Origin of the sequence: Bradyrhizobium yuanmingense, from assembly GCF_025200905.1 — a bacterium.
Lineage (GTDB): Bacteria > Pseudomonadota > Alphaproteobacteria > Rhizobiales > Xanthobacteraceae > Bradyrhizobium > Bradyrhizobium yuanmingense.
Genome location: NZ_CP104173.1, coordinates 1,818,990 through 1,872,540, shown reverse-complemented (window position 1 = coordinate 1,872,540; position 53,551 = coordinate 1,818,990). Strand labels below are relative to the sequence as shown.

Annotated in this window: 61 protein-coding genes and 1 tRNA gene (2 of these 62 only partly in view); 26 read left to right on the top strand and 36 right to left on the bottom strand. The window is 64.9% G+C overall.

Going from position 1 to position 53,551, the window contains the following annotated elements; all coding sequences use genetic code 11:
• From N2605_RS08805 to N2605_RS08795, 3 genes are all read right to left on the bottom strand, one after another.
• Nucleotides 1-70, bottom strand: the 5' end (the start) of a protein-coding gene (locus N2605_RS08805) for an acyl-CoA dehydrogenase (protein ID WP_260346303.1). Its footprint begins 1,145 nt before the window's first position; the window shows 70 of its 1,215 coding nt (coding positions 1-70); it begins with the start codon at nt 68-70; its stop codon lies beyond the left edge, outside the window.
• Nucleotides 71-206: 136 nt separating this feature from the next.
• The gene (gene ribB / locus N2605_RS08800; protein WP_036004011.1) at nt 207-1,283 is read right to left on the bottom strand and encodes a 3,4-dihydroxy-2-butanone-4-phosphate synthase; all 1,077 of its coding nucleotides are present in this window, start codon (nt 1,281-1,283) and stop codon (nt 207-209) included.
• Between the two features lie 189 nt (nt 1,284-1,472).
• Nucleotides 1,473-3,203 (bottom strand): cation:proton antiporter, encoded by a 1,731-nt coding sequence (locus tag N2605_RS08795; protein ID WP_036004008.1) that lies wholly within the window; start codon nt 3,201-3,203, stop codon nt 1,473-1,475.
• Between the two features lie 67 nt (nt 3,204-3,270).
• Between N2605_RS08795 and N2605_RS08790 the strand changes: the two genes are divergently transcribed.
• Entirely contained in the window at nt 3,271-3,798 is a 528-nt protein-coding gene (locus N2605_RS08790) for a DUF3124 domain-containing protein (protein WP_036004005.1), read from the top strand.
• 52 nt (nt 3,799-3,850) lie between these two features.
• Nucleotides 3,851-5,083, top strand: a complete 1,233-nt coding sequence (locus tag N2605_RS08785) for an aminotransferase-like domain-containing protein (RefSeq protein WP_036031027.1) — start codon at nt 3,851-3,853, stop codon at nt 5,081-5,083.
• A gap of 20 nt (nt 5,084-5,103) precedes the next feature.
• Here N2605_RS08785 and N2605_RS08780 read toward each other — a convergent pair whose 3' ends face one another.
• A complete protein-coding gene (locus N2605_RS08780; RefSeq protein WP_036031024.1) occupies nt 5,104-5,376 on the bottom strand; it encodes a helix-turn-helix domain-containing protein in 273 nt (90 codons plus the stop codon).
• A 159-nt stretch (nt 5,377-5,535) separates the two neighbouring features.
• Between N2605_RS08780 and N2605_RS08775 the strand changes: the two genes are divergently transcribed.
• Both N2605_RS08775 and N2605_RS08770 read left to right on the top strand, forming a co-directional pair.
• The gene (locus N2605_RS08775) at nt 5,536-5,988 is read left to right on the top strand and encodes a hypothetical protein (protein ID WP_074447526.1); all 453 of its coding nucleotides are present in this window, start codon (nt 5,536-5,538) and stop codon (nt 5,986-5,988) included.
• 102 nt (nt 5,989-6,090) lie between these two features.
• Nucleotides 6,091-6,330, top strand: coding sequence for a hypothetical protein (locus N2605_RS08770; protein ID WP_036004024.1), 240 nt, complete (start codon nt 6,091-6,093; stop codon nt 6,328-6,330).
• A 266-nt stretch (nt 6,331-6,596) separates the two neighbouring features.
• On the opposite strand, the gene N2605_RS08765 is transcribed toward N2605_RS08770, so the two are convergent.
• From N2605_RS08765 to N2605_RS08745, 5 genes are all read right to left on the bottom strand, one after another.
• A complete protein-coding gene (locus N2605_RS08765; protein ID WP_260346302.1) occupies nt 6,597-7,415 on the bottom strand; it encodes an aldo/keto reductase in 819 nt (272 codons plus the stop codon).
• A gap of 145 nt (nt 7,416-7,560) precedes the next feature.
• Nucleotides 7,561-9,126: an alkaline phosphatase D family protein gene (locus tag N2605_RS08760; protein WP_260346301.1), complete on the bottom strand. Its 1,566-nt coding sequence runs from the start codon at nt 9,124-9,126 to the stop codon at nt 7,561-7,563.
• A 112-nt stretch (nt 9,127-9,238) separates the two neighbouring features.
• Entirely contained in the window at nt 9,239-9,655 is a 417-nt protein-coding gene (locus N2605_RS08755) for a hypothetical protein (RefSeq protein ID WP_225127571.1), read from the bottom strand.
• A 109-nt stretch (nt 9,656-9,764) separates the two neighbouring features.
• Nucleotides 9,765-10,766: an NAD(P)H-dependent flavin oxidoreductase gene (locus tag N2605_RS08750; RefSeq protein ID WP_260346299.1), complete on the bottom strand. Its 1,002-nt coding sequence runs from the start codon at nt 10,764-10,766 to the stop codon at nt 9,765-9,767.
• A gap of 61 nt (nt 10,767-10,827) precedes the next feature.
• A complete protein-coding gene (locus N2605_RS08745) occupies nt 10,828-11,565 on the bottom strand; it encodes an SDR family oxidoreductase (protein WP_036031046.1) in 738 nt (245 codons plus the stop codon).
• A 173-nt stretch (nt 11,566-11,738) separates the two neighbouring features.
• Between N2605_RS08745 and N2605_RS08740 the strand changes: the two genes are divergently transcribed.
• Entirely contained in the window at nt 11,739-12,203 is a 465-nt protein-coding gene (locus N2605_RS08740; RefSeq protein ID WP_036031008.1) for a winged helix-turn-helix transcriptional regulator, read from the top strand.
• Between the two features lie 24 nt (nt 12,204-12,227).
• Here N2605_RS08740 and N2605_RS08735 read toward each other — a convergent pair whose 3' ends face one another.
• The gene (locus N2605_RS08735; RefSeq protein WP_036003959.1) at nt 12,228-12,602 is read right to left on the bottom strand and encodes a PRC-barrel domain-containing protein; all 375 of its coding nucleotides are present in this window, start codon (nt 12,600-12,602) and stop codon (nt 12,228-12,230) included.
• Nucleotides 12,603-12,747: 145 nt separating this feature from the next.
• Here N2605_RS08735 and N2605_RS08730 point away from each other — a divergent pair, with 145 nt between their 5' ends.
• The 6 genes from N2605_RS08730 (at nt 12,748) to N2605_RS08705 (ending at nt 16,991) form a co-directional block, all read left to right on the top strand.
• On the top strand, nt 12,748-14,535 hold the full coding sequence (locus N2605_RS08730; RefSeq protein ID WP_260346298.1) for a thiamine pyrophosphate-requiring protein: 1,788 nt from the start codon (nt 12,748-12,750) through the stop codon (nt 14,533-14,535).
• Nucleotides 14,536-14,543: 8 nt separating this feature from the next.
• Nucleotides 14,544-14,771 carry a hypothetical protein gene (locus N2605_RS08725; protein WP_036003954.1) on the top strand — a complete coding sequence of 76 codons (228 nt, stop codon included), beginning with the start codon at nt 14,544-14,546 and terminating at the stop codon, nt 14,769-14,771.
• A gap of 86 nt (nt 14,772-14,857) precedes the next feature.
• Nucleotides 14,858-15,412 (top strand): DUF4142 domain-containing protein, encoded by a 555-nt coding sequence (locus N2605_RS08720; RefSeq protein WP_036003951.1) that lies wholly within the window; start codon nt 14,858-14,860, stop codon nt 15,410-15,412.
• Between the two features lie 159 nt (nt 15,413-15,571).
• The gene (locus tag N2605_RS08715) at nt 15,572-16,159 is read left to right on the top strand and encodes a phosphatase PAP2 family protein (RefSeq protein ID WP_109144637.1); all 588 of its coding nucleotides are present in this window, start codon (nt 15,572-15,574) and stop codon (nt 16,157-16,159) included.
• On the top strand, nt 16,156-16,503 hold the full coding sequence (locus N2605_RS08710; protein ID WP_036030998.1) for a DUF3147 family protein: 348 nt from the start codon (nt 16,156-16,158) through the stop codon (nt 16,501-16,503). The genes N2605_RS08715 and N2605_RS08710 overlap by 4 nt, the downstream gene beginning before the upstream one ends.
• Nucleotides 16,503-16,991 (top strand): DUF3147 family protein, encoded by a 489-nt coding sequence (locus N2605_RS08705; RefSeq protein WP_109144638.1) that lies wholly within the window; start codon nt 16,503-16,505, stop codon nt 16,989-16,991. Before N2605_RS08710 ends, N2605_RS08705 begins: the two co-directional genes overlap by 1 nt.
• Before the next feature lie 97 nt (nt 16,992-17,088).
• Here the strand turns inward: N2605_RS08705 and N2605_RS08700 are convergent, their stop codons facing one another.
• Complete coding sequence (locus tag N2605_RS08700; RefSeq protein WP_260346297.1) at nt 17,089-17,256, bottom strand: hypothetical protein; 168 nt, start codon at nt 17,254-17,256, stop codon at nt 17,089-17,091.
• 168 nt (nt 17,257-17,424) lie between these two features.
• Between N2605_RS08700 and N2605_RS08695 the strand changes: the two genes are divergently transcribed.
• Entirely contained in the window at nt 17,425-17,670 is a 246-nt protein-coding gene (locus N2605_RS08695; RefSeq protein ID WP_036003940.1) for a hypothetical protein, read from the top strand.
• Between the two features lie 145 nt (nt 17,671-17,815).
• Here N2605_RS08695 and N2605_RS08690 read toward each other — a convergent pair whose 3' ends face one another.
• The 3 genes from N2605_RS08690 to N2605_RS08680 form a co-directional block, all read right to left on the bottom strand.
• Entirely contained in the window at nt 17,816-18,019 is a 204-nt protein-coding gene (locus N2605_RS08690; protein WP_036003938.1) for a hypothetical protein, read from the bottom strand.
• Between the two features lie 71 nt (nt 18,020-18,090).
• On the bottom strand, nt 18,091-18,219 hold the full coding sequence (locus tag N2605_RS08685) for a hypothetical protein (RefSeq protein WP_260346296.1): 129 nt from the start codon (nt 18,217-18,219) through the stop codon (nt 18,091-18,093).
• A 112-nt stretch (nt 18,220-18,331) separates the two neighbouring features.
• Entirely contained in the window at nt 18,332-18,526 is a 195-nt protein-coding gene (locus N2605_RS08680; RefSeq protein ID WP_074447527.1) for a hypothetical protein, read from the bottom strand.
• 95 nt (nt 18,527-18,621) lie between these two features.
• On the opposite strand from N2605_RS08680, the gene N2605_RS08675 reads away from it, so the two are divergent.
• Nucleotides 18,622-19,134 (top strand): DUF4142 domain-containing protein, encoded by a 513-nt coding sequence (locus N2605_RS08675; protein ID WP_109144640.1) that lies wholly within the window; start codon nt 18,622-18,624, stop codon nt 19,132-19,134.
• Nucleotides 19,135-19,136: 2 nt separating this feature from the next.
• On the opposite strand, the gene N2605_RS08670 is transcribed toward N2605_RS08675, so the two are convergent.
• Entirely contained in the window at nt 19,137-19,430 is a 294-nt protein-coding gene (locus N2605_RS08670; RefSeq protein WP_036030987.1) for a hypothetical protein, read from the bottom strand.
• A gap of 283 nt (nt 19,431-19,713) precedes the next feature.
• On the opposite strand from N2605_RS08670, the gene N2605_RS08665 reads away from it, so the two are divergent.
• Together N2605_RS08665 and N2605_RS08660 are read left to right on the top strand one after the other, a co-directional pair.
• A complete protein-coding gene (locus N2605_RS08665) occupies nt 19,714-26,007 on the top strand; it encodes a HAMP domain-containing protein (RefSeq protein ID WP_225139698.1) in 6,294 nt (2,097 codons plus the stop codon).
• A 13-nt stretch (nt 26,008-26,020) separates the two neighbouring features.
• Complete coding sequence (locus N2605_RS08660) at nt 26,021-27,508, top strand: HWE histidine kinase domain-containing protein (RefSeq protein ID WP_036003924.1); 1,488 nt, start codon at nt 26,021-26,023, stop codon at nt 27,506-27,508.
• Here the strand turns inward: N2605_RS08660 and N2605_RS08655 are convergent.
• Nucleotides 27,505-27,726, bottom strand: a complete 222-nt coding sequence (locus N2605_RS08655) for a hypothetical protein (protein WP_036029983.1) — start codon at nt 27,724-27,726, stop codon at nt 27,505-27,507. The genes N2605_RS08660 and N2605_RS08655 overlap by 4 nt on opposite strands.
• A 152-nt stretch (nt 27,727-27,878) precedes the next feature.
• Between N2605_RS08655 and N2605_RS08650 the strand changes: the two genes are divergently transcribed.
• Nucleotides 27,879-28,136 carry a hypothetical protein gene (locus tag N2605_RS08650; protein ID WP_036029986.1) on the top strand — a complete coding sequence of 86 codons (258 nt, stop codon included), beginning with the start codon at nt 27,879-27,881 and terminating at the stop codon, nt 28,134-28,136.
• Between the two features lie 95 nt (nt 28,137-28,231).
• On the top strand, nt 28,232-28,474 hold the full coding sequence (locus N2605_RS08645) for a hypothetical protein (protein WP_036003915.1): 243 nt from the start codon (nt 28,232-28,234) through the stop codon (nt 28,472-28,474).
• A 96-nt stretch (nt 28,475-28,570) separates the two neighbouring features.
• Here N2605_RS08645 and N2605_RS08640 read toward each other — a convergent pair whose 3' ends face one another.
• Nucleotides 28,571-28,792: a hypothetical protein gene (locus N2605_RS08640; RefSeq protein ID WP_036003912.1), complete on the bottom strand. Its 222-nt coding sequence runs from the start codon at nt 28,790-28,792 to the stop codon at nt 28,571-28,573.
• Between the two features lie 115 nt (nt 28,793-28,907).
• On the opposite strand from N2605_RS08640, the gene N2605_RS08635 reads away from it, so the two are divergent.
• Both N2605_RS08635 and N2605_RS08630 read left to right on the top strand, forming a co-directional pair.
• A complete protein-coding gene (locus tag N2605_RS08635) occupies nt 28,908-29,102 on the top strand; it encodes a DUF3072 domain-containing protein (RefSeq protein ID WP_057026883.1) in 195 nt (64 codons plus the stop codon).
• A 90-nt stretch (nt 29,103-29,192) separates the two neighbouring features.
• Complete coding sequence (locus N2605_RS08630; protein WP_036003905.1) at nt 29,193-29,510, top strand: DUF6496 domain-containing protein; 318 nt, start codon at nt 29,193-29,195, stop codon at nt 29,508-29,510.
• Between the two features lie 6 nt (nt 29,511-29,516).
• Here N2605_RS08630 and N2605_RS08625 read toward each other — a convergent pair whose 3' ends face one another.
• Nucleotides 29,517-29,879, bottom strand: a complete 363-nt coding sequence (locus N2605_RS08625; RefSeq protein ID WP_036003965.1) for a hypothetical protein — start codon at nt 29,877-29,879, stop codon at nt 29,517-29,519.
• Nucleotides 29,880-30,149: 270 nt separating this feature from the next.
• On the bottom strand, nt 30,150-31,703 hold the full coding sequence (locus N2605_RS08620; protein ID WP_260346295.1) for a Do family serine endopeptidase: 1,554 nt from the start codon (nt 31,701-31,703) through the stop codon (nt 30,150-30,152).
• A gap of 205 nt (nt 31,704-31,908) precedes the next feature.
• Here N2605_RS08620 and N2605_RS08615 point away from each other — a divergent pair, with 205 nt between their 5' ends.
• Nucleotides 31,909-32,733: a universal stress protein gene (locus N2605_RS08615; protein ID WP_260346294.1), complete on the top strand. Its 825-nt coding sequence runs from the start codon at nt 31,909-31,911 to the stop codon at nt 32,731-32,733.
• Between the two features lie 18 nt (nt 32,734-32,751).
• Here the strand turns inward: N2605_RS08615 and N2605_RS08610 are convergent, their stop codons facing one another.
• The 10 genes from N2605_RS08610 to N2605_RS08565 all read right to left on the bottom strand — a co-directional run bounded on the left by N2605_RS08610 (nt 32,752) and on the right by N2605_RS08565 (nt 43,957).
• The gene (locus tag N2605_RS08610) at nt 32,752-32,964 is read right to left on the bottom strand and encodes a hypothetical protein (RefSeq protein ID WP_036003891.1); all 213 of its coding nucleotides are present in this window, start codon (nt 32,962-32,964) and stop codon (nt 32,752-32,754) included.
• 168 nt (nt 32,965-33,132) lie between these two features.
• Nucleotides 33,133-34,962, bottom strand: coding sequence for a putative bifunctional diguanylate cyclase/phosphodiesterase (locus N2605_RS08605; protein WP_260346293.1), 1,830 nt, complete (start codon nt 34,960-34,962; stop codon nt 33,133-33,135).
• A gap of 252 nt (nt 34,963-35,214) precedes the next feature.
• The gene (gene rpe / locus N2605_RS08600) at nt 35,215-35,952 is read right to left on the bottom strand and encodes a ribulose-phosphate 3-epimerase (protein WP_260346292.1); all 738 of its coding nucleotides are present in this window, start codon (nt 35,950-35,952) and stop codon (nt 35,215-35,217) included.
• Entirely contained in the window at nt 35,949-36,881 is a 933-nt protein-coding gene (cbbX, locus tag N2605_RS08595; RefSeq protein ID WP_260346291.1) for a CbbX protein, read from the bottom strand. The genes rpe and cbbX overlap by 4 nt, the downstream gene beginning before the upstream one ends.
• 100 nt (nt 36,882-36,981) lie before the next feature.
• Nucleotides 36,982-37,389, bottom strand: a complete 408-nt coding sequence (locus N2605_RS08590; protein WP_225138307.1) for a ribulose bisphosphate carboxylase small subunit — start codon at nt 37,387-37,389, stop codon at nt 36,982-36,984.
• An 11-nt stretch (nt 37,390-37,400) separates the two neighbouring features.
• The gene (locus N2605_RS08585) at nt 37,401-38,861 is read right to left on the bottom strand and encodes a form I ribulose bisphosphate carboxylase large subunit (RefSeq protein ID WP_260346290.1); all 1,461 of its coding nucleotides are present in this window, start codon (nt 38,859-38,861) and stop codon (nt 37,401-37,403) included.
• Between the two features lie 37 nt (nt 38,862-38,898).
• A complete protein-coding gene (gene fba / locus N2605_RS08580) occupies nt 38,899-39,984 on the bottom strand; it encodes a class II fructose-bisphosphate aldolase (protein ID WP_036030012.1) in 1,086 nt (361 codons plus the stop codon).
• A gap of 12 nt (nt 39,985-39,996) precedes the next feature.
• Nucleotides 39,997-42,015 carry a transketolase gene (tkt, locus tag N2605_RS08575; RefSeq protein ID WP_109144647.1) on the bottom strand — a complete coding sequence of 673 codons (2,019 nt, stop codon included), beginning with the start codon at nt 42,013-42,015 and terminating at the stop codon, nt 39,997-39,999.
• 16 nt (nt 42,016-42,031) lie between these two features.
• Nucleotides 42,032-42,907, bottom strand: a complete 876-nt coding sequence (locus N2605_RS08570; protein WP_036003856.1) for a phosphoribulokinase — start codon at nt 42,905-42,907, stop codon at nt 42,032-42,034.
• Nucleotides 42,908-42,919: 12 nt separating this feature from the next.
• The gene (locus N2605_RS08565) at nt 42,920-43,957 is read right to left on the bottom strand and encodes a class 1 fructose-bisphosphatase (protein ID WP_036003852.1); all 1,038 of its coding nucleotides are present in this window, start codon (nt 43,955-43,957) and stop codon (nt 42,920-42,922) included.
• 119 nt (nt 43,958-44,076) lie between these two features.
• Between N2605_RS08565 and N2605_RS08560 the strand changes: the two genes are divergently transcribed.
• Nucleotides 44,077-45,054 carry a LysR family transcriptional regulator gene (locus N2605_RS08560; RefSeq protein ID WP_260346289.1) on the top strand — a complete coding sequence of 326 codons (978 nt, stop codon included), beginning with the start codon at nt 44,077-44,079 and terminating at the stop codon, nt 45,052-45,054.
• Nucleotides 45,055-45,291: 237 nt separating this feature from the next.
• Here N2605_RS08560 and N2605_RS08555 read toward each other — a convergent pair whose 3' ends face one another.
• From N2605_RS08555 to N2605_RS08535, 5 genes are all read right to left on the bottom strand, one after another.
• Nucleotides 45,292-45,489 (bottom strand): hypothetical protein, encoded by a 198-nt coding sequence (locus tag N2605_RS08555; protein WP_036003876.1) that lies wholly within the window; start codon nt 45,487-45,489, stop codon nt 45,292-45,294.
• A 129-nt stretch (nt 45,490-45,618) separates the two neighbouring features.
• Entirely contained in the window at nt 45,619-46,038 is a 420-nt protein-coding gene (locus N2605_RS08550) for a DUF4118 domain-containing protein (protein WP_225112608.1), read from the bottom strand.
• A 121-nt stretch (nt 46,039-46,159) separates the two neighbouring features.
• Nucleotides 46,160-47,353 carry an MFS transporter gene (locus tag N2605_RS08545; protein ID WP_260346288.1) on the bottom strand — a complete coding sequence of 398 codons (1,194 nt, stop codon included), beginning with the start codon at nt 47,351-47,353 and terminating at the stop codon, nt 46,160-46,162.
• 81 nt (nt 47,354-47,434) lie between these two features.
• Nucleotides 47,435-48,055, bottom strand: coding sequence for a TetR/AcrR family transcriptional regulator (locus N2605_RS08540; protein ID WP_311735362.1), 621 nt, complete (start codon nt 48,053-48,055; stop codon nt 47,435-47,437).
• A gap of 77 nt (nt 48,056-48,132) precedes the next feature.
• On the bottom strand, nt 48,133-49,092 hold the full coding sequence (locus tag N2605_RS08535) for an N-carbamoyl-D-amino-acid hydrolase (RefSeq protein ID WP_225139711.1): 960 nt from the start codon (nt 49,090-49,092) through the stop codon (nt 48,133-48,135).
• Nucleotides 49,093-49,221: 129 nt separating this feature from the next.
• Here N2605_RS08535 and N2605_RS08530 point away from each other — a divergent pair, with 129 nt between their 5' ends.
• From N2605_RS08530 to N2605_RS08520, 3 genes are all read left to right on the top strand, one after another.
• Entirely contained in the window at nt 49,222-49,575 is a 354-nt protein-coding gene (locus N2605_RS08530) for a hypothetical protein (RefSeq protein ID WP_225112605.1), read from the top strand.
• Between the two features lie 212 nt (nt 49,576-49,787).
• Nucleotides 49,788-50,114 carry a hypothetical protein gene (locus N2605_RS08525; RefSeq protein ID WP_036003836.1) on the top strand — a complete coding sequence of 109 codons (327 nt, stop codon included), beginning with the start codon at nt 49,788-49,790 and terminating at the stop codon, nt 50,112-50,114.
• Nucleotides 50,115-50,272: 158 nt separating this feature from the next.
• Complete coding sequence (locus N2605_RS08520; protein ID WP_260346286.1) at nt 50,273-50,569, top strand: hypothetical protein; 297 nt, start codon at nt 50,273-50,275, stop codon at nt 50,567-50,569.
• A gap of 309 nt (nt 50,570-50,878) precedes the next feature.
• Here the strand turns inward: N2605_RS08520 and N2605_RS08515 are convergent, their stop codons facing one another.
• Nucleotides 50,879-51,853, bottom strand: a complete 975-nt coding sequence (locus tag N2605_RS08515) for a tripartite tricarboxylate transporter substrate binding protein (protein ID WP_260346285.1) — start codon at nt 51,851-51,853, stop codon at nt 50,879-50,881.
• 348 nt (nt 51,854-52,201) lie between these two features.
• Nucleotides 52,202-52,278 (bottom strand) — tRNA-Pro (locus N2605_RS08510).
• 50 nt (nt 52,279-52,328) lie between these two features.
• Between N2605_RS08510 and N2605_RS08505 the strand changes: the two genes are divergently transcribed.
• Together N2605_RS08505 and N2605_RS08500 are read left to right on the top strand one after the other, a co-directional pair.
• A complete protein-coding gene (locus N2605_RS08505) occupies nt 52,329-53,336 on the top strand; it encodes an L-threonylcarbamoyladenylate synthase (RefSeq protein WP_225155389.1) in 1,008 nt (335 codons plus the stop codon).
• Between the two features lie 16 nt (nt 53,337-53,352).
• A protein-coding gene (locus tag N2605_RS08500; protein ID WP_225155388.1) for an FAD-binding oxidoreductase crosses the window boundary here: on the top strand, nt 53,353-53,551 show its beginning. The gene runs 1,226 nt beyond the window's last position; the window shows 199 of its 1,425 coding nt (coding positions 1-199); its start codon is at nt 53,353-53,355; its stop codon lies off the right edge, out of view.

Sequence of the window (53,551 nt, the reverse complement as noted above, 5' to 3'; positions counted from 1 at the left end):
GCAGGAACGGATCGTCCCACTGGAAAGAAGCCGCAGCCGGCTTGTCCTTGGCCTGAGGGCGCACGCTCATGAAACGTCCTTTCGCGTCTGGTTCCGTCGATAATTGCCCGACAAAGTAAAGCGCCGCGGCAACAAGTTCAATTGCATCCTGGCTTGGTCGTTCCGGGGTGGCGCTTTCAGCGCGACCGGGAGAAAGACAATGCGTGTCAGCTTTCGAGCTGCTCGTTGGCGACGATCTCGATGCCGAAGCCCGATAGGCCCTTGTAGTCGTGCACCGACGAGGTGAGATGCCGGATCGAAGTCACGCCGAGGTCGCGCAGGATCTGCGCGCCGACGCCGACCTCGCGCCACTGGCGGTTGCGGTCGGCCTCCGTCGACGTCTCGTCCGGCAGCGGCGAAACGGGCACGCCGGCCGCGCCGTCGCGCAGGTAGACCAGCACGCCGCGGCCGGTCTTCTTGAAATGCTCGAGCACGGCGGCCATGCGCTTGTGGCCGGTGAAGGTGTCCTTGACGATGTTCGGCTTGTGAAAGCGCGTCAGCACGTTCTTGCCGTCGCCGACCCCGTTATAGACGAAGGCGACGTGGGCGATGGAATCGAACGGCGAGCGGTAGGCATAGCCCTGCAAGGGACCGATCGGGCTGTCGGTGACGAAGGTCGAGACCCGCTCGATCAGCTTCTCGCGCGCCTGGCGGTAGGCGATCATGTCCGCGATGGTGACGTGCTTGAGCTTGTGCCTGACCGCGAATTGCGCGACCTGCTCGCCCTTCATCACACTGCCGTCGTCGTTCATGAGCTCGCTGATGACGCCGACCGGCGGCAGGCCGGAAAGCTTGCAGAGGTCGACCGCGGCCTCGGTGTGGCCGGAGCGAAGCAGCACGCCGCCGTCCTTGGCGATCAGCGGGAAGATGTGGCCGGGCCGGGCGAAGTCGTTGGCGCCGACATTGGGATTGGCGAGCGCGCGGCAGCACGAGGCGCGCTCCTCGGCGGAGATGCCGGTGCCGCCGTCGGGCTTGTAGTCGATCGAGACCGTGAACGCGGTGGTGTGCGCGGAATCGTTGTGGGCGACCATCGGATCGAGCCGCAGCCGGCGCGCGTCCTCGGTCGTCACGGGCGCACAGACGATGCCGGAGGTATGGCGGATGATGAAGGCCATCTTCTCGGCGGTGCACAGCGAGGCGGCGACGATCAGATCGCCCTCGCCCTCGCGGTCCTCGTCGTCGGTGACGACCACGAGCTCACCCCGAGCAAAGGCCTGCAAGACTTCCTGAACGCTATCGGGCATTTCCCAATCTCTATCGGTTATGGCCGGGAGGCTTAGCCGGACTTGGGTCGGGGCGCTAGTCTCCCCAGCGCAACCACATATGTCCGAGGGCGGGCCTGCCGATGGGTTTCAGGCTTGCACCGGGCATACCAGCGATATAGGCGCAGATTGCCCGCAAGGAAGGCGGGCAAGGAAGGCGGCCCGACGCCATCAGGGCAGCACCTCGCGGCGCTCGCCGAGGCGCTGATCGAGCTCGGCGCGCTTGTCCGCGAGCAGGCCGGCCTGGGCGGCTTCGATCACGGTAAACAGCTCATGTGCATCGCTGAGCCGGGTCACGGTGACATAGCTGGCGCCGGCCTCGTAGAGCGCGCCGACGTCGGCCAACAGGTCGGCCGTGGCGACGATCAGGGCGGTCGGATTGAGCGCGCGGACGTGACGGACCAGCTTCTCGTTGGTGGCGCCCTTCAGCAGCGAATCCGGCACGCTGAGGATGATCATCTCGGACTTGCCGACGCCGGCATGGAGCAGCGTGTCGGCGCTGCTGATGTCGCCATAGATCACGTGCAGACCACGTGAAAGCAGGGTCTGGTACACATTGGGGTTGAAATCGACCACGGTGATCTGCTCCAGCAGCACCGGTGCCTGCCGTTCGATCTCGGCCAGCAGCGCACTCGCCGCACGGAAAAAGCCGAGGATGACGATGCGGCGGGCCTCGCCATGGCCGCCCCCGTGGCCCTCCTCGGCATGGCCGTTGCCATGGTCGAGATCGCGCAGGCCGATCCGCTTCAAGGGGCCGATCGCCCAACGGGTGATCTCGTCGCTGCGGGTCATCACGAAGGTCGAGAGCACCGCCAGCACCACGAAGGCGAACGAAGCCGCATTCGCCGTCTCGGCTGCGATGTGGCGGTCCGCGACGCCGGTCTGGATCACGACCAGCGAGAACTCGGAGATTTGCGCGAGGTTGAGCGCCGGCAACAGGCTGGCGCGCAGGCCCTGCTTCATCAGATAGAGCGGGGTGAAGGTGGTGACGAGGCGGCTCACCACCGTGAACGCCGCGATCATCAAGGCGAGGCTGATCACCGAGAGGCCGGGCACGGGAATGGTCATGCCGAGCGCGACGAAGAACAGCGTGATGAAGAAGTCGCGCAACGTGGTGACCTTGGCGGTGACATCGAGCGCATAGGGGAAGGTCGAGAGCGAGACGCCGGCGATCAGCGCACCCATCTCGCGCGACAGCGACAGTTGATAGGCGGTCTCGGCGACGAGAAAGCACCAGGCGAGCGCACCGAGCAGGATCAGCTCGGGCCGCCGGGCGATCTGGTGGAACACGCGCGGCAGCACGTAGCGGCTGACCAGAAGCGCGGCCGTGACCAGCACCGCGACGCGGCCGATCGAGAGCAGGATGACGCTGACCTGCAGATTGGCGAGACTCGGCTGCACCGCCAGGAACAGGATGGCAAAGATGTCCTGGAGCACCAGCACGCCGAGCGTGATGCGGCCCGGCAGCGTATCGAGCTCGCGCTTCTCGTAGAGCACCTTGACGATGATGACCGTGCTCGACAGCGCGCAGGCGACGCAGAGATAGACCGCATCGAAATGCCCACCGCCGAGCGACAGGCCGATGCCGACGAAGAACAGAAGCCCGAGCAGACAGCCGCCCAGCAGCTGGCTGCCCGCCGCGAACAGGATCACCCGCCCGGCCCGAACGATCTTCTTCAGGTCGATCTCGAGCCCGATCATGAACAGCATGAAGATCAGGCCAAGCTCGGAGATGACGCTGATCGATTCCTGCGAATGGACCCAGCCGGCGCCGAATGGACCTATGCAGAAGCCGGCGATAAGGTAGGCCAGGATCAGCGGTTGCCGGGAGAAATGGGCGAGAAGCCCCAGCATCCAGGCGAACAGAATAGAGAGTGTGATATCGCGAATGAGCTCATGCATGCCAAATTGGTCCGTTTTGCCGCACCCTAGAGGTGGGTTGCGGTGCGGCAAGCGAGCAATTCGTCACATGCGGAATGGGCTCTTCGCAGCCATGCTGCTCGCTCCCCTCGCCTTTGCCGTGCCCGCCGCCGCGCAATCCAAGGTCAGTATCGAACAAAACTTTGCCGATTCGCTCACCACGCCGCTGAAGGAGGACCTCGCCGTATCCGGCGGTTTCTACGTGCCCGCCTATTCCAGCGTCGCGATGAGCCAGGGCAAGCTGCGTGTCGACTTCTCGGTGACGCTGAGCGTACACAACGCCTCCGAGACCCAGCCGCTGGTCATCAAACGCATCGCCTATTTCGACACCGCAGGCAAGCAGGTCGAGAGCTATCTGAAGACGCCGGTGGCGTTGAGGCCGCTCGCCACCGTCTCGATCTTCATTCCGACCGACGACGTGCGCGGCGGGACCGGCGCCAATTTTCTGGTCGACTGGGCCGCCACGGGCGAGATCGCAGAACCCGTGGTCGAAGCCTTAATGGTTGGCGGCATCGCCAACACGCATTACGCTTTCATCAGTCAGGGCCGTCCGACCAGGACGGCCGGCAAGAAGTAAGGCGGCCGGTGCAAAGCCGACGCTCAACAAGAACAAAACGAGGAACGCTCCCATGACGTCCAGCTTCGATTTCGCGCCCCTGTTTCCAGCAGGGCTGCCGGCCCCGTCTGCGCGCTGGACGGGCCTTGCCAAATACAGCTTCGTCGGCGGCAACAACGATTCCGAACAGGTGCCGCTCGACGAGCTGATCGAAGCGGCCGACACGGTGCTGCGGCGCGAGGGCCGCTCGCTCGCCACCTACGGTCTGGCGCATGGTCCGCAGGGCTACCTGCCGTTGCGCGAATTCCTGGTGACGAAACTCAAGCGCGACGCCGGCATCAGCTGCACGGTCGACGACCTCCTGATCGTCTCCGGCTCGCTGCAGGCACTCGACCTCGTCAACGCCACCCTATTGACGCGCGGCGACACCGTGATTTTCGAGCAGGAGAGCTATCAGGGCTCCCTGACACGGCTGGCGCGGCTCGGCGTCAACGTCGTCGGCATTCCCCTCGACCAAGACGGCATGCGCATGGATCTGCTGGCCTCCGCGCTGGCCGACCTGAAGCGCCGCGGCATCCGGCCGAAATACATCTACACCATCCCGACGGTGCAGAATCCGACCGGCAGCATCATGCCCGAGAGCCGCCGCACCGAGCTGGTGCGGCTCGCGACCGAATATGGCGTGCCCATCTTCGAGGACGATTGCTATGCCGACCTCATCTGGTCGGGGCAGCGGCCGCCCGCGATCTACGCGATGAGCGAGAGCGGCGGCGTGATTCATATCGGCTCGTTCTCCAAGTCGATCGCGCCGGCGCTGCGCGTCGGCTTCGTCGTGGCGCCCTGGGAGGTGATGTCGCGGATGCTGGCGCTGAAGACGGATGCTGGCTCCGGTGCGCTGGAGCAGATGGTGCTCGCCACCTATTGCAAGCCGCATTTTTCAACTCACGTGCCGGCCCTGACCAAGGCGCTGCGCACCAAGCTCGACACGCTCATGGAAGCGCTCAACGAGCAGTTCGGGACCGCCGCTGAGTTCGAGGAGCCCAAGGGCGGCATCTTCCTTTGGGTGAAGCTGCCCGACCAGGTCGATACGCTGAAGCTGTATCAGGCCGCGCTCGCCGCCGGCGTCTCGATCAATCCGGGGCCGGAATGGTCGACCAGCAAGGGCCATTCCGCTTCGCGGCTGCGGCTGTGCTTTGCCAGCCCCACGCACCAGCAGATCCGCGATGGCGTCGCCGTGCTAGCCGAAGTCTGCCGCAAGGAGTTTGGCGTGCCAGCCCGCAGCGCCAATGTGGAGAAGCGAGCCTGAGGCCCAGTCCGGACGTCTCCTCACGCCGCCTGTGGCTGACTGCCGTGAATCGCGGAAGCCAGCCGCAGCAACAGGACGATGGAGACGTTGCCTTTGCCGGCCTCGATCTGGGCGATGTAGCGCTCGGAAATCCCCGAGCGCCGGGCGAGCTCCCGGCGCGACAGATCGCAGCGCATGCGTGAGGACCGCAACCGATCGCCCAGCTCGCTCAGAAACGCGGCCTCGGAATAAGGCGGTACGGCACAGCTCCCCGGCAGTACTTCGCCCGCAAAATCCATGACTTGATTCAGCATTGCTCTATCCACGTTCGCCTTCGGGAAACGCCATCTTATCTTCGAACCGCCCCGCCTCATTGACGCGGATCAAATTCGCGGGCGATCGGCAGCCGCCGTGGCAGGGCCGCGCGCGGGATGCTAAACTTTGGAATTGTTCGAGGCGGGGTTTTTCAGGACATGATGCGTTGTTCGGGCCGCTGGATCGCGGCTGCGGTGCTGTGGGTCGCGTTCACCCCCACGGCTGGTGCCGAGACGCTGGCCGTGACCGTGGAGCAATGGGGCCTGCTCGGCTCCTGGGCGGTCGATTGCTCGGGTAGGCCCGACCGCGACCAGGGCGCGCGCTTGACTTACGAAATCCGGAAAGACGGCCGTGTGATGTACCGGCGCGATTTCGGCGAGGCCAGGGACGAGAACGAGGTGGTGTCCGCCACGGTCAATGCCGAGGGCCTGCTCAATGTCATGGTGTACTTCCCCTCGCTGCATCAGGCCCGCGAGTTCGGGTTGCTGTTGCAGAAGGACGGCAGCCTGCGCGCGATCTACAATCGCAGCGAGCGCGGCGAGTACACGATCAGGAACGGCAAATACGTCGCCAGCGGTGCGCCGACGCCCGCGCAGCAGCGCTGCGACTAGCACGCCTTCGTCTGAACATCCGTTCAGAATTCTCTTCCCGCTCCTCCGGAACGTTCGCGCAAATCTGCGGTTTAGATGTGCATTCGTTTGGAGGAGGACATCATGAAGAAGCTTGGTTATGTGGTTGCGGCTCTCGGTGCGCTCGTGATCGCGGCGCCAACGCTCGCAAGTGCGGAGACGGTGGTGATCAAGCGCAGCGGCGGTTATCATCATCATCACCACGGCCCGTACGGCGCCCGCGCCGAATTCCGCGGACATCGTCATCATGGCTGGCATCGCCACCATCGCGGCGACAAGGTCGTCGTGATCAAGCGCAGCCATCGCCATCACCACTGGGACTAATGCGCAACGCGACAAGGAAATGGCCCCTCACGGGGCTATTTCTATTGTGTTCTTTTCCTTCTTCCCTTGTGGGAGAAGGTGGCATAGGCGGCCTTCGGCCGCCGTTCTTGAGAACGCCGATAATGCGCATCGGCTATTGCGCCGGATGCGGGGTTGCGTCAGCAAGTCCGAAAGTGAAAGACTCATGCGCGGAGAGAGACCCCTCACCCGTCTCGCCGCTTTGCGGCGAGCCACCCTCTCCCACAGGGGGAGAGGGTAAAGAGCGCCTAATCCCACGCCGGCGCGAAGCCTGGATTGACGCAGCGTCTGTCCTTCGCCAGCGCGGCGATCTTCTCGCGATCGGCATCGTCGAGCGTGATCTTCAGCGCGTCGAGATTGGCCTGCTGGCTCTCGCGACGCGAGGCCTTGGGGATCGCGGCGACGCCGTCCTGGTCGAGCAGCCATTTCAACGCGACCTGCGCCGCGGTGGCATTGTGCCCGGCGCCGATGTCGGCCAGCACCGGATCGCTCGCGAAACGCCCTTGCGCCAGCGGACAATAGGCAACCAGCGGAATCGACCGCGGCTGGAGATAGGCCAGCACCTTCGATTGATCGAGCATGGCGTGATATTCGACCTGGTTGCAGGCGATCGGCGCCTTGATCTCCTCGACCGCGACCTTGAGCAGCGCGGTGGTGAAATTGGCAACGCCGATGGCGCGCGTGCGCCCCTCCTCCTTGAGCGTCATCAGCGTTTCGAACACCGCCCCCCAGTTCGCGGCCTTCGACGGCCAATGCACGAGATAAAGGTCGACATGGTCGAGCCGGAGCTTCCTAAGGCTGGCGTCGAAAGCGCGGCGGATCGCATCGGAGCTGAGGTTCTCGTGCCAGACTTTCGTGGTGACGTGCAACTCGCCACGCGACACGCCGGACGCGGCGATGGCCGCGCCGATCGCCTCCTCGTTGGCGTACATCTCGGCGGTATCGATGTGGCGATAGCCGATCGAAAGCGCGCTCTCGACCGCGGCACGGCAGGCATCGCCCTGCATGCGGAAGGTGCCGAGGCCGAGCTTGGGCATGCTGATGCCCTGGGTTTTCAGATGATCCATGCAACAGGCTCCTGAGCAATTCAGCCCACCGGATCGCGCGGCGATGCCGCGTGAGCAGACTTTTCGGTGATGGAAAAGAAGTGGCGGGACCCCTCACCCTAGCGCGGGAGGAGCAAAGCGGCCAATCAAGATCGGGTTAGCAACCTCACCAATGCTGCGCCACCAGCGACGGATGCACCTGCGGCTGCGGCACGATGTCGACCGACCAGAGGTCGCGATTGTCGACGTCCTTCAGGGTCACCGTCATCACGCCGCTGTGGCCATCGATGTCGACCCGCCCGAAGAACTGCAAGCCGAAGCAGGGCGCGAGATTCTCGCCTTGCGCAGCGCTGCAGCCATGCTGGTACATCGCGACCGGGCCGAAGGTGTCGTCGAGCTCGCCCGGTCCCCAGCTGCCGGCATGCAGCGGGCCGGAGACGAACTCCCAGAACGGCTCGAAATCCTTAAATTGCGCCTTCTTCGGATCGTAGTAGTGCGCGGCGGTGTAATGCATGTCGGCGGTGAGCCAGACGATGTTGCGGATACCGGCGCGCGTGATGAATGCGAGCAGATCGGCGATCTCGTGCTCACGCCGGTCGGGCGGCCCATCGCCGAGCGCAACGGCATCCAGGCTGATCAGGCCAATCGGCAAGTCGGCCGCGATCACCTTCCAGGTCGCGCGCGAAGCGGCGAGCTCGCGCTTGAGCCAGGCGAGCTGCTCGGCGCCCAGGATCCAGCCGCGGTGATCATCGCCCTTGTTCCAGCTCTCGTCGCGGTAGCTGCGCATGTCGATCATGAAGACGTCGAGCAGCGGGCCATAGGCGATCTTGCGATAGACGCGGCCGTGCCGCGCGCCGATGTCGCGGATTGGCATGAAGTCGAAGAAGGCCCGGCGGGCTCGCGCGACCAGGCGCGGGGTGCCGTCGTCCTCGTGTCCGGTCTCGTCATAGGTCCCGATCGGCGACCAGTCGTTGGTCACCTCGTGATCGTCCCACTGCGCGAACATCGGCACCTGCGCATGGAAGGCGCGGAAGTGCTCGTCGAGATGGTTGTATTTGTAGTTGCCGCGGAACTGCGCCAGGGTGTGCGCCACCTCCGATTTCTCTTCGGTGACGATGTTGCGCCAGGTCTCGCCGTTCGGCAGCTTCTGCTCGGAAGGGATCGTGCAGTCCGCGTAGATGTGATCGCCACAGTGGATGAAGAAATCCGGATTGTTGTCGAGCATGGTGCGATAGCTGCGATAGCCGCCGCGGGAGACGTCGATGCCCCAGCCCTGCCCCGCAGTATCCCCGGACCACAGGAACGAGATCGACTGGCGCGCTGCCGGCGCGGTGCGGAAATGCCCGACGCGGCTTCCACCGAGGAGACCGGTGGCGATGTCGTCGAAGCGGATGCGGTAGAAGATGTCTTGCCCAGGCGGCAGATCCGCCAGCAGGAGTTTTGCAGTGAGATCAGTGTCGGACAACGCATCGCCGGAAGCCGAGGCGATGACGGTCTTAAAGCTCTCGACCGTCGAGCATTCCACCTGCATCCGCGCCGGCCGGTCCGCACGCGCCCAGATCACCGCGGAGCCGCCGGAGACGTCGCCGGACTGGATGCCGCCTGTGATCTGCGGTCGATCGGCGGCGCGGCTCACATGAGGCTTCGCGAGCGAGGCGATGGCGAGACCGGAGGCGGAGCGGACCAGGAACTGCCGCCGGGTCCAGGCGCGCGAGGCGCGGAGCGTTGCCATTCAGGAGACCTTCGTCGAATCGCGACGGAAGGTGCCTGCGCTCCTTGACTGCCAGCTTACGGTTTCTTGACTCCGCGCCTACGGTTTTGCGACGCGGGGATGACGGCTGTGATCACCGCTTCCAGTTGCAGATGCCGCCAGAGCGGCATGGCCAGGTCTGGATGCGGGTGTCCATCGCCTGCGCATCGAGCGGGTTGCCGCGGCGTGCTAGCTTGGCGCGGGCCGCCCCGCGCGACGGTGCGCTTCTGGCATGCGCGCTCTTCGGCTCGGCCACACGAACACGTTCGGCGGCAACCTTCTTCGGCACATCGACCGGCTCAGCACGCGCCTGCGCTTCGTTCGCGCCACGCGCTTCGAGCGCGACCGGCGCGAAGTGCGTCTCCGGCCCGAGACGTTTCGGCGACAGCACCGCCTTGGAGAGATCGAGGCCGAGATATTCGCCGGGCTTGTAGTCGTCGGCGCGCGCAACACCGGCCCCTGCGACCACAAGGGCAAAGGCAATTGCGAAGGGAACACTTTTCAGGACCACGGACGCCTCCTGAAATCGATTTATGAAACGGGCAATTTACCCCTATCTAGGAGGCGCCGCGCGTAATTCCAGCGGTCAGATGCCGCTGTGGTTAAGAAGTTTGACGGTGTCAGGCGACCTTTCGCGCAGCGTCCGTCCCGTCCAGGAACCCGAGCAGGCGGCTGCGGATGATGGTTTCAGCCTCGCCCATGATGCGATCGATGAGCTCCTTGCAGGAAGGAATGTCGTGGATGAGCCCTGCGACCATGCCGCAGCTCCAGGCGCCGGCATCCATCTGGCCGTCCAGCATGATCCTGGGATAGACGCCCGCGACCTGGTCGTGGATGTCGTCGATCGTGAGCTTGGCGCCCTTCTCGCGCTCGATCTCGAGCAGGCGGTCGACATTGGCGTTCTTCAGGACGCGCTCGGTATTGCGCAACGCCCGCATGATCAGGCGGGTATCGAGCTCGGTGGCTGCGACGAGAGCATTCTTGACGTTCTGGTGCACCGGCGCTTCCTTGGTGGCGATGAAGCGCGTGCCCATGTTCATGCCCGCCGCGCCCAGCGAGAGCGCCGCGACCAGGCTGCGACCATCGGCCATGCCGCCGGAGGCGACGAACGGGATCTTCAGCTCTTCCGCCGCACGCGGCAGCAGGATCATGTTGGGAATGTCGTCCTCGCCGGGATGGCCGCCGCACTCAAAGCCGTCGACGCTGACGGCGTCGCAGCCGATGCGCTCGGCCTTCAGCGAGTGACGCACCGATGTGCATTTGTGGATGACCTTGATGCCGGCGGCCTTCAGCGCCGGCATGTAGGCTTCCGGGCTGCGGCCCGCGGTCTCCACCGCCTTGATGCCGCCCTCGACGATGGCCGCGATATATTCCGGATAAGGCGGCGCCGAGAAGGCCGGCAGGAAGGTGAGGTTGACGCCGAACGGCTTGTCCGTCATGTCGCGGCAGCGAGCGATCTCCTTGGCGAGCAGCTCGGGCGTCTTCTGCGTGAGACCGGTGATGATGCCGAGCCCGCCGGCATTGGAGACGGCAGCGGCCAGCTCGGCGAAGCCGACGAAATGCATGCCGCCCTGGATGATCGGGTGCTCGATGCCGAACAGTTCGGTGATCGCGGTCTTCACTGAAAATCCTCCCGGTTTTGCTTGATGTTGAGCTCAGTCTAGCCGGACTTTCTCGCGGCGGTCACCATTTCTCTCCGAAGGGGCGGATCTCCATCTCGAAGGTCCAGGCGCTCTTCGGCTGCTGGTAGAGCTGCCAATAGGCGCTCGCGACCGATGACGGCGGCATCAGGAGATCGGGATTATCGAGCGCATTCGGCCCGAGCGCCTCGAGCCGGCGCTGGCGCACCCATTCGGTATCGACGCCGGAATCGATGATGAGATGGGCGACGTGGATGTTCTTCGGCCCGAGCTCGCGCGCCATCGCCTGCGCCACCGCGCGCAGGCCGAACTTGGCGCTGGCGAAGGCGGCATACCCGCTGCCGCCGCGCAAGCTCGCGGTCGCACCCGTGAAGAAGATGTTGCCGCCGCCGCGCGGCAGCATCAGCCGCGCTGCCTCGCGCCCGGCGAGGAAGCCGGAATAGCAGGCCATCTCCCACACTTTCCGAAACACGCGCTCGGTGGTGTCGAGGATCGGGAAATTGACGTTGGCGCCGACGTTGAAGATGCAGACTTCGAGCGGTGCATGCTTGTCGGCGTCGTTCAGGAAGGCGATGACCTCATCTTCCTTCCGCGCGTCGAGCGAGCGCGCGTGGATGTCACCACCGGCAGCTTCGATCTCTTGCACCAGCGGCGCCAGCTTATCGCCATTGCGGCGGCCGGCGAAAATCGAGAACCCTTCGGCGGCAAACTTCTTGGCGATCTCGGCGCCGATGAAATCGCCGGCCCCAATGACGGCCGCAGTGGCGTTTCGCTTGGACAAGACCGCCTCCTCCCATGGGCCGCACTGCGGGCGCGCGGCGTTTGTGTGCCGGAAGCTATAGTTCAAAAATAGAACTGTCAAACTGAGTGGCTGAGTGTTAGCTTCTAGTGAAAATCTCTCTGATCGATCAACTTAGTTCCTTTTTCAGACTGACGACTTGCAGGAACTGCATCATGAAATGGGACACGCTGGAGGAAGAGCCCTGCTCGCTCGCGCGCACCGTCGCCGCGATTGGCGACCGCTGGACGCTGCTGATCCTGCGCGAGTGCTTCTTGCGGGTCAGGCGGTTCGAAGCGTTTCAGTCCTCGCTGCAGATCACACGCCATCTGCTCTCGGAGCGGCTGAAGAAGCTGGTCCGCTTCGGCATCCTGCGCCGCGTCCCCTATTCCGAAGCACCGAAGCGTTACGAATACATCCTCACCCAGAAGGGGCTCGACCTCTACCCGATCATCATGGCGATGGTGCATTGGGGCGACGCCCATATGGGCGACGAGCGCGGCCGCCCGCTGCTGCACGAGCACAAGAGCTGCGGCAAGCTGTTCGATCCCGTAATGGTGTGCTCGGAATGCGGCGAGGTGCTGCATGCCAAGCAGGTGCATGTGCATGCGGGCCCGGGGCGGAGAGAAGCGGCGGAGTGAGTGAGGCGCCGCGCCTCTCAAAGCTCAAGCGAAGGGAACACCGTAATAGGAGTTGATGCCGCGCACGGCGGCGTCGTCGCTCCAGTTCCAGTCGGTCTTCTCACCGTATTTCGGCGCGCCTTCGAGATCCTTGGCGGTGATCGCAGTCACGTAACCGCCGAGCTCGGTGTCGTACTTCAGAGATTGCCAGGGCAACGGATAGTGATCATTGCCGAGGCCGAGAAAGCCGCCGAAACCAAGCACCGCATATGAGACCTTGCCGCTGATCTTGTCGATCATGACCCGTTCGATTGAACCGATCTTGTTGCGATCGGCACCGTAGACCGCGGTTCCCTCGACCTTGTCGCTTCCGATCAGCCGGCCCATCTCGTTACGGTCCAGTTCGCTCTGATTGAGCATCGTTATTCTCCACTCGGCTATTTGTGAATCAACCGAAAGGGGTGCGCGATCGTTCCGGCGCGTGTTCCGGAAATGCTTGGGAACATCGCCACAAAGAACCGGTTCTCTGAGGCTATCGAGGCCGCAACAGAGAAAGCCGCCCGCAATGTCCCAGACCGTCTCCGACTTCATCATTCAGCGCCTGCACCAATGGGGCGTGCGCCACATCTTTGGCTATCCGGGCGACGGCATCAACGGCGTGTTCGGTGCGATGAACCGGGCGGGCGGCAAGATCGGCTTCGTGCAGGCGCGCCACGAGGAGCTGGCGGCATTCATGGCCACCGCTTACGCAAAATTCTCAGGTCAGCTCGGCGTCTGCATTGCGACCTCCGGTCCCGGCGCCTCGCATCTCCTCACCGGGCTGTACGATGCGCTGCTCGATCACCAGCCGGTGCTGGCGATCGTCGGCCAGCAGTCGCGCAACGCCCTCGGCGGTCAATATCAGCAGGAACTCGACCTCCTCTCGATGTTCAAGGACGTCGCCGGCGCCTATGTCATGCAGGCCTCCTCGCCTGCGCAGGTGCGGCACCTGATTGATCGGTCGGTGCGGATCGCACTGGCGCGGCGGACTCCCACCGTCATCATCTTGCCCAACGACTTGCAGGAGGAGAATTACGAGGACCCGCCCCGTGCGCACGGCACGCTGCATTCCGGCGTCGGGTACAGCCCACCTAAAGTCGTCCCTCGTGATGCCGATCTCGACCGCGCCGCGGAGATCCTCAATGCCGGCAAGAAGGTCGCAATGCTCGTCGGCGCCGGAGCGCTCGGTGCAACCGACGAAGTCATCGCGGTCGCCGACCGATTGTCGGCCGGCTGCGCCAAGGCGCTGCTGGGCAAGGCGGCGCTGCCCGACGACCTGCCATGGGTCACCGGCTCGATCGGCCTGCTCGGCACCGAGCCCAGCTACAACATGATGATGGAATGCGACACGCTGCTGATGGTGGGCTCGGCCTTTCCTTACGCCGAATTCCTGCCGAAGGAAGGCAGCGCGCGCGGCGTCCAGATCGACATCGACGCCGGCATGATGTCGATCCGCTTTCCCATGGAAGTCGGCCTCATCGGAGATGCCGCCGAGACGCTGCGCGCATTGCTGCCGCGGCTGAAGCCCAAGAGCGACGGCGCCTGGCGCCAGGGCATTCAGGACGACGTTGCGACCTGGTGGAAGACTTTGGATGGCCGCGCGCATCAGCCCGCCGCGCCAGTCAATCCGCAGCTCGTCGCCTGGGAATTGTCGCCGCGCCTGCCCGACCGCGCCATCATCACCAGCGATTCCGGCTCCTGCGCCAACTGGTTCGCCCGCGACCTGAAGATGCGGCGCGGCATGACGGCCTCGCTTTCCGGCGGGCTCGCCTCGATGGGTGCTGCTGTGCCTTACGCGCTCGCGGCCAAATACGCCCATCCGGACCGCCCCGTGATTGCACTCGTCGGGGACGGCGCCATGCAGATGAACAACATGGCCGAGCTGATCACCGCGGCGAAGTACTGGCGCGACTGGAACGACCCGCGCTTCATCGTCTGCGTCTTCAACAACGAGGACCTCAACCAAGTCACCTGGGAGCAACGCATCATCAACGGTGATCCCAAGTTCGAGGCGTCACAGCGCATTCCCGACGTCTCCTATTCGCGCTTCGCCGAATTGATCGGCCTGCGCGGCATCTTCGTCGACAGCCCACAGCTGCTCGGCTCGGCCTGGGAACAGGCGCTAACAAGCGAGATGCCCGTCGTGCTGGAAGTGAAAACCGATCCCGAGGTGCCGCCGCTGCCGCCGCACATCACCTTGCAGCAGGCGAAGAACTTCTCGCTCGCCCTGATGAAGGGCGACCCGAACGAGAGCGGGATGATCAAGGGAGCAGCGCGGCAGGTGCTGGAATCGATCCTGCCAGGAAAGCAATGAGGCGAGCCATGAGTGATTTCCGCGACATCCGGCACGGCGTCAACGATCCGGTCGACGGTCTCGACGTCAAGCGCCGGATCAGTGACAACCCCACCTCCCACGAGCAGGCGCAGCACCACGCGGACGTACGGGCCGACGCGACCGCCACGGCGGCCGAACCGTTCCTGCCCGAACGGCTTCGACGCAAGCCGACAGATCCCATCAATCCGCGCACCGGACGGAATCGCGCGGATTAGCCGTTAGGAACCTCGGCCCCGGCGGCGTGTTGGTCGCCGCACGTCGCCGGCAAGCGGCCACGCGACCTTTTCGGAAGGATTTGACCATGAAACGCACAATCATCGCTCTTGCCTGCATGATTCTCGCAGGCCCTGCCCTCGCCCAGTCGCTGGGCGAAAAGACCGGCGTGAATTCGGCGCTCGGCGTTGCGCCTGCGACCGCGGACTTCGTGACGCAGGTCGCGATCAGCGACATGTTTGAGATCGAATCGAGCAAGCTCGCCCAGCAGAAGGGCAACGCGGAAGAGAAAGCCTTCGCGCAGCAGATGATCACCGATCACACCAAGACGAGCAACGAGCTCAAGGGACTGGTCGGCAATGGCAAGGTGCAGGCCAAGCTGCCGACGGCGCTCGACAGCTCGCATCAGAGCAAGATCGACAAGCTCAAGAATGCGAGCGGCAAGGATTTCAGCTCGGACTACAATTCCTATCAGGTCAGCGCGCATGAAGATGCCGTGTCGCTGTTCGAGCGCTACGCCAAGGGCGGCGACAATGCCGAGCTCAAGGATTGGGCCGGCAAGACGCTCCCGGCGTTGAAGCACCACCTCGAGATGGCCAAGAACCTCGGCAGGGCACCAAGCGTCGGCCAATCCAGCAAGTAACGCATTGCTGAAAGGACGCCGGCCCTCCGGCGTCCTTCCTGACGCGCGATGAGAACGTCATCGCGCTGCCGCTGGGCGGTGCCTGCCGGTTGAGCCAGGAACCTTCTTTGTTTCCAGGCTTTACAAAACTGTCATGGAGGAACAGTCGCCGACGGACCGATGGCCCTTGTAACAGTCAAACCCACCCGGATCGATACGGCGATCGCCAACGAGATCGCGCACAATACCAAATCGGGGCTCGAGCATGCCGCCCAGGCCATGACGTGGGCCGCCGACGAGCATGTCCTGGTTGCGCTCGCGGCAGCAGGATGGCTCTACACCCGCCTCCGGCACCCGCAGCAGCGCCCCGTTGCCGATCACGTCCTGATCGTGTCGCTTGCGACGGCCGTGTTACCGCATGTCTTGAAATCCGTGTTCGATCAGACGAGGCCCGACCGGCTGACGGTGAGCGGCCATGGGCGCGGTGTTCCCTTTTCGGGGCGCGCGCATGATGCATTTCCCTCAGGTCACGCCGTGCATATGGGCGCCCTTGCCTCGGCCGCGGGCCTGTTGCCGCCGGCCCCGCGCAACCTGGCGCGCTCCTTTGCGGTAGCGCTGTCCCTGACGCGTGTCGCGCTGCTCGCGCACTGGGTCAGCGATGTCGTGGCAGGTTTCATGCTGGGCATCGTTGTCGAGCGCCTGTTCCGGCCGTTCACGATGGCGAAGTCACGGCAGCGGCAGCGCAAGGGCTCGGGGGGACAGCCATGACTGAATATCTCGTGCGCTTCGTCGCCGGCGGCCTGATCGTATCCGTCTTCGCGATCCTCGGTGACATGCTGCGGCCGAAGAGCTTTGCCGGGCTGCTCGGCGCCGCACCGTCGGTGGCGCTTGCCACCCTCGCCATCGCAGTGGTCCAGCACGGCCCGCAATATGCTGCGGCCCAGAGCTGGACGATGATCTATGGCGCCGTCGCGCTCGCCTGCTACAGCGTCGTCGTCTGCCACCTCCTGATGAGGTTCCGTTTCGGCGCGCTTCCAGCCACGATCCTCGCCTTTGCCGCATGGCTCGTTGTCGCCTTCGGCCTGCTCGCCGGCCTGGGAGGTGCCGCCTGATGCTGGTGAAGCTATCGACATCGGCGCTGAAACAGACGCGGTGGTACGAGTACGCCATTCGCTTCGTGCTCGGCGGCGGTGCGACGGTGCTCGCGGGCGTTATCGGCTCGAAGTCCGGCCCGTCCGTCGGCGGGCTCTTTCTTGCTCTTCCGGCCATCTTCTGCGCCAGCGCGACGCTGATCGAAAGCCACGAGCGTCACGCCAAGGAGAAGGCCGGCCTGAGCGGGCGGCGTCGCGGACAGAAGGCCGCGGCGCTCGATGCTGCCGGCGCCGCGCTCGGTAGCATCGGCCTCGCCGCGTTCGCCGCTATCTTCCATTTGATCGTCGGGTCAAGCGTCGCGCTCGCTTTTTTCGCCGCGATGACGGTCTGGGCCATCGTGTCCGTGTCGGCCTGGTGGCTCAGGCGCAAGCTTCGCAATGTCTCCCACAAATCGCGCCGATCAGGCCATTCGCCGTCGGCAACGGGCTCTCGCTTCGCAAAGCCTTAAAGCGCGATGAGATTTGGATGAATCGTCATCGCGCTTTAGATTGTTGTTTACGCATGATCTTTGCAGAAAACCGCTTCACACTTTTCCGGATCATGCCCTAGCTCGCTTTCGCTCCCGTCGAAGGCTGCGATTGCGGCGGCTGAAGGCCCGGGCTGTTGGCCCAGCGCTCGACCTCATCAATGATCTTCTGCTGGCTTGGCCGCACCGGCTCGGGCGCTGCGGGTTCTGCGGAGAGCCTGCGAGGTAACCTGACTTCGTCGGTCATGGTCTCTCTCCCTTACGGGAACAATGCCTTACGGCGGCATGCGTTTCAATAAATTATTGATTTTATTGGATTTCCTATTCACTTGCAGACTTCGTCGGCTTTCGCGGAACTCTCATCAAGTTGGTTCGTTGAGTAAGCTACTCAACCTACTCAATTTGCGTGATCGCCATGAACGACCTTCGCGCCGAGCGCCTTCAGGTCATGCTCTCGCCGGAAGAGTTGGCCGCCATTGACGATTTCCGGTTCAAGCACCGCATGCCGACGCGGGCGGCAGCAGTCCGCGAACTCCTGAAGTTCGGACTGGCCGCTGTGGGCGTCGATGCCGCTGCCGGCGTGAAGTCAAGCAGCTTCGGCGTATTCGGCCGCGGGCCTGAAGGACATACTCAGGGGGATCCGGAGAGCGGCGCCGAATGACGCACGGAAAGCCCCTCCAAAAGCAAACGACCCCGGCACGGTGGGTGCCAGGGCCGTCCTTGGAGATTGCTTCCGGCGCACCGGGGGCATGACAGCCGGAAGCAATCCGTCGACTCTTCCCGCGGAAATTCGTTCCTGGTGAGAGCTAGCCGGTGGCGTCGCTCGAGCCGTCCGGCATGGCGCCGGAACCCGGCGTCTTGATGTTGTCGTTCAGCTTGGGATCGCGCGTCGCTTCACGCGAGGGGGAGCCTTTCGGATCCGCCTTGTGCACGGATTGCGCACGTTCCTTGTCGCGGGGCTGCACCTCCCCACGCTTGTCCTTGACGATGCCTTGGTCGGAATGGGCCATGATGCGCTCTCGCTTCTGCTGATGTGTCGGAGCGCTTACGCATAGCGGCGTCAAATGTTCCGCTGCGGCAATCAGCTGCGCACGGCGTGGACGGGAGATGCGCTCTCGAGATGCACCTGTCGCACCGTGGTCACCGTCGCGAACGCGACGGAGACGCCAAAGGCGAGAATGAGGGAGAGAAGAGCCAGACGCGGAGCCATCGCCAAACCTCCTTCTGCAATTGGAATCTCCGCGATCGACGTTCCCGGATGATCCCAAATCAGTTGTGCGCCTTCCGTGAGCGGTCTCACATGCAGATTCTTGAAGACGAGCTCACCCGTTCCGCTTTGGAGCTGCATGGACGGGAACGGGCGAAATTTCGCCGTCGAGCCAATCCTGCTCGTTGGCGAGTGCCGTCCAGGCGTCGGCCATGCGCGAATAGCGCTTATGGGCGGGCTGTCCGTCAGCGCGCTCGGCAAGCTGAAGACAATTGTCAGCGTTGTCTCTGAAGACGTCAGACTGTTTCATATAGAGGACGTGGGGACGGAACTCTTGCGCCGCAACCCGCTTACCGGATCGTAATGGTCGGGGAACTTTCGCACGCGGTTCGTCATTGAAGATCGATGCGAGTTGTCGCCGCAATCATTCTGGCATTGATCAGCACCTCGGCGCTTGCCGACAGCCTTGGCGAACGAAAGCCCGGCGCACGGGCGCCCTCCGCGATCGAGGTGATCAGCGGTGCCTACAATTTCAGCCGGTTTCAACAGGGGCTGCTCGAGAACACCGACCTCAAGGGCAACGCCGAGGTCAAGAACCTCGCCGCCCTGCGCGCCGAGGAAGCGGCTAAGCGCGACAAGCGACTGAAAGAGGTCCAGGAGGCCATCGGCGCGGAATTGCATGTTGGCAGGGCGACATCCTCGAGCGCGAGCCTCGTCGAGCCCGAAATGTCGGATGGTCCGGCCTACGTCAGAAGTTTCTATGCCGCGCAGATTCCCGAGTATGAATCGATCATCGGCCTGCTCGAGCGCTATCTGACGGCGCCCGACAATGCGGCGCTCGCAGCGTTCGCGCGCGAACAGCTTCCGCTGCTGCGCGCGCAGGTCAGGGACGCCGAGCGCACCATGGCGGATAAATAACTCTACTTGGCGTTCGGATGTTGCTGGCTCTGCGGCCGCACGGTGCGGTCGCTCTCCGGCATCTTGTCGCGACCCGCATCGCCGTTGTCGTCCTTGCCGCCGGACGATGACGTGCCGCTTCCGCTTGGATTCGAGCGGGTGGCCGCTCCGGTGGTCGGCGTGTCCGCCTGCGGGTTGGCGGAGCTTGCGGCGGGGTCGCCCGTCACGGAGCCGCGCCCGCTTGGCGCACCGCCCTGCGCCAGAGCCGACCCCGCGGCAAGCGCCGTGATGGCGATGGCGAAAATTGCTGCCTTCATGTCCGTTCTCCCTGTCTGCGCTGGCTAACCGTCAGGCTCGGCGCTCCGTTCCGAAGCAGGGCTGCGGACGTCGGACGCGTTGACGACCCGCCCCTGCGGCCTTTTTCCTTTCGAGGGGTATGGAACAAACCGGTCGGTCCGCTGTTAACTCGGTCGGGCTGAGCAAAGCGGGTTCCATTTCCTTGCGCCGTACGTTGGCGCTTGATTTCGAATTTGGCTGACGCTCTTATTTCGTCGAACGCGTCTTGCCTCAGATTCGGCCGACGCCTGCGGGGGAAACAGTATGAGCGACCTCGATTCCGGAACTGCATCACGCTCCGGTCGTCGCGTCCCAAAGCCAAAAATCAACGGTACGTCCGAGTCAGATTCCCGAGCGGAACTGCTGCTCGCCCTCCAAGCGATGCGCAGCGGTGACTTTTCGGTGCGCATGAGCGGCGACTATCTCGGTATCGACGGCAAGATCGCCGACACTTTTAACGAAATTATCGCCGCCAACCAGCGCATGGCGCAGCAGCTCGAGCTGGTGGGCCAGGTGGTGGGACGCGAAGGCAAGACCCGCCAGCGCGTGAAATTCGGCCTTGCGTCGGGCTCCTGGGCCGACATGGAAGGTTCGGTCAACACGCTGATCGACGACTTGTTGTGGCCGACGCGCGAGGTGACACGCGCGGTTGCCGCTGTCGCCCAGGGCGACCTGCTGCAGACCGTCAAGCTCGACGTCGACGGCCGTCCGCTCCGCGGCGAGTTCTTGCAGTCGGCGACGATCGTCAACACCATGATCAAGCAGCTCGGCGTGTTCACCTCGGAGGTGACGCGCGTGGCGCGCGAGGTCGGCACCGAAGGCAAGCTCGGCGGCCAGGCCCAGGTGCCGGAGGTGACCGGCGTCTGGAAGGACCTCACCGAGAGCGTCAACTCGATGGCGAACAACCTGACCAACCAGGTTCGCAACATCGCCGAGGTGACGATCGCGGTCGCCAACGGCGACCTCTCCAAGAAGATCACGGTCGACGTCCGCGGCGAGATCCTACAGCTCAAGGAAGCCATCAATACGATGGTGGACCAGCTGCGCTCCTTCGCCTCCGAAGTGACGCGCGTGGCGCGCGAGGTCGGCACCGACGGCAAGCTCGGTGGCCAGGCCATCGTGCCCGGCGTCGCCGGCACCTGGAAGGACCTGACCGACTCCGTCAATGCGATGTGCGGTAACCTGACCGCACAGGTCCGCAACATCGCCAACGTCACCACCGCCGTGGCGCGCGGCGACCTCTCGCGCAAGATCACCGTGGACGTGCGCGGCGAGATCCTGGAGCTGAAGGACACCATCAACACCATGGTGGACCAGCTCAACTCGTTCGCCTCGGAAGTCACGCGCGTCGCGCGCGAGGTGGGCACCGAGGGCAAGCTCGGCGGCCAGGCCCAGGTGCCGGGCGTCGCCGGCACCTGGAAGGACCTCACCGACAACGTCAACTTCATGGCCTCCAACCTGACCGCGCAGGTCCGCAACATCGCCGACGTCGCGACCGCCATCGCGAGCGGCGACTTGTCGAAGAAGATCACGGTGAACGTCTCGGGCGAGATCCTTCAGCTGAAGGAAACGCTCAACACCATGGTCGACCAGCTCAACGCCTTCGCCGGCGAAGTCACGCGCGTCGCCCGCGAGGTCGGCACCGAGGGCCGGCTCGGCGGCCAGGCCAACGTGCTCGGCGTCGCCGGCACCTGGAAGGACCTCACCGAGAGCGTCAACTCGATGGCCTCGAACCTGACCGCGCAGGTCCGCAACATCGCCGAGGTGACCACCGCGGTCGCCGGCGGCGATCTCTCGAAGAAGATCACCGTGGACGTGCGCGGGGAGATCCTCGAGCTGAAGGACACCATCAACACGATGGTGGACCAGCTCAACGCCTTCGCCGGCGAAGTCACGCGCGTGGCGCGCGAGGTCGGCACCGAAGGCAAGCTCGGCGGTCAGGCGGTGGTGCGCGGCGTCGGCGGCACGTGGAAGGACCTCACCGACAGCGTCAACTCGATGGCCTCGAACCTCACCGGCCAGGTCCGCAACATCGCCGAGGTCGCAACCGCGGTGGCGAAGGGCGACTTGTCCAAGAAGATCACGGTGAACGTCTCGGGCGAAATCCTTCAGCTGAAGGAAACGCTCAACACCATGGTCGACCAGCTCAACGCCTTCGCCGGCGAAGTCACGCGCGTGGCGCGCGAGGTCGGCACCGACGGCAAGCTCGGCGGCCAGGCCGACGTGCCCGGCGTCGCCGGCACCTGGAAGGACTTGACCGACTCCGTGAACTCGATGGCGGGCAACCTCACCGCGCAGGTCCGCAACATCGCGGAAGTTGCCACCGCCATCGCCGGCGGCGACCTGTCGCGCAAGATCACCGTGGACGTGCGCGGCGAGATCCTTCAGCTCAAGGACACGCTGAACACCATGGTCGACCAGCTCAACCGCTTCGCGGGCGAGGTGACGCGCGTGGCGCGCGAGGTCGGCACCGAAGGCCGCCTCGGCGGTCAGGCCAACGTGCCCGGCGTCGCCGGCACCTGGAAGGATCTCACCGACAGCGTCAACTCGATGGCGGGTAACCTCACCGCCCAGGTCCGCAACATCGCCGAGGTGACGACCGCGGTGGCGCGCGGCGACCTCTCGCGCAAGATCACCGTCGACGTGAAGGGCGAAATCCTCGAGCTGAAGAACACCATCAACACCATGGTGGACCAGCTCAACGGCTTTGCCGGCGAAGTCACGCGCGTGGCGCGCGAGGTCGGCACCGAAGGCAAGCTCGGCGGCCAGGCCGAGGTGCCTGGCGTCGCCGGCACCTGGAAGGACCTCACCGACAACGTCAACTTCATGGCCTCCAACCTGACGGCGCAGGTCCGCAACATCGCCGAGGTCGCAACCGCCATCGCCGGCGGCGACCTGTCGAAGAAGATCACGGTGGACGTACGCGGCGAGATCCTTCTCCTGAAGGACACGCTGAACACCATGGTCGAGCAGCTCCGCTCCTTCGCCGCCGAAGTCACGCGCGTGGCGCGCGAGGTCGGCACCGAGGGCCGGCTCGGCGGTCAGGCCGTCGTACCCGGCGTCGGCGGCACCTGGAAGGATCTCACCGACAACGTCAACCTCTTGGCTGCGAACCTCACCACCCAGGTCCGCAACATCGCCGAAGTCACCACGGCGGTCGCGCGCGGCGACCTCTCGCGCAAGATCACCGTCGACGTGAAGGGCGAAATCCTGGAGCTGAAGAACACCATCAACACCATGGTGGACCAGCTCAACGCCTTCGCCGGCGAAGTGACGCGCGTCGCACGCGAGGTGGGCACGGAAGGAAAGCTGGGCGGCCAGGCCCAGGTGCCCGGCGTCGCCGGCACCTGGAAGGATCTCACCGACACCGTCAACTTCATGGCGGCGAACCTGACCGAGCAGGTGCGCGGCATCGTCAAGGTGGTGACCGCGGTCGCCAATGGCGATCTGAAGCAGAACCTCACGGTGAAATCGAAGGGCGAGGTCGCAGCGCTCGCCGACACCATCAACAACATGACCGAGACGCTCGCGACCTTCGCCGATCAGGTGACGTCGGTGGCGCGCGAGGTCGGCGTCGAAGGCCGGCTCGGCGGCCAGGCCAACGTGCCCGGCGCTGCCGGCACCTGGAAGGATCTCACCGGCAACGTCAACCTGCTCGCGGCCAACCTGACCTCGCAGGTGCGCGCGATCGCGGAAGTCGCAACTGCGGTGACCAAGGGCGACCTGACGCGGTCAATCCAGGTCGACGCCCGCGGCGAAGTGGCGGAGCTGAAGGACAACATCAACACGATGATCACCAACCTCCGTCTCACGACGGACGTGAATACCGAGCAGGACTGGCTCAAGACCAACCTCGCCAAGTTCACCAACATGCTCCAGGGACAGCGCGATCTCACCACGGTCGGCCGATTGCTGCTCACCGAATTGTCGCCGCTGGTGAACGCCCATACGGGCGTGATCTACCAGGTCGAGAACGAGAACGATCCCCAGCTCCTGCTGCTCGCCTCCTACGCCAGCGACGGCGTCTACCCCTATCAGCCGGTGCTGCAGTTCGGCGAAGGCCTGATCGGCCAATGCGCCTTCGACAAGCGGCCGCGCGTCGTCTCCGACATTCCCTCGGACGTGGTGCCGATCAACTCGGCGCTGTTCCGCGTCGCCCCGAAGAACCTCGTCGTGCTCCCGGTCCTGTTCGAAGGCCAGGTCAAGGCCGTGATCGAGCTCGCCTCGCTGGTCTCCTTCACGACCTCGCAGATGACGTTCCTGGAGCAGCTCACCGACTCCATCGGCATCGTGCTCAATTCGATCGAAGCCACGATGCAGACCGAAGGCCTGCTCAAGCAGTCGCAGCAGCTCGCCGGCGAGCTACAGACCCAGCAGCGCGAATTGCAGCAGACCAACGACCAGCTCGAGCAGAAGGCGCAGCAGCTCGCCGAGCGCAACGTCGAGGTCGAACGCAAGAACCAGGAAATCGAGCAGGCCCGCCGCGCGCTCGAGGAGAAGGCGACCGAGCTCGCGCTGACGTCGAAGTACAAGTCCGAATTCCTCGCCAATATGAGCCACGAGCTGCGTACGCCGCTGAACTCGATCCTGATCCTCGGACAGCAGCTCAGCGACAATCCCGATGGCAACCTCTCGGCCAAGCAGGTCGAGTTCGCCCGCACCATCCATGGTGCCGGCACCGACCTGCTCAACCTCATCAGCGACATTCTCGATCTCTCCAAGATCGAGTCCGGCACCGTGACGGTCGACGCCGAGGAAATCCTGACCGCGAACCTGCTCGAGACCGTCGGCCGGCCGTTCCGGCACGAGGCGGACAACCGCAACCTGTCGTTCAAGATCGACGTCGATCCGAACCTGCCGCGCAGCATCGTGACCGACTCCAAGCGGCTGCAACAGGTTCTGAAGAATCTGCTCTCCAACGCCTTCAAGTTCACCGCCGACGGCGAAGTGCGCCTGAAAGTCGCCGGCGCAATCGGCGGCTGGGGGTCGGATCATCCGGTGCTGAACTCGGCGCCGGCCGTGATCGCCTTCGAAGTGTCCGACACCGGCATCGGCATTCCCCTGGAGAAGCAGAAGCTGATCTTCGAGGCGTTCCAGCAGGCCGATGCCGGCACCAGCCGCAAATATGGCGGCACCGGTCTCGGCCTTGCGATCAGCCGCGAGCTTGCCAGCCTGCTCGGCGGCGAGATCCACCTGCGCAGCGCGCCGGGCAAGGGCTCGACCTTCACGCTCTATCTGCCCTTGAAATATTCCGGCCCGACCCTCGCGCCGCGGGCGCCGGCGTCACAGCAATACGGCCAGCCGCCGGCGCTGCAGCCTGCCGCGCCTGACCAGCAGCGCGTTATCGAGCAGCTGCCCGACGACCGCCTCAACCTCGAGCCCGGCGACACCATTCTCCTGATCGTCGAGGACGACCCGCATTATGCCCGCGTGCTGGTCGATCTGGCCCGCGACAAGGGCTTCAAGGTCCTGGTCGCCGCGCGCGGCGCCGAGGCCCTCGAGCTCGCCAAGCAATACCAGCCGACGGCCGTCTCGCTCGACGTGTTCCTGCCCGACATGCTGGGCTGGACCGTGCTGAGCCAGCTCAAGCACAATCCGCTCACCCGCCACATCCCGGTCCAGATCATCACGCTCGACGAGGACCGCCAGCATGCGCTGGCGCGCGGCGCCTTCTCCTTCGTCAACAAGCCGACGACGACCGAGGGCGTCTCGGCCGCGCTGACGCAGATCAAGGAATATGCGCGGCCGCGGCGCAAGCGACTCTTGATCGTCGAGGACAACGAGGCCGAGCGGCTCTCGATCCGCGAGCTGCTGCACCACGACGACATCGAGATCCTGGCCACGGATACCGGGGCCGGTGCGCTCACGACGTTGCGCGAGCAACCCTGCGATTGCGTGGTGCTCGACCTCAGGCTGCCCGACATGAGCGGCTTCGAGGTGCTCGATCAGATCCGCAACGACGAGGCGCTGTCGAACATCCCCGTCGTGGTGTTCACCGGCCGCGAGCTTTCCGCCGAGGAGGATGCCGAGCTTCACACCATGGCACGCAGCATCGTGGTCAAGGGCGTGGAATCGCCCGAGCGCCTGCTCGACGAGACCGCGTTGTTCCTGCACCGCGTGATCACGGAGCTGCCGATCGAGAAGCAGCGCATGCTGGAGAAGCTGAACAGTTCCGACGAGGACCTGATCGGCAAGACCGCCCTGCTCGTCGACGACGATGCCCGCAATATCTTCGCGCTCTCGAGCGTGCTGGAACGACGCGGCATGAAGGTGCTGACGGCCACGACCGGCAGCGAGGCGGTGACCTTGGTCGAATCCAATCCGGAGATCGCGATCGTGCTGATGGACATCATGATGCCGCAGATGGATGGCTACCAGACCATCGGCGTGATCCGCGAGAACCCGGCCTTCGCCCGTCTGCCGATCATCGCGTTGACCGCCAAGGCGATGAAGGGCGACCGGGAGAAATGCCTCGAAGCCGGCGCGTCCGACTACCTCGCCAAACCGGTCAACACCGACCAATTGCTGCTTGCGATCCGCATGTGGCTGCATCGCTGAGTTGGACCCGCGTATGGATCAGGAAAAGGTCAACATCCTGCTCGTCGACGATCAGCCGGCCAAGCTGCTCGCCTATGAGGTGATCCTGAAGGATCTCGGCGAGAACCTCGTCATCGCCTCCTCGGGCCGCGAGGCGTTGGAGGTGCTGCTCAAGACCGAGATCGCGGTGATCCTGGTCGACGTCTGCATGCCCGAGCTCGACGGCTTCGAGCTCGCCGCGATGATCCGCGAGCATCCGCGCTTTCAGAAGACCGCCATGATCTTCATCTCGGCGATCCAGGTCAGCGACATCGACCGGCTGCGCGGCTACGAGATGGGCGCGGTCGATTACGTGCCGGTTCCGGTCGTGCCGGAGGTACTGCGCGCCAAGATCAAGGTGTTTGCCGAGCTCTACCGCAAGACGCGCGAGCTCGAACGGCTGAACCACGAGCTCGAGGATCGCGTCCGCGCCCGCACCGCGGAACTGGAGGCTTCCACCGCGAAGCTGCGCGAGAGCGAGCAGCGGCGCAGCATGGCGATCGCGGCAGGCAAGATGGGGTCCTGGGACTGGGACTGGATCAGCGGCGATTGGATGTGGGACGAGGGGCAATACAATATCTTCGGCGTCAGCCCCGACAATTTCGAGATCAATCCGGCCAACGTTCAGGCCCTGCTGCACCCCGACGACGTCGACCAGTTGCGCAAGGCGATCGCCGAGTTCAACAAGGGCACACGCGCCTATGAGACGGAGTTCCGCATCATCCGGCCCGACGGCGAGGTGCGCTGGTGCGTCGGCACGGCGGCCGCAACCACGGACGAGAGCGGGCGCGTGGTGCGCGTCAGCGGCGTGACCGTCGACATCACCGAGCGCAAGCGCGCCGAGGAGCGGCAGAACCTGCTGGCGCGGGAAGTCGATCATCGCGCGAAGAACGCGCTGGCGCTGGCGCAGTCGATCGTGCGCCTCACCCGGGCCGACGAGGTCAAGGCCTATGTCAACGCCGTCGAGGGGCGCATCAATGCGCTGGCGCGCGTGCACACCATCCTGTCGCTGTCGAGCTGGCAAGGCGCCGAGCTCTCCAGGCTGATCGACGAGGAGCTTGCGCCCTACTCGCTGGGCGACCAGATCAAATTGGCAGGGCCCGAAGTTCAGTTGCTGCCGGCGACGGCCCAGACGCTGGCGCTCGCACTGCACGAGCTCTTCACCAACTCGGCAAAGTACGGCGCGCTATCCACGCGAGCGGGGCGGCTCGCGATCGATTGGCAGGTCGACGAGGAGCTGCTCACGCTGAGCTGGGAGGAATCCGGCGGTCCCCTGGTCAAGACCCCGAAATCGCGCGGCTTCGGCACGCGAAGCCTGCTTGCGAGCATCGAGTCCCAGCTTGGCGGACAGGCGCAGTTCGATTGGCGCGCCGAGGGCCTGCTGTGCCGTCTTGAGGTGCCGTTGACACGCAAGACCGCGGCGGCTGCACCAAGCAAGTTCGACACCGCCGGCGCTGCCGAATTGCAACGCGCATCCGGTTAACCTGACGCTGCGCTGCTCATGCGCTGCGCCGTGCGTGGTTCGCGCGCGACGCGCCCTTCGAGCCAAGCTTCCGTTCGGGCGAGATCGCGCAGCGCCCTCGCGTAGCGGCGGGCCGCGCTTCGCTCCGCGCCAAGCGGAAGCTTGCGCGCCTTGCGCAGGATGTCCGCGGCCGCGTTGCGATAGGCCAGCGAGCGGTAAAGAAAGACGACCTTACCCATATCGATGTTCCCGTCGATGTTCCCGTTTTGCTGGCGCCCATCTTGGCAAGCCCGGCATGAACGCCGGATGAAACGGGCGGTAACAATTCCTTCAGCGGAACGGAACCCGGCGATCACATGCGCGTTGGCGTGGCAGTTCGGGATGCCGTCCCATGCGCACCAAGAAGTCGTCTGAGCTGATCTCTGCCAGCGGCCTTATCAAGCTGATGACGCATGCAATGATGGGCGCAGCGCTCGGCCTCATTTTCAGCCTCACGCTCGTCCTGTCCAATCCAGCCGTCGCCAACCTGCTGAACAATGGCGGAAGCCAGGCCGCGATGGTCTTCGCCCTCACCTTGGTGACGACCTTCGCGATCGGCGCGACGCTCACCGGCGCCGTGTTCATCCTGGCCGAGGACAAGCAAACTTGAAGCGTGGGTGACGCACGGAAGATACTTCGCCGGGAACTCCCTGCCGCGACGCGCGGTTTGTGCCTGCGTCAATTTAACTCAGGGAGTTTCCCCGCGTGAAGACGACCAAGCTCGCTCTCGCCGTAATATTGGCAACCGGCCTTGCCGCCGCGCCGTTTGCCGCCCAGGCCAAATCGCACAAGACTAAGCATGGATCCTCGATGTCGTCGGCACAGACCACCGGCGCCAACACCAAGTCCTCCAAGGGCGCTGATCCGTCCGGCCAAGGCGGCGCCGGTCCCGGCTCTGATCAGGGCGGCACCATGACCAACAAGGGCGGCATGACCGACACCAAATAGGCGCTCCCTGGAATCATGAAGGGCTCCGCATTGCGGAGCCCTTTGTCTTCTATCTTTGGTTCGGCACTCGGCCTTCAGTATCCGGCGCCAAGGATCTCAGCGGCGCTCGGCTGCGCGCGCGGAGTTGCCGCCTGTCTTCACGGCACGAAGCCGCACCCGGTCGCGGACGTTCGGCAGTACGTCGCTGCCGCCGGCAGCCTTCCATTCGGCGATCAAGAGATTGATCTTCCGGCGCAAGTCCATCTGCGCCAGGGCTCTTTCCGTGCAGTCGTGATCGCGCTCGACGAGGTCGCGCACCGACGCCTCGACGTCGGCCATCTCAAGCCTCAAGGCTCTGATTTTACGTCGAATTTCATTAATTCTGTTGTCCATGCCTTGTTAGAACAAAATAAGAACATATAGTCAAGTCACGATTTCAGGACGGAGACGCCAGATGCAGGTTCAAGGTAAATACGACGCCAGATTTTTCCTGGGCGAGCAGATGACGCGGGCGCAGGGCCTCAAGCTGAAGCGGCTCAGCGAAGAGGCCTACCAGCCCGGCCAATATGCGCGGGATCTGTCCTTCAGCGAGGCCGCCCGGCGCATCCAGGTGCTGGAAGCGGAGATCGAGCTGGCAAACTCCTTCTAGAGCATCGCATCGCGCTTTAGGCATGCGCCGTTCCACGCTCCCGGAACCATGGCTGTGCAGAATGGTTCTCCCCGCCGAGGGAGAATATGCATGGCACGCAAGGCAAAAAAGCGCCGCTACTCACGCAGCTCGGGAAGCGATGTCGCCACCGAGATGCGGCGTTACAAGAAGGGCACCGCGAAGAGCGGCCGTGGCGGGCGCGGCGGCCGCGTCAAGAACCGCAAGCAGGCCATCGCGATCGGACTGTCGAAGGCACGCAAGAAGGGCAAGAAGGTCCCGAAGAAGGCTTCGAAGCGCAAGAGCGCCAAGAAGACGTCCAAGAAAGCATCCAAGAAAACGTCCGGGACGTCGTCCAAGAAATCGTCGAACAAGAAATCATCGAAGCGCAAATCCAAGCGGTCGCGCTGACCCGCCTCAGATCATGCTCCCCGGCATGAAGCAGCGGATCGAAATCCCGAACGCAGTCTTGACCGGCCACACCATCGTGCGGCCGGCCCGGTTGGGCTCGGTGATGACGGCCTCATCCGGCACATCGATCCACTGTCCGTCGATGCGGACACGGTAGCGCCCGTTGTGCGACTCCCAGTCGAGATCGGCAAGGGCGAAACCGTCCGCGTCCGAGCAGCACGGACCGAGATGGCTGCGCAAACTGTCGAACCATGGCTTCAGAGGAGAATTCGCGTAGCGGCCGTCGTCGCGCCCGAGCGCGTTTCCCCCCGAGAGCACCAATGGCGCCACGAGCAGCGCACTCCTGAGCGAGAGCTTCAATCGATCCATGTCGGCACCGATCACTTGTGAACCACCGGCGAGTTCCACAAAGCGCCGGGAGGCTCGAAGTTCCACGCTTGCAACCTTCTCTCAGCGGCGACGTTGGCGCAGAGCACCGAGGCGCCCTGCGAGTGTGATCAGCGAACACGGCTTTTTCGGACGCACCAGGTCATCATCCCTGCCGTTAACGAGAATGTGACCGGCCTGGTGCGGACGTGACGTGTGTGCAAAAGGCGGCCCGAAGGCCGCCTTCCTGGATTGGTAAGGGTCGAGTTGACGTTATGCGAGTGGCACCGCAACGAAGCGGGTGGCCTCCGCGCTTCTGACCTGAAGCAGCACGCTGCGCTTGCCCGACGATTTGGCCTGCGCCAGCTCGGAGCGCACCTCGCCGACATTGCTGACAGCCTTGCCGCCGACATTGAGGATGACGTCGCCGGTCCGGATGCCGCGTTGCGCGGCCGGGCCTTGCGGATCAACCTCGGTGACGACGACGCCGTTCTGGCCTGCGCCCTGAACGTCACCGGCGGGCGCCAGGCTGAGGCCGAGGCGCGGCGTGCCGACACCCGGCTGTCCGCTGCCCTCGTCGGCATTGCCACTGCCATTGCCCTTGGCCTGCCGCTCGTTCGGCAACTCGCCGAGCGCCAGCGTCACCGTCTTGCTGTCGCCCTTGCGGAAGACATCGAGCTTCACGGACGTGCCCGGCGTCAAGCCGGCGATGGTGCGGGCGAGGTCGCGGGAGTCCTTGATCGTGGTGCCGTTGACGGCGGTGATGACATCGCCCGCCTGGATGCCGGCCTTCGCCGCCGGGCTGCCATCCTGCGGATTGTCGACGATCGCGCCGCGCGCCTCCTTGAGCCCGAGGCTGTCGGCAATATCCGATGTCACCGGCTGCACCTGCACGCCGAGCCAGCCCCGGGTGACCGCGCCTTTGTCCTTCAATTGCGCGACGACGAGCTTGGCGGTCGAGGCCGGGATATCGAAGCCGATTCCGACCGAGCCGCCCGAGGGCGAGAAGATCGCAGTGTTCACGCCGATCACGTTGCCGTTCATGTCGAAGGCCGGACCGCCGGAATTACCCTTGTTGATCGGCGCGTCGATCTGGATGAAGTCGTCATAGGGACCGTTGCCGATGTCGCGGCCGCTGGCCGAGACGATGCCGGCGGTCACGGTGCCGCCAAGACCGAAGGGATTGCCGACCGCGACCACCCAGTCGCCAATGCGCGGCTTCTGGTCGGAGAACTTGACGAACGGAAAGTCCTTCTTGCCGTCGACCTTGATCAGCGCGAGATCGGTCTTCGGATCGGTGCCGACCACTTTCGCGGTGTAGGTCGTGCCGTCGTCCATCGTCACCTGCACGGACTCGGCGCGATCGACGACGTGATTGTTGGTCACGGCATAGCCGTCGGCGGAGATGAAAAAGCCGGAGCCTTCGCCCGTGATCATCTGGTGGCGCTGGCGCGGCATGCCGTTCGCGCCGCCCGGGAAGCGGAAACCGAACTGTCGCGAGAACTGGTCGAACGGCGTGTCCTCGTCCGAATCCATCCGGTTCTGCTGCAGCATCGCGCTCTTGTCGTTGTCCTGATCGATTTTGACCCGCACCGAGATCACAGCGGGTTTGACCCTGCTAACGAGATCGCCGAAGCCGGGCGGCGTCGCGGCGGCTTCGGCCGCCTGAGCCGGCGCAATCAAGGAGTTGATGCCGTACGGCGAGGCGCCTGGCGCAACTGCCAGGGCGGCCACGCCCAGCGCGGCCACGGTGCCGAGCAGCGCGAGCCGCCGCGGCCGCAAGATCTTGCGAGACGTGGTGATGTCGGAATTGACGCGATCGTTCATGTCGAAATGTCCATGTTGAGCAGGTGTCGCCTTGCCCGCAACATGGTCGCTGCCACCTTACGGCGTCCCGTCCGTCCGATTAAATCTCGGCAAAGAATGGATGAGCGGTCGCAGCAGGCAATCCGGACGTTTGATACAGCTCAACGCGCCGCCTTCGCGCAGTGAAAAACTGCGACCCTCGGATGATGCTCAGCGGAGGCGCGCCATGTACAAAGACATTCTCGTCCACATCCCCACCGAACGTCCCATGCGTCCCGCGATCGAGGGCTCGGTCTCGCTCGCGGCGAAGCTCAACGCGCATCTCGACGCGGTCGCGGTCGGCTATGTCGCCACCAGTACGGCTTACGTCATGGAAGGCGGCGCGGCGGTGGCGGCCGTGTTCGAGCTGGAGCGCGAGCGGGCCGAGGCGGCGCTCGCGGTATTCAAGAGCGAGGCGGCGAACGCCGGCATCTCCTATACCTGCCACGCACTCGGCGCGATCCCGGCAGATGCCGCCGGCTCGCTCGGCGAGATGGCACGGCTGCACGACCTCAGCGTCGTGCTCCAGCCCGATCCGGCGCAAGGCTCGTTCGACAACGACATGCCGAGCGAGATCCTGTTCCGCGCGGGCGGCCCGGTGCTGTTCCTGCCCTACACCTTCCGGGGAGCCTTCAAGGCGAAGCGGATCGGCATCTGCTGGGACGGCAGTCGCGTTGCCGCCCGCGCCATGCGCGACGCAGCTCCGTTCCTGGCGCGCGCCGAAGAGATCGTGATCATCACCGTCAACGAGACCGACGACGTCTCCAGCGAAGCTTCAGCGAGCGGCTTGGCCAGACATCTCGGCCGGCGCGGATTGTCCACCCGCACCGTCAGCCTGACCGCCACGCGCGCCGACATTCAGCCGATCATTCTGTCGCTGGCGGCCGACGAGAGTCTCGATCTTCTGGTGATGGGCGGCTACGGCCATTCGCGGTTGCAGGAACGCTTTCTCGGGGGCGTCACCCGCGCCATGCTGGAAGCCATGACGGTCCCGACGCTGATGTCGCATTGACGCGCCGGCCTGGCGCCGTCACGCCGCGACGGGAGCTTCCCATGTCGTGGGCGCGGCGGCGTCCTTGTCGCGGTGCACATTGCACGCGTCGAAGTGCGCCTTGAGCTCGATTTCGGCAAGATGTTCGAAATGTTCGGCTTGGCCGAGGAGTTCCCAGTTCTGGAGCGGCCGGTAGGCCGCCTGCTGACGGCAGAGGGACGCCAGCGCCCGGTAGCGACGTACGTTCTCCATGAGACCCTCCCTCGCGTTCACCGGCTTATTGCCCTGATTTGCGTCAGGCCGATGGCGTTTATGCAAAACATTTGCTGCGCGCTCAACGCGCCTGAACCAAGTTAATTTTCGAGAAGTGCCGGTAAGGATTTTAGTTCCAAACGTCCGCTCGGAACTCTGTGCCTAGTGCTAGGCGTAGAGGCGGCGCTCCACGGCGACGCCCACCAGGTCGAGATAACGCTCGATCAAGTCGGGACGGCCGACGAGATAGCCTTGCATCTCCTCGCAGGCCTCGCGGGCCAAGAAGGCACGTTGGGCTTCCGTCTCCACCCCCTCGGCAATGACCGGGATCTTCAGCGCGTGCGCCAGGCTCAGGACGGCGCGGACAATCTCGGCCGATTGCGGCGTCGCCTCCAGGTTGGAGATGAAACTGCGGTCGATCTTGATCTTGTCGAACGGGAACGACTGCAGATAGGACAGCGAGGAATAGCCGGTGCCGAAATCATCCATGGCGATGCGGATGCCGAGCGCCTTCAGCCGCCGCAGCAGGTTGAGCGCGCGGGTGAAATCGCCGATCAGCACGCCCTCGGTGATCTCGACCTCGAGCCGCGTCGGCGTCAGCCCCGTCTCCAACAGGATCTGGTGGGTCGAGCGCTCGAGATCGCCCGCCTGGAATTGGACCGGCGACAGATTGACCGCGACCTGCAACGGCCGCGGCCAGGATGCCGCCTCGCGGCACGCCTCGCGCAGCACCCATTCACCGATCTCGACGATCAGCCCGTTCTCCTCGGCGAGCGGAATGAACTGGTCCGGCGGCACGAAGCCCCGCGTCGGGTGATTCCATCGCAGCAGCGCCTCGAAGCCGATGACCTCGCCATCCACCCGCGCCTGCGGCTGGAAATAGACGAGGAGCTGGTTCTGCTCCAGCGCCTGCCGCAGGTCGTGCTGCAACAGCCTGCGATCGCGCAGCTCCTGGTCCATCTCGGATTCGAAGCAGCGGACCCGGCTCCTGCCCTCGCGCTTGGCGCGGTAGAGAGCCGAGTCGGCATTGGCGAGCAGCGTCGCCGCGTTCACGCCATCGTCGGGATAGAACGCGATGCCGACGCTGAGGCCCACGTGGGAGAGATAGTCGTCGACCTCGAGCTCCTTGCCGATCGTCTCGACCAGGCGTTCGGCCAGCGCCAGAACGTCCTCACGGCTGGCGTTGTCGGGCATCAGGATCATGAACTCGTCGCCGCCGATCCGGGCGACGAAGGCGCCTTCGGCTTCCGCGGCAAGCCGGTCGGCGGCCGCCCGCATCAGCATGTCGCCGACGGGGTGACCGAACACGTCGTTGACCTCCTTGAAGCGGTCGAGATCGAGGCTCAGCACAGCGAAACTGGTCGATGCCTCCTGCGCCCGCTCCAGCCGTTCGTCGAGCGCCGCGTTGAAGGCGCTGCGGTTCGGCAGGTCCGTGAGCGCATCATGATGCGCAAGATGGCTGATCCGCTGCCGGGTGGTGACACGCTCCGTGACATCCTCGATCACGCCGACCAGATATTGCGGATCCCCGTTGCCATCCGTGACCAGCATCTTGCGTGAATTGACGACCCGGTCGCGGCCCTTGACGCCGACTTCGAGCAAATGCTCCTCCAGAACCATCGGCATGCCGCTGGCCGCGACGCGTCTATCCTGCTCGTTGACCACGCGGGCCACGTCAGCCGGGAAGATCTGCTCGGGCGTTCGGCCCAGCATCTGTTCGCGCGGCATGCCGTAATAGTCTTCTCCGGCGCGGTTGAGCAGGATGTAGCGCGAACTCGGAATGTTTTCGATGATTGTGTCGAGGAACTCGCGGGTCCGCAGCAGATCCTGCTCGACCTCGTCGCGCGTTTGCGCGCGTACTTCGATCATCCGCTGACGCTCGCGATCACCGGCCTCGTAAGCCGCGCTGACGAACTTGCCCAGCTTGACGAGATCGACCTGTCCGGTGGCATCGGTGGCGCAGCGGAGCTGCTCGGCGAACAGGCGATGCATGCTCATGCCATCACTTTGCGCCGCGTGCGGGCTTCATGCCGCAGTTTCCGTCGTTACGCATCCGCGCTCTCATAGCGTCCCTAAACCACAGATTGAGACGCTTGGCATTGCGCGGTCGTTAATCCATTGTCCTTCTCCGGTGCGTTGGTTACCCCGGCCTGAATGAGCCGATCGATTTGGAAGGCATGCTCCGTAGAGATCCGGAGAAAGTGGCGCGCCTTGACACACCGGAGCCACGGCGGTGGGCTGATCCGTAATCTACCGGATAAGCGCACTTTCTTCGGCCCGCTTCGCGGGCGCGGAACTATCTTGCAGCTTCGGAACCCGGCCGGTCTCCGCGGCGATGCGAATAGCCGCGATATTGGCGGCATATTCGCCAGCGCTCTTGCCGCGAAACACGGCGGAGCCCGCGACCAGCGTGTCGGCACCCGCTGCAGCCACGGCCGCGGCATTGTCGCGCGTGACACCGCCGTCGACCTCGAGCCGGATCGGCCGCCCGCCGATCATGGTCCTGATCCGCCTGATCTTGTCGATCTGCGATGCGATGAAGGATTGGCCGCCAAAGCCCGGATTGACCGTCATCACCAGCACGAGATCGATCCGATCGAGCACATACTCGATCACCGCATCCGGCGTCGATGGACAAAGGCTGACGCCAGCCTTGCTGCCAAGCGAGCGGATCGCCTGGAGCGAGCGGTCGAGATGCGCCCCCGCTTCGGCGTGCACCGTGATGATGTCCGCTCCGGCCTTTGCGAACGCCTCGAGATAGGGATCTGTCGGCGCGATCATCAAATGCACGTCGAACGGCTTCTTCGAATAGGGGCGGACCGCCTTGATGACGTCGGCACCGAAACTGATGTTCGGCACGAAGTGTCCGTCCATGACGTCGCAATGGATCCAGTCGGCCCCAGCGGCGTCGATCGCGGCGACCTCCTCGCCGAGACGCGCGAAATCCGCGGCGAGGATCGATGGAGCGATCATGATCTCCTTCGTCATGGCACTGCACTCCGCGCATCCGCACCGCCGCTGAAGACTCGGCTCGCCAAGACGTCCATGGCATCGATGGTTTCGAGGTCGGCGACATCGAGCATGCGATCGAGATCGGACACCAGCCGATCGGCCTGCCGCAGGCGGATGCGGTCGACGGCGTTGCGGATCGAGCGCGCGTTGGAGAAGAACGGCTGGGTCCGACGCAGCGCGATGTATTTCTCGAACGCCTCGCGCGCCGCGGCCGACAAGCGATAGCCGCGCTCCTTCAGCATCAGCTCGGCTATGACGAGCAGCTCGGCCTCTGCATAGTCAGGGAATTCGATGTGGTGGGCGATGCGCGAGCGGAAGCCGGGATTGGAGGCGAAGAATTTCGTCATCCGCTCGCCATAGCCGGCGAGGATCACGACGAGGTCCTCGCGCTGGTTCTCCATCACCTGGAGCAGGATCTCGATCGATTCCTGACCATAGTCGCGCTCGTTGTCGGGACGATGCAGGTAATAGGCCTCGTCGATGAACAGCACGCCGCCCATCGCCTTTTTCAGTATCTCCTTGGTCTTCGGCGCGGTGTGGCCGATATACTGGCCGACGAGATCGTCGCGCGTCACCGAGATCACCTGCCCGCGCCGCACGAAGCCGAGCCCGTGCAGGATCCTGGCCATGCGCAGCGCGACGGTGGTCTTGCCTGTTCCAGGATTGCCGGTGAACGACATGTGCAGCGTCGGCGGCGCGGAGGCGAGGCCGGCACGCTGCCGGATGCGCTCGATCAGCAGCAGCGAGGCGATCTGGCGCACGCGGTTCTTGACCGGCTTGAGTCCGATCAGCTCCTGATCGAGCTGTTGAAGCGTCTCGGTGATCCCGGCCGCTTCAGCCTCCTTGCGGAGATCGAAATGGGTCTCGCTGTGTTCGGTCGTGGTTGCGTGGGGGACATCGAGCATGGCTACCCTCGAAGAAAAGAGCTTCGCCGCGAGCAAGGCGGCGAAGCAGTGGTCCGCCAAGGATGCGAAGCAGGGAGAGCTCCGCGCGGAAGCGGATGACTCAAGCTGGCGCGTGCGCGGCCGGCTTTCGAACCGTGGTGTAGCGGACCGCACGGCCGCCGACCTCCTGCCGCACCAGCTCGAACTCCGTTTCTTGCTTCGGCCGGTTGACGAGGAAGGAGATCCGCACCGACTCCCAGCCGTGGCTGGCATCGAAGCCGCTGATGCGGATATAGCGGTCGCCGTAGACCCTGCGGCACTCGGCCAGCTCCATCATCACGCCGGCGGCGTCCTGGAGATCGAACATCGGCAGGCCCCACATCTCCCAATAGGTGTTTCGGGGATGCGGATCGTCGGTGAACTCGATGTTCACCGCCCAGCCATTGGCGAGGCAATACTGCACCTGGCTGGTGATCTGCTCGTCGGTCAGATCCGGCAGGTACGAGAAGCAGCCCTGGGTGATCTTCATCTCAAATCTCCTCAGACGGTTTCCAGCGCGGTCGGCACGAAGTCCGGCGTGTCGGTGGATTGATAGTTGAAAGTGACATCCTTCCAGACCTCGAGCGCGGCCTTCAGCGGCGTGCAGGTCTGGGCCGCCTTGGCCAAGATTTCCGGGCCCTCGTGGACATAGTCGCGGCCCTCGTTGCGGGCGAGGATCATCGCTTCCAGCGCCACGCGGTTGGCGGTCGCGCCGGCCGCAATGCCCATGGGATGGCCGATGGTGCCGCCGCCGAACTGCAGCACGACGTCCTCGCCTAACAGGTCGAGCAGCTGGTGCATCTGCCCGGCATGGATGCCGCCGGAGGCCACCGGCATCATCTTGTTCAGGCTCGCCCAGGACTGGTCGAAGAACAGGCCATGCTCGAGCTTGGTCGGGTTGAAGTCTTCGCGGCAGACATCGTAGTAGCCGCGTGTGGTGTTGGGATCGCCTTCGAGCTTGCCGACCACCGTGCCGGCGTGGATGTGGTCGACGCCGGCAAGCCGCATCCATTTGGCGATGACGCGGAACGACACGCCATGGCTCTTCTGCCGCGTATAGGTGGAGTGGCCGGCGCGATGCAGATGCAGGATCATGTCGTTGCGCCGCGCCCACTTGGCCACGGACTGGATCGCAGTGTAACCGATCACGAGGTCGATCATCACGATCACCGAGCCGAGCTCCTTTGCGAACTCGGCGCGCTCGTACATGTCCTCCATGGTGGCCGCGGTGACGTTCAGGTAGGTGCCCTTCACCTCGCCGGAAGCGGCCTGCGCGCGGTTCACCGCCTCCATGCAATAGAGGAATCGATCGCGCCAATGCATGAAGGGCTGCGAGTTGATGTTCTCGTCGTCCTTGGTGAAGTCGAGCCCGCCCTTCAGCGCCTCATAGACCACACGGCCGTAATTGCGGCCGGACAGACCGAGCTTCGGCTTCACCGTCGCGCCGAGCAGCGGCCGGCCGAACTTGTCGAGCCGCTCGCGCTCAACCACGATGCCGGTCGCCGGTCCCTGGAACGTCTTCACATAGGCGACGGGAAAGCGCATGTCCTCGAGTCGCAGCGCCTTCAGCGGCTTGAAGCCGAACACGTTGCCGATGATCGAGGCCGAGAGGTTGGCGATCGAGCCCGGCTCGAACAGGTCGAGATCATAGGCGATGTAGGCGAAATACGAGCCGGGTGAGCCCGGAACGGGATCGACGCGATAGCACTTGGCGCGATACTTCTCGGCCGCCGTCAGGCGATCGGTCCACACCACCGTCCAGGTCGCGGTCGAGGATTCGCCGGCAACCGCAGCAGAGGCCTCGATCGGGTCGACGCCCTCCTGCGGCGTGACGCGGAACAGCGCGATGACGTCGGTGTCCTTTGGCGTGTAATCGGGCTCCCAATAGCCCATGCGCTTGTACTCCATCACGCCGGAGCGATAGCGCTCTTTGCCGCGGACCGTGCCTGCATGTGCGTTCATGTCTCTCTCCTGCTCTTTTCTCTGCTCTTTCTAGTTGTTAGGCCGCCACGGGCTCGCGGGCGTCGATGCGCGGATCGAGCTCGCCGGCGCGATAGCGCCGCGCCATCTCGCTCATCGGAATGACCTTGATCTTGCTGGCGTGGCCCGCGGTACCGAACTGCTCGAACCGCTCGCGGCACAATTCGCGCATTGCGTCCATCGCCGGCTTCAGGAACTTGCGCGGATCGAATTCGGAGCGCGCTTCCGCCGCCACCTTCCGGAACACCGCGGTCATCGCCAGCCGGCAATCGGTGTCGATATTGACCTTGCGCACGCCGCTTCGGATGCCGCGAACGATCTCCTCGACCGGCACGCCCCAGGTCTGCGGCATCTCGCCGCCGAACTGGTTGAACATGTCCTGGAGCGGCTGCGGCACCGAGGACGAGCCGTGCATGACCAGATGCGTGTTCGGCAGCCGGCGGTGGATCTCCTCGACCACCCGCATCGCCAGGATATCGCCGTCGGGCTTGCGGCTGAACTTGTAGGCGCCGTGCGAGGTGCCCATCGCGATCGCGAGCGCATCGACCTTGGTTGCACGGACGAAGTCGACGGCCTGGTCCGGATCGGTCAAGAGCTGATCGTGGCCGACCTTGCCCTCGACGCCGTGACCATCCTCCTGCTCGCCGCCGCCGTGCTCGAGCGAACCGAGCACGCCGAGCTCGCCTTCGACGGACGCGCCGACCCAATGAGCGAGATCGACCACGCGGCGCGTGATCGCGACGTTATAGTCATAGTCGGCCGCCGTCTTGGCGTCGGCTTTGAGCGAGCCATCCATCATGACGGAGGTGAAGCCATGGGCGATGGCCGAGGCGCAGGTCGCTTCGTCATTGCCGTGGTCCTGGTGCATGCAGAGCGGAATGTCGGGATAGGTCCGCTCCAGCGCGTCGATCATGTGCGAAAGCATGAGATCGCCGGCATAGCTGCGCGCGCCGCGCGAGGCCTGGATGATGACCGGCGCATCGACCGCGGCCGCCGCCTGCATGATCGCGATGCCCTGCTCCATGTTGTTGATGTTGAACGCCGGCACGGCGTAGCCGTGGCTGGCAGCGTGATCGAGCAATTGGCGAAGGGTGATACGGGCCAAGATTCGTCCTCCTTATTGGCTCTTGCGGGCCATCGCCCGGCGAGCCGCTTCCGCAATGCTTTGCGGTGTGATGCCGAATTCGCGGTACAACACCGGGGCGGGGGCCGAGGCGCCGAAGCCGCGCATGCCGACGAATTCGCCGTCAGCGCCGATCCAGCGATGCCAGTCGCCGGCGACAGCTGCCTCGATGCCGACGCGCGGCGCGGTGCCGAGCACCGAGGCGCGGTAATCCTCCGGCTGCTCCTCGAACAGTGCGAAACACGGAGCCGAGACCACGGCGGCGCGAACGTGCTCGGTCGCGAGCAGGCGTGCGGCTTCCAGCGCGATCGAGACTTCCGAGCCGGTTGCGATGAGCGTCACGTCACGGCCGCCGTCCGGCGAGACGACGAGATAGGCACCGTTCGCGACGCGGTTTCTGCCGCGCCCATCGCTGCGGAATGTCGGCAAGGCCTGCCGCGACAGGCATAGCACTGAGGGGCGATGCTCCGCCGCGAGCGCGCAATCCCAGGCCTCCAGCGTCTCCACGGCATCGGCGGGGCGGAACACCAGTAGATTGGGGATCACGCGCAACGCCGCGAGATGCTCGACCGGCTGGTGCGTCGGTCCGTCCTCACCAAGGCCGATGGAATCGTGCGTCATCACGTGGATGACGCGCAGCCGCATCAAGGCCGCAAGTCGGATCGCCGGCCGGCTGTAGTCGGAGAACGCCAGAAACGTGCCGCCATAGGGAATGAAGCCGCCATGCAGCGCCAGGCCATTCATCGCTGCGGCCATGCCGTGCTCGCGGATGCCATAGTGGATGTAGTCGCCGGCGAACGCACCGCTCTTGACCGGCGCCTGCGCCTTGGCATGCGTCAGGTTCGAATGGGTGAGGTCCGCGGAGCCGCCGACCAGGCCGGGAATTGTTCCTGCGATTCCCTCGAGCACCTGTTGCGAGGCCTGCCGCGTCGCCAGCTTCGGCCGCTCGGATGCAAAGTGCTCACGCAATTTCGCCGCGGCCAGCGCATAGGCGGCGGGCAGAGCCGCGGCTTTGCCCTCGACGAACAGGTCGCGCTGCTCCGGCGTCGCACCTTCGTAACGATCGAGCCAAGCGAGGCGGTCGACCTGCCCGCGCTGCCCGATCATCCGCCAAGCCTTGAGCACCGGGATCGGCACCACGAAAGGCTGATAGTCCCAACCCAGCGTCCGCCGCGCCGCTGCCGTCTGCTCGGTGCCGAGCGGCGCGCCATGCACTTTCTCGGTGCCCTGTCTATCAGGCGCGCCATAGCCGATGATTGTGCGACAGGCGATCAGTGACGGCTTCGCGGTCTCCCGCTCCTCCGCTATCGCCTGCGCCACCGCTTCGGGATCATGTCCGTCGACGCGGCGCACCGACCAGCCGGAGGCAGCGAAGCGCGCGAGCTGGTCGTCCGATGTCGCCAGCGAGGTCGGACCGTCGATGGAGATGCCGTTGTCGTCGAACAGCACGATCAGCCGGCCGAGCCCGAGATGACCGGCCAGCGAGATCGCCTCATGGCTGAGGCCTTCCATCAGGCAGCCATCGCCTGCGATAACATAGGTGAAGTGATCGACGAGCCCATCGCCATGCCGCGCATTCGCCATCCGCTCGGCGAGCGCCATGCCGACCGCGGTCGCAATGCCCTGGCCCAGCGGTCCCGTCGTGGTCTCGACACCAGCCGTGTGGCCATATTCGGGGTGGCCCGGCGTCTTCGAGCCCCACTGGCGAAAGGCCTTGATGTCGTCGAGGCTGATATCGCCGCCGGTGAGATGCAGCAGCGCATAGAGCAGCATCGAGCCGTGCCCCGCCGACAGCACGAAGCGGTCGCGGTCCGGCCAGTTCGGATGCGCCGAGTCGAACTTCAGGAAGCGCGAGAACAGCACAGTCGCGACGTCGGCCATGCCCATGGGCAGCCCGGGATGGCCTGACTGCGCTGCCTCGATGGCATCGACCGCGAGGAAGCGGACGGCATTGGCGAGATCGTTATGCGTGACCGCATTGAGGTCAGCTTCGGCATGGACGGAGATGTTCATCGGAGTCTCTCCCTGTTCACTTCAGGCTGCGCTTGCGCTCGATCAGCTGCATGATCAGCGGCGTCAGGATCAGCTGCATGGCCAGGTCCAGCTTCGCGCCGGGGCAGACGATCGAGTTGGCGCGCGACATCCAGCTCTGCGGCAGCATCGAGAGCAGATAGGGGAAGTCGATACCGCGCGGATTCTTGAAGCGGATCACCACCATCGATTCGTCCGGCGTCGGGATCCAGCGCGCGATGAATGGATTGGAGGTGTCCACGGTCGGGACGCGCTGAAAGTTGATGTCGGTCTCGGTGAATTGCGGGCAGATGTAGTGGATGTAGTCGGGCATCCGCCGCAGGATGGTGTCGGTGACCGCCTCGGTCGAATAGCCGCGTGCGCTGCGGTCGCGGTGCAGCTTCTGGATCCATTCGAGGTTGATGACGGGCACGACGCCGATCTTGAGGTCGGCATAGCGCGCGACGTTCACCTTATCAGTGACTACCGCGCCGTGCAGGCCCTCGTAGAACAGCAGGTCCGAATCCTCCGGCAGCTGCTTCCAGTCGGTGAAGGTGCCTGGTGCCGCGCCATGCAGCGCCGATTCCTCGGCGTCGTGGACGTAGTGCCGCGTCACCGCGGTGCCGGTCTCGCCGTAGTCGCGGAAGGCGCGTTCCAGCTCCTCGAACAAATTGGTCTCGGGGCTGAAATGGCTGAAGTGCTTGTTGCCGCGCTCGGCCTCCTTCGCCATCTGCGCACGCATCTCGGCACGGTCGTAGCGGTGGAAGGCGTCGCCCTCGATGTAGACGGCGTTGACCTTCTCGCGGAAAAAGATCTGCTCGAAGGTCTTCTTGACCGAGGTGGTGCCGGCGCCGGAGGAGCCGGTGATGGAGATGATCGGATGCTTCCTGGACATCGGACGCCTCGCTCAGAGCCGGAAGAATCCGCGCCGCGCGAACAGCGGCGCCGAGACGCTGGCAACCAGCAGCGGATCGCAATGCAGCTCCTCGACGCGCCGCACCTCGTTGCTCGAGCCCATGATCAGCGGCACGCGCTGGTGCAGGCTCTGCGCCGATAGATCGAGGATGCGCTCGCGCCCGGTCGAGGCCGAGCCGCCGGCCTGCTCGATGATCATCGCCATCGGGTGTGCTTCGTAGGTCAGGCGAAGGCGGCCGTCGCCGTAGCCGGGCCGCGCATCGGAAGGGTAGAGAAACACGCCGCCACGGGTGAGGATGCGATAGGCCTCCGCGACCAGCGACCCGATCCAGCGCATGTTGAAATCGTGGTTGGCGTGCCCGTCGACGCCGGCGAGGCATTCGTCGATGAAGGCGCGCACCGGCGGATCCCAATGCCGGCGGTTCGAGGCGTTGATCGCGAACTCCTCGCAGGCTTCGGCGATCTGCACGCCGCTGCGCGCGAAGCGGAAGCAGCCCGCCTTGCGATCGAGCGTGAAGATGTCGACGCCGTCGCCGAGCGTCAGCACCAGCGAGGTCTGCGGGCCGTAGGTGACGAAGCCCGCCGCGAGCTGCGCCGAGCCGCGCTGCTGAAAGGCGAGTGAGAGATCATCGGGGGCCGGCAGGATCGAGAAGATCGTGCCGACGGTCATGTTGATGTCGATGTTGGAGGAGCCGTCGAGCGGATCGATCGCGATGCAGATTCGCCCCTGACGATCGACGATCTGGGCCTCACGCATCTCCTCCGACGCCAGCGCCGCGATCGGCAGCCGGCCGAGGCAGCGGCGCAGGATCGCGTCCGCCTGGACGTCGAGGTCGCGTTGGAGATCGCCGTCGCTGTTGCGCCCGGTGGTCAGGCCCGAGGCGTCGGCGAGATCGCCGCTGGCGATGAGATCGGCAATCTCGATCGCCGCGGCCGCGATGGCATCGACCGCGGCTGCCACGGCCAACGCATGCGGCGCGGTCTCAGAATACCGTTGAAGGTGGTCGTCCAGCCTGAGTTGCCCGGTCATCTGCGTCCATCCCCTTGCCGGTGCCGCAACCATTCCCTCCTGGTGGAGGCAGGTCACGGTCAGTGCCGGCATTCAGGAGATTGACAGGAGCGGCTTAATAAGGAAAATTTCTATTCATAATGAGCCTCAAAGAATTTTCTTATAATGGTCCCGGCCATGCAGCGGCCCAGCTCCGGCATCTGACGATCCGGCAGCTGCGCTCGCTTGCGGCGCTCTCGGCCAAAGGCAGCGCGACGGCGGCGTCGAGCCATCTCGGGCTGACCCAGCCGGCCGTGACCCAGCAGCTGCGGCAGCTGCAGGACCTGGCCGGCCTGCCCCTGGTGCAGCGAACCGGCGACGGCATGCTGCTGACGGAAGCCGGCAGGGAGGTGCTGGCGCTGGCCGAACGGGTCGAAGCCGCGATCACCGATTGCCAGGGCGCGCTCGACCTGCTCGCGGGGCGGACCGGCGGCACCGTGCATCTCGGCGCGGTCTCGACCGCGAAATATTTCGTGCCGCACGCGATCGCGGCGTTCTCCAAGCGCTACCCCAAGATCGAGATCAAGCTGACCATCGGCAATCGCGAGGAAATCCGCGAGGCGATGCACGGCTACGACCTCGACTTCGCGGTAATGGGTCGGCCACCGGCCGACGTCACCGTCGACGTCCGCCAGCTCGGGCGCAACCCGCACATCATCGTCGCGCGCAAGGGCCATTGGCTGGAGAAGGATTCCGGCCTCAGCCTGACCGATCTCGTGCACGAGACCTTCCTCACCCGCGAGCCCGGCTCGGGCACGCGGACGCTGATGGAGGGCATGTTCCAGAAATCGGATCTCGAGCCGATCATCGGCATGGAGATGAGCAGCAACGAGACCATCAAGCAGGCGGTCATCGCCGGGCTCGGCATCGCCTTCATCTCGGCTCACACCGTGGCGCATGAGCTCGCCGAGGGCCGGCTCGTCGTGCTCGACGTCGCGGGCCTGCCGATCGTGCGGCAATGGTACGTGATCCGCCGCAGCGACAAGGTGCTGCTGCCGCCCGCGCAGGCGATGTTCGATTTCCTCGGCTCGGAAGGCTCGAATTATCTGCCTGATTTGCCCGAGCTAGGCGGACGATAGCCGGCCTTCGCTCAGCTCATCAGCTTCATGGCGAGCGTCGCCGCCAGCACCACGATGATCTGGAGCAGGCGCTCCGTCGTGAAGATGCGGTTGAAGGTGGTCATCGCGTGCCCCGGCCGACGTGAAGAAGAATCTCTCGGCCGTTGCTAGCACAGAAGGATGCGGAGACAACTCCGTAGTTGCCCGTGGCGGTCGCGCCTTCGGCGAGCCGGTTCAGGGCGCGCCGATGGCCGGCGATTAGGCCGCGAGCGGGGCGGTGTGGTCCGTGCGCGAGGCGAAATAGGCTTCCAGCTCCGACAGCGCCCGCGCCTCCCACTCGCTCGCCTGCTCCAGCAGCGACCAGCTCTGGCCCGGGCGGAACGCTGCGGTCTGGCGATAGAGCGATGCGATGCCGCGGTAGCGGCGCACGTTCTCCAGGATGGCGTGACCGTTCATGTCCGAAAACTCCCTCGTCATTCCCGCGGGAGAAACTGCGGCCAAATCTTTTTCGAAAAGTTAGCGGCGCGCGGCAAGTTCGCGGATGGTTGCCGGACTGTTGCTCGGGCGCAACGCGCGCGGCGCGATCTATTGCGGATTCGTTGCCGCGCTCTCGCCCGAAGGCTTCAGCCCGCCGCTTCTGACGATTGTCATCGTCGCGCGGCAGAGATCGGCAAGGCCGATCAGGAGGACGGCAAGAAGACAGAACAGGTTGATGGAATCGGCATGCGCGCTGGTCAGCGCATTGAGCTCGAAGAACGGCGGGATGAACGCCCACCACACCAGCGGCACGGTGAGCAGCGCGGCGAATGCCGCCGCCGGTGTACCCGCCATCAGCGCAAGCACGAACAGGCCGGGCAGGAACGCTGCGAAATAGAACTTTGCGCCGAGCAGGACGCAGATGCCCTGAACCACGGCCGAAACCGCGACGACGGCGAGCCCGAGCAGAAACGCCCCCCACGACCATGGCCGTACCCGCCGTGCGCCAAACAGCCCCGCACGTTTCATCAGCATCCCCCTGCCGCCCGTTAACCAGGTGCGTTGCGACGAAAGTACTACAACCGCAACCAATCCGTGAGATGCAAATTGCGTCATCGCGAGGTCGGTCGCACCGTTCGGGCGACGGCCGCTACTCGGTCAGCGCGTAGAGCAACCCCGCGACGGGCAAAGCAAGGCCAATGGCCGATGCGAGCGTCCAGCCTCCCTGTGCGAACGCCCATGCTCCGACCGCCGAGCCGACCGCGCCGGCGGCGAAGAACGTCGCCATGTAGAGACCATTGAGGCGACTGCGGTGCTCGTGCCCGAGCGCGAAGATGGCGCGGAAGCCCAGCACCACATTGCCCTGGACGCCGATATCGATCGCAATCGCGGCCACCACCAGACAGGCGAGGTTCAGCATCGAGCCGGACGCGCCGATGGAGGTCACCAGGAAGCCGGCGGCCGTGAGCAGCATCGCGACCAGCGTCGCGATCCGGCTATGGCCGCGGTCCGCGAGGCGCCCGGCGATCGGTGCTGCGAACACGCCGGCGACGCCGGCCAGCGCGAACAGCGCGATGCCGCGCTGGGAGAAGCCGAACTCGCCGGCGAGCTGGAGTGGCGCCACCGTCCAGAACAGGGTGAAGGCGCCGAACAGGCTCGCCTGGTACAGCGCGCGGCGCCGCAGCAGCGGCGTGGCCCGCACCAGGTCCGGCATCGACAGCAGCAATTGGCCGTAATGCATCCGCGTGACCGGCTTGCGCTTCGGCAGCGCCATCCAGAGCACGGCTGCGAGCACGATCATCAGCGTGGCGGAGGCGAAGAACACTGCGTGCCACGACAGCAAGGCGGTGACGAAGCTCGACACCGGACGCGCCAGCATGATGCCGAGCATCAGGCCGGTCGAGACGTTGCCGACGACGCGGCCGCGGATGGCTTCGGGCGCCAGATGCGCTGCATAGGGGATGATGATCTGCACCGCGACCGAGCCGAGGCCGATGAACAGTGCGGCGAGCAGGAACGGCAGCGCATGGGTTGCGAACGCCGCGGCGAGCAGCGCCGCGGCGCCGAGCATGATCACCGAGCAGATCAGCGCGCGGTTCTCGACGAGATCGCCGAGCGGCACGATCAGCAGCAGCCCGGTGCCGTAGCCGATCTGCGTCATCGTCACGATCAGCCCGCTAGCTGCATGCGACAGGCCGAGCGCGGCGCTGATTGGGGCGATCAGCGGCTGCGCATAATAGATGTTGGCGGCGACCATGCCACAGGCCGCGGCAAGCACGAAGGTCAGGCGCTGCGACACCGCATCCGGCCCCGGCGCGGTCTCGATCGTGGCATTCATCGTCATTCGCATGGTCTCCAGGTAAGGCGCAGGAATGGCCGTTAGGTAAGGTATAGGGAATGGTCATTCCCTATTCTGACAAAAAATTCAGGCGAGCAGCTTCATTGCGGCGCCGACGAGACGCTCTGCGTCGAGCGGCAGACGCGCCTTGCCGACGACGCGCATTCCCTGCGTGATGCAGAGCATCAGCCGCGCGGTGTCGTCGGCTACGACATGGCGGGGGATCGAGCCATCGGCCTGTCCGGCGCGGATGAGGCCGGCGATGAAGCTCTCGTTGCTCGCGAGCTGTGTGCTGACGCGGGCACCCACGACCGGATCGAGCGCGGACAGTTCGACCGCGCTGCCGACCACGAGGCAGCCGCGCCGCCCCTCGCTGCCCCGGGAATGCTCGACATAGGACAGCAGCACGTTGCGGATTTGCTCGCGGCCGTTTGCACCACGCGCCGCCGCGCTGCGGGTCTGCTGCTGGCGCAGGGCCGTGTAGCGCTCGAAGGCGGCGAGAAACACCGCATGCTTGTCGCGAAACGCCTTGTAGATGCTTCCCGTCGCGAGCCGCATCGCCGCAGTGAGGTCCCCGATCGAGGTGGCATGATAGCCGCGCTCACGAAACACGCGCACGGCGCGGTCGAGCGCGGTGTCCATGTCGAATTCCCGGGGACGGCCGGGCAGACGGGCGGCAGGTCGGGAGTGGCGGGCGGTCTTTTGCATTGCGGGATAATAGGGAATGAACGTTTCCGAATAAACACACGTGGTCGTGAAAGGAATCAATGACGAAGGAGAGAGCGTCACCCCCTCCGCGGCACCGGCGTCCCATCCGCCATGATCGTCACGCCCCTCCGCTCGACGATCATGCCGTAGGCGCGCGGCTGGCGGTGCACGTCGAAATTGAAGGTGGTGCGCTTGTAGGATTTGCAGAGATCGAGATCGCAGCGCGCCAGCGCGATCTCGTCGCTCTTTGTCGTGCAGGCCGCAATGATCTCGCCCGAGGGCGCGATGATGCAGCTGCCGCCGATGTGGTCGACGCCCTCCTCCACACCGGCCTTGGCGACGCCGACAACGAAAGTGCCGTTCTGATAGGCACCGGCCTGCATCACCAGATGATTGTGGAACAGCGAGAGATCGTCATGCTCCGGCGCGGGCGGATTGTGCACGGGCGTGTTGTAGCCGATCAGCACCATCTCGACGCCCTGCAGGCCCATCACGCGATAGGTCTCGCTCCAGCGGCGGTCGTTGCAGATCGCCATGCCGATCACGCCGCCGAAGGCATCGACCACGCCGAAGCCGCTGCCGGGCTCGAAATAGCGCTTCTCCAGATGCTGGAATTCGCGCCACGGTTCGTGCTCGGCATGGCCGGGCAGATGCACCTTGCGATATTTCAGGACGATCGCGCCACTCTTGTCGACGAGGATGGACGTGTTGTATCGCCTGACGATCCCGGCCTCGAGCGTCAGCTCGGCATAGCCGAGGCAGAAGCCGATGCCGAGCTGGCGGGCGAGATCGAACAGCGCCTGTGTCTCGGCACCCGGCATCTCGCGCTCGAAGAAGCTGTCGATCTCGGCCTGGTCCTCGAAGTACCAGCGCGGAAAGAACGTGGTCAGCGCCAGCTCGGGATAGACGATCAGGTCGCAGCCGCAGGCCCGCGCCTCGCGCATCAACGCCATCAGTCGCGCCACCACCGCGGACCTCGACTCGCTCCTCGCGATCGGTCCGAGCTGGCCGGCTGCAATGGTCACAGTTCTCGTCACGCGTCGTTCCTCATCTTTTTCGAGTGCGCCCGGCCAGAGCCTATCACCCGCGCGCACAGGCCGCCTCGGCGCCCCGTACTGAGGGCACAATCAAATTCCGGGCCTGCGGGTATCATCGTGCGGCGCTGGGTGAGCACCAAACAGGAACTTCGTTGCCGATCTGCAACGGTTCCCCGCCGTCTGAAGCCGGACAAAACAAACTCCCATTCCGGCCATGAACCGCTCTCACAAGGCCGTGAGACTATCAGGGGAACGACGATGCGCGCACAACGCGTTTGGAAAGTGAATGGGGCCGCCAGCATCGGGCAGCTTCAATCGAGACTGGACGACCTGAACAAGCGTCTCGGTCAGCTCGAAAACCAGCATCCGGACAGCTGGAAGCTCGAGGAGCTGAGATCGAGCGCGCTCAGCCTGTCGCGGGAGATCGACGACATCCGCTGCGCCGAAGCGACGGCGGCCTTGAGCGAGCTGCTGCGGAAATAGTCGGCCTGCCGATTCGCGCCGGCGCAGGGAACCAAGCGCGGCGGCGGCCATTTCCATGCAAAGCATGGAGCAAGACCATGAGCAGGCAGCTGACGCGCGCCGATCTCGCGCGCGACGTGGCCGGGCCCACGCTGGTTCTGTGCACGGCGGCGGCCTTCACCATCGCGCGCCATTTCTCATTGTGAAGAATTTGACGCTGTGAGGGATTTTGCATGACGTCCGATCCCGAGGAGCAGGTCAGGCTGCAAGGCTACGGCGAGATGACGCTGCGCACCGCGGTCGAGACCTTGATGCTGCTCGCACCGCGTGAGCGGTCCGAGGCCGCGATCTATCGCGTCCGCGACGGCGTGCGCCTCGCGCAAAGCGAGGTCGCCGAGCTCGCATCACACTGGGGTATCCAGCCCGCGCCCAACGTGCGATCGCCGAGACTGGTGCCGGAGCAGCACTGGCAAGACGTCGTCCGCGGCATGGTGCGCGACGCCCCGCTGCCGTCGCTGCTGGTGGCCTTTCTGGTCGGTGTGCTGGTCGCTCGCAGATGATGCGCGCTCGCGATGACGCGCTCACGTCAATGGAAATCGCGGCGTTCCGTGAAACCCGAGGAAACCTTTTTTGCTCGCGAAAACGCGACCGTTCCGCGCGGAACGTCTCGCGGCAGGAGGGATTGGTCCCCCGTTAAGCCTCGAACATGGAGACAACCATGACACGTACGAAACTCGTGAGCGTCGCCGCAACTCTGGCCGCGATTTTGTCGCTCGCAACTGTAAGCCCCAGCCTCGCTGCGGGCCGCGGTCCCGGCCCGTGCACCCCACCGGCTGGAGAAGCAGTCGGCGCCGCCGGGCCCGCCATGAGCGGCGGCCAGTTGATGGCCGGCATCGGCCAATGCCAGCGCATCGGCAGTTGGCACCCTGCCAACACCTACGGTTATTGGAGCCCGGGATACGGCTATGACGGGCCTCGCTGGGGCGCATCAGCCTACGCCCCCTACGAAGACTAGGCCCTTCACATAACAGCGTCACAACGGCGCGGCCGATCACGGCCGCGCCGTTTGCGTTGGCGGGGCGCACCAGCAGGGATTGCTTCGCAGCACCAAGGCGAGCTGCAGAAGTAGGTTGTCAGCTAATCTCCGCTAAAATTCGGAGCGCGAATCGAGAGCGAGGAGTCGTGAAAGTCACGACTTGCGACGATATCCACACTAGGGTGGCTTCGTCCTCTGATTTTGAGAGCCGGCCCAATGCCGTTTCTGCTGGGCGTGCTGGTGGCGCGGCGGTAGTCTCCCAACAACCGCCGGCTACGGAAGGATCGATCACTTCTGCCCGTCTGCTCGCATCTGCTCGGCGTAAGGACGTAAAGCTGCGGACATATCGTCGAGGTGTTTCTGCCACTCCGCGCCAGGCATGAAGGCGATCACCGGCTCATCCCCGGGCGAACCCGTCAGGTACTCTGGACTACGCAGGCCCTCGGCGATCCCGGCTTCCAGCTTCTTGACGATGTCGTCTGGAACGCCCTTGGGGACCGCAAAGCCGCGTTCCGCCGTCGTCATGACCGGAAAGCCCGCCTCCTCTGCCGTCGGAACGCCCGGCAGCGATGGAAAGCGCTTCTTCGACAGGATCGCGATGACACGAAATGGCCCCTTGTTGGTGCCATGCAATTCGGGGATCTCGCTGAGGGTGACCATGCCGACGTCCAGATGCCCGCCCAGGAGATCGGTCCGCTGTGCGGCCGTTCCTCTGTAGGAGATCTCGTTGGGCTCGACTTTCGCGGCTGCCGCAAGCATGCGAATGGCCAGATGACCGTTCGTGCCGGCACCATTGTGACCGAAGGTCACCGAGCCCGGCTTGCTGCGCAGTGCGGCAACGACATCCGGCAGATTGCTGAATCTGCTATCGGCAGGCACCACCATGACATTCGGATCTTCGACGACGCGAGCGACCAGCCGGATTTCATCCGTGGTGTATTGGGTTTTGCGGGTCATTGGCAGGAAGTTGTAGCCTGGCACGTTGACGACACCGATCGAATAGCCCTCGGGCGCCGCGCGCGCGATCGACGCAAACGCGATCTCTCCGCCGGCGCCGGGCTTGTTCAGGACGACGAACTTCGCCTTGCCGCCCAGCGCGCGCTCGACAAAGGGGAGAAGCTTGCGCGCCATGACATCGGTGCCGCCGCCGGGCGCAAAGCCGACGACGACTTCGATCGGCTTGTCGTCGGGCCACGCGGCCCATGCCGACCCGCAGGCCGCGAATCCAAAAGCCGTAGCGAGCGCGATGATTTTATTGTTCATGATTTCCAGCCCTGTTTTTGTTATTGGCCGATCGCGCCTCGGGCGCGCGATCAGCTTGGGACTCATCTAGCCGTCGGGATGACTGGAGGGCAACCGGCGAGGCACCACGGCCCGGCGCTGATGGTGGCGTTTTTGGTGGGTGTGCTGATGGCGCGGCGGTAGGCCCCTGACCTAGCTCCGCAAGTCGGAACCGCCGGCGCTCGCTTCTGGCAAGCCATGCTACCGCGACAGGCCACCCTGCCCCGCCAAATCGGCCGTGGACCCAATCCCGAAATCGTTGCAAAAGGCGTCCTGAGGCGCCGGCAGCCGGGCTGCCAAGACTCTGGAAAACGTCGACTTTTGGAAGAATGGTCGGAGTGGCAGGATTCGAACCTGCGACCCCTGCGTCCCGAACGCAGTGCTCTACCGGGCTGAGCCACACTCCGACAAGAAGGCGGCTTATAGCGTCGGGCTTGACGCACTGCAAGCGGCCGAGATGAGGAATTTTATCCCTGTGAAGACGGGTGTCGAAACGCTGATATTGCCGGCCGGCGAAGCCGGCGCGGAAGCCGCCGCCCGGCGACTTGCGGCCGGCGGGCTGGTCGCGTTTCCGACCGAGACGGTCTACGGGCTCGGGGCGGATGCTGCCAATGCGGTCGCGATCGCCCATCTCTACGCCGCCAAGGGCCGGCCGGCGTTCAATCCGCTGATCGCGCATGTCGCGGACCTCAAGGCCGCGCGGCGGATCGGGCGGTTCGATGCGCGGGCGCTGGCGCTTGCGGAGGCGTTCTGGCCGGGGCCGCTGACGCTCGTGGTGCCGAAGGCCGAGGACTGCACGGTGGCGGATCTCGCCACCGCTGGCCTCGACACGGTGGCGATCCGCATCCCCGCCCATCCCGTCGCGCAGGCGATCCTGCGCGCCTTCGGCGGCGCCGTGGTGGCGCCCTCGGCCAACATCTCCGGCCACGTCTCGCCGACGCTGGCCGCGCATGTCGAGAGCGACCTTGCCGGGCGGATCGACCTGATCATCGACGGCGGGCCTGTTACGGTCGGCGTTGAATCCACGATTGTCGGCTGCTTCGACGCGCCGATGCTGCTTCGTCCCGGTGGGCTCTCGCGCGAGCGGATCGAGGCGGTGCTGGGCGCGAAGCTGACGCGGCCGCCGGCGGAGGCTGGCAGCGACGACAGCCAGCCGCTGGCCCCGGGCATGCTGGCCTCGCACTACGCACCGCGCGCCCATGTGCGGCTCAATGCACGTGAGGTCGCGCCGGGCGACGCGCTGCTGGCGTTCGGCCCGGAGCGCCTGCCCGGCCTTGACGCCGCCTCGGCCGTCATGAATTTGTCGCCCACCGCCGATCTCGATGAAGCCGCGGCCAATCTGTTCGGCTATCTTCGCAGCCTCGATGCGAAAGCGCCGCGGGCGATTGCGGTGATGCCGATTCCCGAAGATGGTCTGGGCGAGGCGATCAACGACCGGCTGCGCCGCGCCGCGGTGGCGCGTTGAAGCAAGAGACGAGGACATGAACATCAACAAGCCTGCCACCCCGCCGCTTGCGCCCGAATTGATCGAGCAATTCCGCAAGATCGTCGGCGACCGCCACGCCATCACCGACCCGACTGACATCGAGCCTTACGTCACCGAGGAGCGCAATCTGTTCCACGGCCGCTCGCCGCTGGTGCTGCGCCCGGGCTCGACGGCGGAGGTTTCCGCGATCTGCA

What these genes read in the sequence shown, in the direction of transcription:
- N2605_RS08760 (WP_260346301.1), bottom strand. Translation starts at nt 9,126, where the DNA reads ATGGCAACGCTCCGCGCCTCGCGCGCCTGGACCCGGCGGCAGTTCCTG.
- N2605_RS08685 (WP_260346296.1), bottom strand. Translation starts at nt 18,219, where the DNA reads ATGGCTCCGCGTCTGGCTCTTCTCTCCCTCATTCTCGCCTTTGGCGTC.
- tkt (WP_109144647.1), bottom strand. Translation starts at nt 42,015, where the DNA reads ATGAACATCTCCGTCCATGCCGAAGCTGACCTCAATGCGGTCACGCAT.
- N2605_RS08640 (WP_036003912.1), bottom strand. Translation starts at nt 28,792, where the DNA reads ATGGCCGACGTCGAGGCGTCGGTGCGCGACCTCGTCGAGCGCGATCAC.
- N2605_RS08625 (WP_036003965.1), bottom strand. Translation starts at nt 29,879, where the DNA reads ATGGATCGATTGAAGCTCTCGCTCAGGAGTGCGCTGCTCGTGGCGCCA.
- N2605_RS08720 (WP_036003951.1), top strand. Translation starts at nt 14,858, where the DNA reads ATGAAACGCACAATCATCGCTCTTGCCTGCATGATTCTCGCAGGCCCT.
- N2605_RS08650 (WP_036029986.1), top strand. Translation starts at nt 27,879, where the DNA reads ATGCGCACCAAGAAGTCGTCTGAGCTGATCTCTGCCAGCGGCCTTATC.
- N2605_RS08655 (WP_036029983.1), bottom strand. Translation starts at nt 27,726, where the DNA reads ATGGGTAAGGTCGTCTTTCTTTACCGCTCGCTGGCCTATCGCAACGCG.
- N2605_RS08785 (WP_036031027.1), top strand. Translation starts at nt 3,851, where the DNA reads ATGACGTCCAGCTTCGATTTCGCGCCCCTGTTTCCAGCAGGGCTGCCG.
- N2605_RS08540 (WP_311735362.1), bottom strand. Translation starts at nt 48,055, where the DNA reads ATGCAAAAGACCGCCCGCCACTCCCGACCTGCCGCCCGTCTGCCCGGC.
- N2605_RS08630 (WP_036003905.1), top strand. Translation starts at nt 29,193, where the DNA reads ATGGCACGCAAGGCAAAAAAGCGCCGCTACTCACGCAGCTCGGGAAGC.
- N2605_RS08620 (WP_260346295.1), bottom strand. Translation starts at nt 31,703, where the DNA reads ATGAACGATCGCGTCAATTCCGACATCACCACGTCTCGCAAGATCTTG.
- ribB (WP_036004011.1), bottom strand. Translation starts at nt 1,283, where the DNA reads ATGCCCGATAGCGTTCAGGAAGTCTTGCAGGCCTTTGCTCGGGGTGAG.
- N2605_RS08505 (WP_225155389.1), top strand. Translation starts at nt 52,329, where the DNA reads ATGAGGAATTTTATCCCTGTGAAGACGGGTGTCGAAACGCTGATATTG.
- N2605_RS08770 (WP_036004024.1), top strand. Translation starts at nt 6,091, where the DNA reads ATGAAGAAGCTTGGTTATGTGGTTGCGGCTCTCGGTGCGCTCGTGATC.
- N2605_RS08515 (WP_260346285.1), bottom strand. Translation starts at nt 51,853, where the DNA reads ATGAACAATAAAATCATCGCGCTCGCTACGGCTTTTGGATTCGCGGCC.
- N2605_RS08675 (WP_109144640.1), top strand. Translation starts at nt 18,622, where the DNA reads ATGCGAGTTGTCGCCGCAATCATTCTGGCATTGATCAGCACCTCGGCG.
- N2605_RS08555 (WP_036003876.1), bottom strand. Translation starts at nt 45,489, where the DNA reads ATGAACGGTCACGCCATCCTGGAGAACGTGCGCCGCTACCGCGGCATC.
- N2605_RS08590 (WP_225138307.1), bottom strand. Translation starts at nt 37,389, where the DNA reads ATGAAGATCACCCAGGGCTGCTTCTCGTACCTGCCGGATCTGACCGAC.
- N2605_RS08690 (WP_036003938.1), bottom strand. Translation starts at nt 18,019, where the DNA reads ATGGCCCATTCCGACCAAGGCATCGTCAAGGACAAGCGTGGGGAGGTG.
- N2605_RS08565 (WP_036003852.1), bottom strand. Translation starts at nt 43,957, where the DNA reads ATGACCGGGCAACTCAGGCTGGACGACCACCTTCAACGGTATTCTGAG.
- N2605_RS08725 (WP_036003954.1), top strand. Translation starts at nt 14,544, where the DNA reads ATGAGTGATTTCCGCGACATCCGGCACGGCGTCAACGATCCGGTCGAC.
- N2605_RS08520 (WP_260346286.1), top strand. Translation starts at nt 50,273, where the DNA reads ATGACACGTACGAAACTCGTGAGCGTCGCCGCAACTCTGGCCGCGATT.
- N2605_RS08790 (WP_036004005.1), top strand. Translation starts at nt 3,271, where the DNA reads ATGCGGAATGGGCTCTTCGCAGCCATGCTGCTCGCTCCCCTCGCCTTT.
- N2605_RS08705 (WP_109144638.1), top strand. Translation starts at nt 16,503, where the DNA reads ATGCTGGTGAAGCTATCGACATCGGCGCTGAAACAGACGCGGTGGTAC.
- N2605_RS08700 (WP_260346297.1), bottom strand. Translation starts at nt 17,256, where the DNA reads ATGACCGACGAAGTCAGGTTACCTCGCAGGCTCTCCGCAGAACCCGCA.
- N2605_RS08560 (WP_260346289.1), top strand. Translation starts at nt 44,077, where the DNA reads ATGAGCCTCAAAGAATTTTCTTATAATGGTCCCGGCCATGCAGCGGCC.
- N2605_RS08525 (WP_036003836.1), top strand. Translation starts at nt 49,788, where the DNA reads ATGACGTCCGATCCCGAGGAGCAGGTCAGGCTGCAAGGCTACGGCGAG.
- N2605_RS08670 (WP_036030987.1), bottom strand. Translation starts at nt 19,430, where the DNA reads ATGAAGGCAGCAATTTTCGCCATCGCCATCACGGCGCTTGCCGCGGGG.
- N2605_RS08585 (WP_260346290.1), bottom strand. Translation starts at nt 38,861, where the DNA reads ATGAACGCACATGCAGGCACGGTCCGCGGCAAAGAGCGCTATCGCTCC.
- N2605_RS08795 (WP_036004008.1), bottom strand. Translation starts at nt 3,203, where the DNA reads ATGCATGAGCTCATTCGCGATATCACACTCTCTATTCTGTTCGCCTGG.
- N2605_RS08635 (WP_057026883.1), top strand. Translation starts at nt 28,908, where the DNA reads ATGCAGGTTCAAGGTAAATACGACGCCAGATTTTTCCTGGGCGAGCAG.
- N2605_RS08545 (WP_260346288.1), bottom strand. Translation starts at nt 47,353, where the DNA reads ATGACGATGAATGCCACGATCGAGACCGCGCCGGGGCCGGATGCGGTG.
- N2605_RS08765 (WP_260346302.1), bottom strand. Translation starts at nt 7,415, where the DNA reads ATGGATCATCTGAAAACCCAGGGCATCAGCATGCCCAAGCTCGGCCTC.
- N2605_RS08680 (WP_074447527.1), bottom strand. Translation starts at nt 18,526, where the DNA reads ATGAAACAGTCTGACGTCTTCAGAGACAACGCTGACAATTGTCTTCAG.
- N2605_RS08780 (WP_036031024.1), bottom strand. Translation starts at nt 5,376, where the DNA reads ATGCTGAATCAAGTCATGGATTTTGCGGGCGAAGTACTGCCGGGGAGC.
- N2605_RS08570 (WP_036003856.1), bottom strand. Translation starts at nt 42,907, where the DNA reads ATGTCCAGGAAGCATCCGATCATCTCCATCACCGGCTCCTCCGGCGCC.
- cbbX (WP_260346291.1), bottom strand. Translation starts at nt 36,881, where the DNA reads ATGCTCGATGTCCCCCACGCAACCACGACCGAACACAGCGAGACCCAT.
- N2605_RS08610 (WP_036003891.1), bottom strand. Translation starts at nt 32,964, where the DNA reads ATGGAGAACGTACGTCGCTACCGGGCGCTGGCGTCCCTCTGCCGTCAG.
- N2605_RS08615 (WP_260346294.1), top strand. Translation starts at nt 31,909, where the DNA reads ATGTACAAAGACATTCTCGTCCACATCCCCACCGAACGTCCCATGCGT.
- N2605_RS08735 (WP_036003959.1), bottom strand. Translation starts at nt 12,602, where the DNA reads ATGCTCAATCAGAGCGAACTGGACCGTAACGAGATGGGCCGGCTGATC.
- N2605_RS08550 (WP_225112608.1), bottom strand. Translation starts at nt 46,038, where the DNA reads ATGAAACGTGCGGGGCTGTTTGGCGCACGGCGGGTACGGCCATGGTCG.
- N2605_RS08605 (WP_260346293.1), bottom strand. Translation starts at nt 34,962, where the DNA reads ATGAGCATGCATCGCCTGTTCGCCGAGCAGCTCCGCTGCGCCACCGAT.
- N2605_RS08665 (WP_225139698.1), top strand. Translation starts at nt 19,714, where the DNA reads ATGAGCGACCTCGATTCCGGAACTGCATCACGCTCCGGTCGTCGCGTC.
- N2605_RS08695 (WP_036003940.1), top strand. Translation starts at nt 17,425, where the DNA reads ATGAACGACCTTCGCGCCGAGCGCCTTCAGGTCATGCTCTCGCCGGAA.
- N2605_RS08730 (WP_260346298.1), top strand. Translation starts at nt 12,748, where the DNA reads ATGTCCCAGACCGTCTCCGACTTCATCATTCAGCGCCTGCACCAATGG.
- N2605_RS08660 (WP_036003924.1), top strand. Translation starts at nt 26,021, where the DNA reads ATGGATCAGGAAAAGGTCAACATCCTGCTCGTCGACGATCAGCCGGCC.
- N2605_RS08740 (WP_036031008.1), top strand. Translation starts at nt 11,739, where the DNA reads ATGAAATGGGACACGCTGGAGGAAGAGCCCTGCTCGCTCGCGCGCACC.
- rpe (WP_260346292.1), bottom strand. Translation starts at nt 35,952, where the DNA reads ATGACGAAGGAGATCATGATCGCTCCATCGATCCTCGCCGCGGATTTC.
- N2605_RS08710 (WP_036030998.1), top strand. Translation starts at nt 16,156, where the DNA reads ATGACTGAATATCTCGTGCGCTTCGTCGCCGGCGGCCTGATCGTATCC.
- N2605_RS08775 (WP_074447526.1), top strand. Translation starts at nt 5,536, where the DNA reads ATGATGCGTTGTTCGGGCCGCTGGATCGCGGCTGCGGTGCTGTGGGTC.
- N2605_RS08715 (WP_109144637.1), top strand. Translation starts at nt 15,572, where the DNA reads ATGGCCCTTGTAACAGTCAAACCCACCCGGATCGATACGGCGATCGCC.